Origin of the sequence: Halalkalibacterium ligniniphilum, from assembly GCF_000334155.1 — a bacterium.
GTDB lineage: Bacteria > Bacillota > Bacilli > Bacillales > Bacillaceae_D > Halalkalibacterium > Halalkalibacterium ligniniphilum.
Map to the genome: position 1 here is coordinate 1 of NZ_ANNK01000092.1, position 57,671 is coordinate 57,671.

Below are 57,671 nucleotides of genomic sequence, written 5' to 3' on the forward strand. Positions count from 1 at the left end.
GAAAGAAGCAGGTGAAAAAATGGTCCATCTAATGTCACTACCTCCCTTTCCTACAAGTTCATACGAATCCCTGCAAAAGAAATGTAAAAGGTTTTATTATTGGAGAAGATTTGATGCTTCCTTTTCATAGCGAGGTTTCTTTATAGATTCGATCATAGTCTTGAATCAATTTTAAATCTAATTCAGTGATTCCCCGTGCGTTCCATGATGTGAGTTTTAACGTGATGAGCAAATAATCAATTGAAATAAACGGATGATGGTTTTCATCTTCTGATAATTGAGCAATTTCGTTTACAAATTTGATACCAGTTAAATATGAGCGGAAGCGGTACTTCTTAACAAGCCATTTATTATCATGAACCGTCCAACCCTCTACATCTTTCAGCTTTTCCTGTACAATCTCTAATTCAAGCTTCTTCATTATCTTCAGCTCCTTTTTAGTTTAGTTTACTATTCCAATCTGCTTATGTAAAAAATGCTCTTCACAAAAAAAAGACCGAGTGCATGACTCGGTAAAAGTAATTACAGACCGTATTATCTATCCTTTAAAGGATGCTTAGAATTGTGAAAGTAAGCAAAACAACACAGACAAAGGTCTCACCAATGACAGAGCCTGTTTTGGTTGTAAAAGGGAACCGGACGCTCATTTTTATCGGGTAAAGCAAACGAATCCCCCTAGGGGTCATAGCATCTAGGATAAGATGACTTACGATCCCAATAAGTAAACCAGCCTGAATATCTGCTGCTCCATTGATCATCAAAAGGTTCGTCAACCATGTAATAAGAAATAAGAATAACAGACTGTGTGTAACGGAACGGTGCCCAAAAATACGAAGTAAAAAATGAGAAATAAACGGAACCATTCGTCCGACCATAGACTTCGGGTGACAAATATCCGGTATGACTGAACCGAATAAAGCTGCACTATAAAAATAGAGAGTTTCTTGGACGTGGACGTCAAAAAGCTGTGTAGAAATGGTGGCAGCAGCAAGGCCGCCTAAAATATGTGTAGGTCCTTTCATGCTGTCACGTCCCTATGTAGGATTACTTAACAAACTAGAATGTACGTTTGTAATTTGCGAGGCAAAGTCCATTATACCTCTCTTAGAGCTTTAAAATCAATCAGGTTTTGTAAATCGTTAAAATAGCAAAAAAAAGTAACCAACTCTTATTAAGTTTAGAGACTGATAGCGTATAGGTAACTTTGTTCTTATTGCCGGCTTTCGCTTTTCAGATAATTTTTGTTGTCTTTGCTCGCCTTCTAATGCAGGTTAATCAAAACAATTACGATTTAAAGATTACTCTTGCACGATCGGTGCTGATGGCAATGGATCTGGAAGCTGAGCCCATTGGTCTTCTCTTTCCATTTCTCCTTCTGTTAATAAGCAACGATCAAGCATTCTCTCAATTTCCTTCTGTTGAAGTTCAATCCCGATAAACACCAATTCATTGATTCGATCTCCATACGTTTCATCCCAATATCGGTTCACTTCGATTTCCTCTGCTAATATTTCCTCTTGCTCCTCTTTAGGTAGAGCAGCTACCCATTGACCCGCTGCTTCAAATAAGATGGAAGGCCCTGCTTGGCTTAATAAAACGGCATGGTCATGTCTTGTTGCTAGCCATAGAAATCCTTTCGCTCGAACCACTTCATCTGGCCAATCTTCCAGAAATTCCATCAGACGCGAGGGATGAAATGGACGCTTTCGACGGTAGACAAAAGAAGAAATCCCATATTCTTCGGTCTCTGGTTGATGCTCTTGTTGAAGTTCTTTTATCCAACCAGCAGATTGACTCGCTTTTTCAAAATCAAATCGACCTGTATTTAAAATATCCTCTTTCTTTACTGCCCCATTAGAGGTGCGAATAATATTCGCTTCAGGCTGCAAAGCTCGAATCACTTTTTCTAATTTATCAAGCTCATCTGCTTCTACTAGGTCACATTTATTCAAAAGTAAAACGTCACAAAATTCAATTTGGTCAATTAATAGATCAACCACTTCTCTTGTATCCGTTTCATCAGCGGCAAGATTCCGGTCCAATAAGCTTTCTCCTGATTCATAGTCATGCCAAAATCGATACGCATCGACAACCGTAACCATCGTATCTAGTCGAGTTAAAGACGTGAGGTCAATCTTCATTTCTTCATCTATGTATGAAAAGGTTTGAGCGACTGGAACAGGCTCACTAATTCCTGTTGATTCAATTAAGATGTAATCCACTTCACCAGCTTTTGCTAGCCTTTCCACTTCAACAAGTAAGTCTTCTCGTAGCGTACAGCAAATGCAACCGTTTGACAGCTCTACAAGCTTTTCATCTGTTCGAGTGAACTGCGACCCACTTTTAATAAGGTCAGCATCAATATTAATTTCACTCATATCGTTTACAATAACAGCGAGCTTTAATCCCTCTCTCTGATTTAAAATATTGTTTAAGATCGTTGTTTTTCCTGCTCCTAAATAACCACTAAGTACCGTAACAGGAATTCGTTTGTCTTGTATCATCATTATCCGCTCCTTTTTAACAAATCGTAATAGTTACGATTTATAAGTTAGAATTATAGTAGATAACGTTCCGTTTGTAAATAGCTTACTGCGTGATTCTTTTAAAGACTTGGTTTAATAAATGTGAAGAATGACTGTTAAGTACCAAATCTTAGAATGACCTCTCGCTTTTTTATGAATAAAAACCTATTTTTACCGAACTTTTTTTAAAATATCCGTTTAACATTCCTCACTGATCTGTAGTAATTTGATACATGATGAAACACCTATGTAGTAAAAAGCGACACTCTCGAAAACATAGATTCGTTGTTGTCTTAAATTATTGCAGGTTACCCTCCCCTCGTCGTTGGCACTATTTTTGCATATTTAAAAGCAACATCTTATTTTAAAAGGAGTAACTCTTCACGATTTTAGGAGTTCATGGAGGGATTTCAAAATGAGGAACCAAAGAGCGTTTCAAGCAGGTGATGTTGTTAGAATCATTAATCCTAACAATCTGCTTTATGGAGAGGTTTCAATTATCGATTCTCAAAAAGAAAATTATTATATTTTAAATCTATCTAATGGTAAAAAAATCACATGCTATCATCAAGACATTGTTTCTTGTTTAAGCTATAAAGAATACAAAAAATTATTAAAAGCACACCTAATTCAATTGCAAATTTTAGCTGTTGATTTAGGTGATAAAAAATGGTTTGAGGAACTGGGCGAAATATACGACAAATTTCAGCTTTATGATGTGCAGAAAGAAATTTTCAATGAACATAACTTAGGAGAAAACATGGAAGGAGAAATCAGATGAAGAAAAAAGTAAGGTGGGGTCTAGTTAATTCGTTAGAAAATGCACACAAAAATGTATTACAATTGATCGATGATTCTTGCATAGAGATCTATACCGGTGCAAATTTTTCAGCCTTACTGAAGGAGCCAACAATTGATGCCATCTTTCTTCCCACCATAACCGATCAGGATGTCGAGTTAATTCTATCTTCTGCTTGCACAAAAAAACAAATTCTTTCTACAAACTTTGCACAATTAAGTGTTCAAAAAGCCTATGAATTGGTTACTTACTGCAAAGAAAATAATATTTTTATGGTAGATGCAGTTTATCACTCATTGATTGCTGCTTTAACGACCAAAATCCAGGAAGGGACCGTTGGTACGATCAAAATGATTAGAGCAAGCTTCTTCAAAACTCCTGTCCAACATGACGTTAATAGTAAGGAACAGCCAAAAGCTGGAGCTTTACACACCTTGGGCTGGTATTGTATCAATACAATACACTATCTTGTCGATCATGACCCGCTCATCATCACCTCAATGGGAACTGTTAATCATGACGCCGTCGATACAACGACAATCGCCCTCTTACATTATCCAAATCAAGTACATGCCGTTGTTGATTGCAGTATTGAGCTAGATTCGCTTCACCGATATGAGATTTTCGGCACGAATGGAGCGATTACGCTTTTAATTGATGATGATATACTATATTCTCCCGTTCATGGTGTAAAATACGTGAATGATTGTATCCTACAAAATCGAAAAACTGAACACTTTGAAAGTAATATTTTGAGTAGCCTAAAAGCCATTGATGGAATTCTTCAATCAATGAAGCAACAATCTACCATGTCCTTGACAAAATCAAAAAAGAAAGCTTATCGATGGGGAGAGGAATGCGGTATCGCCTCACTTTTGCAAAGGTTATAATTATTTTATGCAATTCATAAAATAACACTTTATAGATTGAAAGGCTTAACATGAAGAGGCGGGCATGATAGGCTAGGAACAGCCTGGATCATGCTTTTTCTCGCTAGTGATCCTGCCCGCGAAGGCTCCATTTCAAATTATATTTAACTTATATTTTAATTTTTTATCCATTCATTCATCGTTTTATCAATAATTATCTAGGAAGGCTATGCGTTTTCCTTAGCTTTACGATAGCTTTCTAACCCTTTTTGACCAAAGAAAAACATGGCCATCAGCTCATCCTTATCCTCCCATTTCTCAAAATCCTCTGGTAACCATTCATACAAATCTGAAATGGCTGCCTCCTGAAGCATTTTTGAAACAACAACCAATTGATGAGGTTTGATGCGGTGTTCTTCCTGACAAGCATTCATCAATTTCGTAAATAAATTTAGGACATTATTCTGCTCTTCGTTGTTCCAAGAAACGGCTGCAGTGCTAAATTCAATGATAAGGCTCGATACTTTTTCTCGCTCCTCATGTCCTAATTCACTCCATAATACAGGCTCCATGAAATCATTCCCCTTTTCTCATCGTTTTATTGTTTACAGACTCATGATTATGAAAATCGTTCTAAAATTTATCTTTTCTTATAGGATGAAACGGCTTTTAGCTTCCTATAGATTGTACTTCGATGAATTCCAAGCCTTCGTGCAGCCTCTGCTACATTACCATTTACCTTCTCTAGCGTAGTGAGAATAAATTGTAATTCTTTGTCTTTTATACTCGTTTCTTTAAATTCCTCATTTTGCTTTAGCATTCCTCTCGATTCAATTTTCTTATCATCGTTAAATGATTCTTCATTCGTTTGAATATGCTCTCTTTGGTTTATTCTATTTTTGCTTATTTCAACGGGTAAATCGCAGATATCGATAAAATCTCCTGATGTATTTGTAGCCAATCGATAGGCGATATTGCGAAGTTCACGGACATTTCCTGGCCACCTATATTCTTGAAGTATGCGCAGCACCGACTCATTTACCTGTAAAGGTGAGCGACCTATTTCTCTACATGCTTTTTTTAAATGGTAATCAATTAATAAAGGGATGTCTTCCATACGATTTCTAAGAGACGGGATATGAATACAAAGAATATTGAGGCGATAAAAAAGATCTCGACGAAACTGTCCGTTTTCTACAGCTGTCAAAAGATCCCGATTTGTAGCAGCCACGACTCTAACATTCAAGGGGATAGGCTTTTGTGCTCCTACAGGAACAACTTCACCTTCCTCCAAGACCCGCAATAAAAACGTTTGCATTTCTAAGGGCATTTCACCAATCTCATCTAAAAAGATGGTACCACCTTGAGCTTGTTTAAACTTTCCTGCTTTTCCCCCTTTTGCCGCACCGGTAAATGTTCCCCCCTCAAAACCAAATAATTCACTAACCCCAAGCTCTTTAGGCAAGGCACCACAATTTACTGCTACAAATGGTCCATCAGCCCTTTTGCTGGCATTGTGAATCGATTGTGCAAATAATTCTTTTCCTGTACCGCTTTCACCTTCAATTAAAATCGGCAAGTCTGTCCCAGCTGCTGAAAGTGCTTCTTTGATAGTGGACGTAAATATTTTTGATTGTCCGATCATGCTTGAAAAAGAATGCTTAATTGTAGAAGCGTTTACCTTGATTCCTTCATACTTAGGAGGAACTGCATGCACGATTAATCCAATAGGCCGTCCTTGATCCGCATAAGGAACCGTAACAAATTTCCATCTTCCTTTCGTTGTTTCAACCTCCCAGCTTTCTTCCGACGTTCGTTGCAATATTTTTGGCGGCAAGCCCATTAATTGATGATTTTCATCAATTAATTTATTTTCATACAGTAGAGGATCAGCTTTTATTACGATACCTCCCATATCCAGAGCAGCTAATGGAATAGTAGGTGTTCTCATCGTTGCTTCAAAATAATTAGCCAGCATCTTATAACGATCCATTTCTAACTCTTGTCGAATTTCCCCCTCAATCGCTCGTGCAATTGTTAGGACGACCGAAAGGGTATAAGGATGAGCGCCCTTCCATAATCCTGTTAAATCAATGACACCTAAAACTTCATCTGTAAGGGGATCAAGAATCGGGGCTGCAGAGCACGTCCACTCATGTACTTCTTGGCAAAAATGTTCTGCAGCAAATACTTGAATAGGAGATTTCGTAGCTAGCACCGTACCAATGGCATTCGTACCTGAATCATTTTCAGCCCACGATGAACCGACAACAAAGTTCATTTTTTCAGCTTTTCCCTGTAATGAAAACGCCCCATCAATGTGGTTAATTTCACCTTTTGAATTAGTGATGACTAATAAATTGTTCATTTCAACAACCTTGTCTTTTATATCTCTTAAGTAGGGCAATAAATGTCGATATAGTCGACTATTAACAAATTCTTCACTGGCCTGCTGATTTGATGATATAATCGGTGCGCGAGTCGCAACAGGGTCCACACCTTTTCTTAAACAACGTTGCCATGACTGCACCATTTCCGGTCTGAGACTTAGATGTTCAGGAATTTTTTTTTGAATGATAAAATGCTCCCAGATTTCTTCAAGTCTATTTCGTTCCAATTTATGATTCGTATATGGTTGGAATGGTTTAATACGGTTGTTCATATTCTCACCCCCAAATAAACGAGCTTTAGAAATGTCTTAATCAAACATGAGACTTCGATGTTCTCTCTCTTTTATCTTCACTTAATTTATTCTTGTTAAAAGATAGATTACCTTTTTTTAAAATTCAGAATTTTTTACTTTTTAATATAGCTCATTCCTTTACGTGTGCGAGTTTTGCATTCACAGTAAAGGAATGGCTTTGATGAAACCTAATGTTTTTAAAAGTAGACATTGTTACATTTAACAATAACGTGCTTACATGTTTATTTTTTATTCAATTTCTAAATGGAAATCACTCATAAATCTCTGCCCCGCCTCCATGAGAAGGTCCACTCGTCGGATCATCAATCTCTGGTTTGTCTGTGATCAATGTTTTTGTCGTAATAATCAACGATGCAATAGAAGCAGCGTTTTCAAGGGCCGAGCATGATACTTTAACCGGATCAATAATTCCATTTTCAATTAAGTTCACATATTCTTCCGTCAAAGCATCAAAACCATGTCCAATTGGTAGAGATTTTACTGTTTCCACCACTTCAAGTGGATCAACACCTGAATTTTCGGCAATGGTTTCTAATGGCGCTGACAATGCATGGAGTACCACCTTTGCACCCAATTGTTCATCCCCAGTTAATTGCTCAACTAAATTTTCAAGTATGGGTGAAGCATGCAATAAAGCTGTACCGCCGCCAGCTACAATTCCTTGTTCAATGGCAGCCTGAGTTGCATTTAAGGCGTCTTCTATTCGTAATAATCTCTCCCTCCGTTCAACAGCCGTAGATCCTCCTACATAAATGACTGCTACACCTTCTGACAAATTTGATAATCGTTCTTGTAGTTTTTCTTTTTCCCATTCTTGAGCAATGTCCTCAATTTGCATACGCACATGTTCTTTTCTCATTCTAATTTGTTCTTGATCTCCGTATCCTTGAATAATTTCTGTCTCATTTTTGCTCACCCGGACTTGGCGAGCTCTTCCTAAATCTTCAACTGACATACTTTCTAAGTTTCGTCCCATTTCTCCAGAGATTAATTGTGCCCCAGTCATAACAGCAATATCTTCCAGCGCTAATTGGCGAAATGGACCAAATTCAGGAGCACGAACTGCGACCGTTTGCAAATTCCCTCTATTTTGATTCATGATGATCGTTCCTAATACGTCGTTTCCAACATCCTCTGCAATAATTAGTAAAGGTTTACCGTCTTTCAACAATTGATTCATAATCGGAACAATTTGTTGAATCTTATCTATCTTTTGGTCGGTAACTAAAATGTATGGTTCATCAAGAATGGCTTTCATTCGGTCAAAATCGGTCACCATATTATGTGAAATATAGCCTCTTTCAAATTGCATGCCCTCAACAATATCGAGCTCTGTAATGGGAAGTTTTGAGTCCTCAACCGTAACAATCCCATCTCTACCAACTCTCTCAATCGCTTTTGCTATCAAATTGCCAATTTCTCTATCTTTTGAAGAAATCGAAGCAACTTCAGCAATTAATTGATTTGTTTCAATCGGTATCGCCTTATCTTTTAATTTTTTTACTACTTCTTGGATTGATTTTTCAATCCCTTTTTTAAGAGTCATTGGGTTGGCTCCTTCTCTTATAAAACCTAACCCTTTTTTGATCATTGCTTGTGCAAGGATCGTCGCAGTTGTCGTTCCATCGCCTGCCATTTCATTCGTCGTACTGGCTACTTCTCGAACGAGTACCGCTCCCATATTTTCAAAGGAATCCTCAAGCTCCAATTCACTTGCAATAAATGCGCCGTCGTTTGAAATCATGGGCGTTGCAAACGGTCGATCGATAATTGCATTTCGCCCTTTAGGACCTAATGTGGCCTTTATAATGGTTGCAAGTTTATCTACTCCTCGTTCAAGGGCAGCATGTGCATCTCCATCCAACTTGATTAACTTTGGCATAGTGGGTTCCTCCTTCCAGCTTTTTATCGTTTATTGATGGCAAGTATGTCGTTTTCTTGAATAATTAGATAATCAGTATGATCAATCGTGATTTTCGTACTAAGTTGTCGATCAAAGAGAATCACATCCTTCACTTGTAAATCTGGTTCCTCTGAACCTGTGCCTATAGCCAAAACCTGTCCCATATCCGGTCCTTCTTTATATGAATCTGGTAACACTATTCCACTTTTCGTTTGTTCCTCATGGCCAATTTCTTTTACTAGAATTCTCTTGCCCAATGGCTGAATTTCCATTGTTTATGATCACTCCCTTCATAAGAATCAAGGATTTCAAATCGTATCCATGGCTAGATTATTTGTTTTGTTAGTAAAGAAAGAAATCAGGGGCTAACCTGACTTCTTTTAAAAGCGCTCGATTTAAGGAACTAAGACAGCACGACCATTGATCTTCCCTTCCTCAAGCATTTTAAGTACATCATTTGCCTCATCAAGTGAGTATTTTGAAGAGTGGAGCTTTACCTTACCACGAGCATGCAATTCCATTAGTTCATAAAGTTCATTGTAGTTCCCAACTAAACTTCCAATGATGCTAAATTCATTATTAATGATGTCAATGGATGGAACTGTAACTGTTCCTCCGTAGCCAACAACAAAATAATGACCTCCCTTTCTTAACATTTGCAGACTATCGTTATGAGTCTGGTCCGTTCCAACAAAATCAATAATGATATCTGCTCCAACTTCGTTCGTTAAACTTCTTACTTGAGAGATCGCTCCATCATTTGCTTCCACTGCATGGGTAGCTCCTAAATCTAAAGACATATTCAACCTGTCCTTGTCGATATCGAGGGTAATAATGTCCGCATTCCCCAATTCCCTCATCACCTGAAGACCAATATGTCCTAATCCCCCCATCCCAATCATCAATGCTTTTGTACCAGGCTTCGCTAATGGTGCAGCTTTTCTTACGGCTCGATAAGCGGTTATGCCTGCATCTGCAAATGGTGCCACATTTTCAGGTAGGACACCTTTTGGTAAAGGAATTAGTGCTCGATCAGAGGTTTTTAAATACTCCGCATACCCACCATCTACGGTAAGACCTGGAAATTTCAGCTCTGGACAATGCATATCCTCACCGCTTCGGCAGCTTAAACAGTATCCACAGCTTGCCACTGGATGGACAATGACAGGATCACCTACTTTAACGGTTGTGACACCTGAACCAACTTGGTGAACCCACCCTGCATTTTCGTGACCGATCGTATAAGGTAAGGCTGTGCTGACGATATGATCCCACATCCCTTGGATCAAATGTAAGTCCGTATGACAAACGCCAGCTCCTCCAATTTTTACGATGACATCTGTAGGGTTCGTAATGATCGGATCAGGGACTTCTTCAATTTTTAAAGGCTGATTAAATTGATATAGACGTGCCGCTCTCATACATCACACACCTTCCGTATTTTTTAAAATAGCAGCAATTCAAGCTGCGGTAGACATTCGTCAGATTTTCAACCAGAAATGAAATCGCTTTCATACTTTTTCGGTGCAAATGGCTGCCGCTCCTACTTTATATTTAACGACTCATTGCACCTTCTTCATTTGTAGATGGCAGATTATAGCGTGCTTCTAGTAATCCTCTACAATAATGACCATTGAATTCCATGCTTAATCTCGTTCGTTTTAAACCGAGTAAATATTCAGAAAATGTCTCCAAGCTTAAGACATCCCCTTCAGGTGTTGTGAATGCCTCATTTCCTCCGTGATCTAACCATAATTTTTTTTCTAAATATTTCTCTCTAAGTACAGGTCCTTCTTCCTTAAGTGGAAGTGCATAAAACGCTTCCAAAGAAAGCGTGACGATATCCTCCTTTTGAAGTCCTTCTTTGTTCAGTAAATGCTTGATGATCTTTTCTTGTCTTGCATAAAAAGCTTTGATTTGAAACGTTTTCCTTAATTCATCAAGCTCAGCATCTGAACCACCGAAGCTTCTTAAAGATTCACTAAATGCTCTCTTACTGTTGACACCTTGGTTAATTTCACTAGAGTTACAATGATCAATCAAATTCACCTTAACCTCATGAACCCAATTAAGCTGAGAAACATAGTCATGAATGTCTTCAGCCATAATATAAGCAAAATTTGGAGAGCACCAATAGGTCGGCAACCGAAAAACAACTTCAACTTTATCGTTTTCAATCACTATACGATCAATAAAACCCAAGTCCGTGAGCGGTTGATCCAGCTCCGGGTCGTACACCTTATCTAGCATGTCATACACCTGTTTTTCCTTGTCCATCTTCTTAGCACCTCCTGTTCGATAGTTTGATAACGCTCTCGTTAGGATTTATGCTCTTTGTTTTGCTAATGGACAGGATTTTAATTTTTCCTTTTGAGCTTGAATGTCAATGTTATAAAGGGCAGCTGCATTTTCACCTAAAATTTTCTTTTTCACATTCAAATCAAAGGTAACGCCTGTTTCCTGCTGAATGTCTTCTGGCAGTTCCATTGCAATAAACTTTTCAATTAACCAGCTTGGCTCCCAAAGGGCATAATCACTACCAAAAAGAATGCGATCTTCATCGAGCCAATATAACAATTCACTAATGATTTCTGCAAAGTACCGTGGGCGTGTATGAATGAAGGCCATGGCTACAGATAAGCCACCGTAGACATTTTTCTCTTGTGTCGCAATCCAACAGAAATCTTCTAATCGAGGAAGTCCAACGTGTTCTACAATAAAGTTTAACTCTGGGAAACAGCTCGCAGCATCATCAATATCAGCCACATCAAATGCATCTCGATTTAACGGAGTAATTGTTGGTCCTTTATGAACATGAATATTTTTTATTCCTAGCTCTTGACATTTTTCCAGATATCGTTTTGCTGAATCATCTGATAGCTTATATCCTTTTGAATCACCGACCCAATCTGCTGTGTATAGTTTTATACCTTGCCAATCATACTTATGTTTATTTTGTTCAAGAATTTCTAATCCACGTTCACCATGCCGTGGATCAAATGTACCGTTGCAGATTAAGCGGTTCGGATATTTTTTTGAAAGTTTTTCGTTCTCATCAAAATCTCCGAATCCATTTTTATAAAATTCTTTGAGGTAAACCGGTTGGAAGATTCCCATATCTACATAGCTTTTTACAAATACATCTTTCGTCAGTGTTTCAGGATCATACTTAAGAAAGTTTTCCTTTGGCCAGACATATTCTTCTGGGCTTAAATTTTTATGGTAATCATAGAAACAGCTAATAAATTGGTCACCATGAATGTTTAATTGATTTTCCTTGCTTCCATCCCACAAATGAATATGAGAATCAATGACAAATATTTCTTCGCCGTCTTTCGTCTTATACATAAGATTACCTCCCCAAAATATTATAGCCTCTTTTGCCGATACATTCGTTCTTGAAGTTCGTACATTAGATGGATGAAAAACAGGAAATTCCCTCTACCTCACACCCTTTCATCATCATTGAGACCCATTTATAAAATGCATGGAACTCACTCACTTATATTGCAATTATCATGCCAAGATTTTTGTACCAACAGTTGTAAAATTCAAAAGGAAAAGAAAAAAGGATGGCAAAGCACAATCCCTTTATACGCAGACTTGTCGCCTTAAAGAATCATTAAATAAGCATTCATACATGTATCACTTATTCCACTATGTTGCTACAGATTCGCAATTCGAAACGAAGCTGTAGCATTTTGCGACAGATCTTAAACATGAAACAATCATTTCCTCATTTATCAACCAAACAAAGTTATAATATTCTGAAAATAATTATAATTCTTTTATTAGAACGACTAAAAAGAGTTTGAAGGATGATCATCTACCAACGATCGTCTCTTTACTTCGCCTAAATTTTCATTCAACTTATTATTACTTTCCTAATTATATGCGTCCATCGCTTTTATAAATTGGCATCAGATTTGCATAAGAAAATGGTTGAAAAGAATGTAACGATTCTTTTCTAAAAAATATGTAAGAGGAGGAATAAGCTTATGGCAACATCGTTGTCGAAAATTAGGTCTCAACGCAATATGAGCATCAGTGAGGCTCATAAACGCGTGAAGGACTTGGCATGGACACCTGACTACGCCCAGGAAGCCATCAAGTATCCGACAGATTACAAGTTTTCCAAAGCACCAAAAGACACCATGAAGCAAGTATTGAATTCGTATTTCGGGATGGAAGAAGAGAAGGATAACCGAGTTTACGGAGCCATGGACGCTGCTTTACGCGGAAACATGTTCCGTAATGCAGAGCCTCGCTGGATTGAATGGATGAAACTCTTTTTGGCTATCATTCCATTCCCCGAAATTTCTGCAGCTCGGTCTATGGCGTTATTAACGAACGTTGTACCCAATGACGAGTTAAAAAATGGCTACACAATGCAAATGATTGATGAGTTCCGACACTCAACCATTCAGATGAACTTGAAGAAATGGTACATGGAGAACTATATTGATCCTGCTGGTTTCGACATTACACAAAAAGCATTTGGAAAATGTTATGCTACGACAATCGGGCGTCAATTTGGTGAAGGTTTTATTACAGGTGATTCCATTACAGCTGCAAATATTTATTTGCAAATTGTCGCTGAGACAGCTTTTACCAACACGTTATTTGTTGCGATGCCATCAGAAGCAGCTGCAAATGGTGATTATGCACTTCCTTCCATCTTCTTATCGGTTCAGTCTGATGAATCACGCCATATTAACAATGGTTATGGGACGTTAATGATGGTCTTGAATGAACCTGACAACCATGATCTATTAGAACGGGATATGCGTTATGCTTTCTGGCAAAATCACGCAATCGTTGATGCAGCGATCGGCACAATCATAGAATATGGTACGACGGATCGACGGAAAGATAAGGAATCCTATGCTGATCTGTGGGAAAAGTGGATTTATGAAGACTATTATCGTAGCTACATGATCCCGCTAGAAAAATATGGCTTAAAAATTCACCATGATGATGTAGCAGCTGCTTGGGAGCGTATAACGAAAAAGAATTATGTTCACAAAGTCGCTCAATTTTTCGCAACGGGTTGGCCAGTAAACTTTTGGAGAATTGGCTCTCTTAACGAATATGATTATGAGTGGTTTGAGTCTAAATACCCTGGCTGGTACAACGAATTTGGCACATGGTGGGAGCACTATCGCGCACTTTCTGAGCCTGGTAAGACACCAATCGCGTTTGCGGACGTTGGTTACCAATATCCTCACCGTTGTTGGAGCTGTATGGTACCATGTGTTATCCGTGAAGATTTTGTTGTTGATGAAGTGGATGGCGAGTTATACACCTATTGTTCCGAGCAATGCCGCTGGACACATAAAGTCGCTTTCGCAGACAATTACAACGGTCGTCCTACTCCAGCAATGGGACGCTTTAGTGGAAAAAGAGAATGGGAAGAGCTTTATCACGGTATGGATTTAGCTGACATTCTTCAAGATCTAGGCTTCGTTCGATCAGACGGAGAAACGTTAGTGCCACAGCCTCATCTTCATTTTGATGATGATAAAATGTGGAAGCTTGAGCATTTAAAAGGGTATGAGTTCAGGAGTCCCCTTGTAGATTTACGAGCAATGGACCCAGTGCAGCGTGAAAAGCATATCAAAGATTACCAAGCTGGGTTTACGATTAAACCAATTTAGTTAAATCGTATCGATCTTTTTAAAATAATTAAACATCAGCTCCACCTATTAGGAATCACCGGAGCTGGTGTTTAAAACACAGGGGGGAACTGTTCATGACTTACAAAGTTACACTTGAGCCAGTTGGAATTGAAATGGAAGTCGAAGAAGATGAAACGGTTCTTGAAGCAGCTTTTCGGCAGGGGATTGCCTTGATGCATGGCTGCAAGGAGGGGCAATGCTCGACCTGTAAGTCAATGTTAATTGATGGGGACATTGAAATGGAGCGCTACTCTACTTTCGCACTTAATGAGATGGAAAAAGAAGAAGGCTATGTCCTTCTCTGCAAAACAATCCCCTACAGTGACTTAACTGTTGAATTACTACAATTTGATGAAGAAGCATTAAAAATGTCTGTACCGATAAAAACTTGCTCTACCGTCGTTGAAAAGATTGAGTCTCTCACACACGATATCCGCAAACTATCCTTGAAAATAGAAAATTCAGAGCAACTAACCTTCCATTCTGGACAATTTGTTGATATATACCTTCCAGGAGAGGATACGTATCGCTCCTATTCAATGGCAAACACGCCAAGTCAATCCAATCGACTGGAGTTTATGATTAAAATTTTCAAAGGTGGTAAGTTTTCAACCTTACTCGATGAAAAGTTGAAGTTGGGAGATCAACTCACGATTCGAGGACCCTTTGGAAACTGTATACGCCGTGATGAAAATACTGGAGATATAATCCTTCTTGGTGGGGGTTCTGGCATGGCTCCGTTATGGTCGATCCTTAACGATATGGCTGAAAAAAATGTGAAACGAAAGGTGACATTTTTTTACGGTGCTCGTACGAAAAATGATTTATTTTATTTAGAAAAGTTTAAGCAGATTGCAAGTAAGTTAGAGGACTTTACATTTATCCCCGCCCTCTCCGAATCAGACCCTTCGGATAATTGGGACGGAGAAACAGGACTAATCACCGAAGTACTTGAACGCCATATCGACCCAAGTCTTGCAAAGAGTGATTTAGAAGCTTTTCTATGTGGACCTGCGCCGATGATTGATGCTTCGATTGAAGTTCTTAAACGTAAGGGTGTAACTTCAGATCGAATTTTCTTTGATAAGTTTGTGCCCGCATCTGTTTAATAATAGGATTGTCATCTCATGCAAATGGACAAAACCACGATTAATGGGAGGTAAAAAAATGAGCAAATCTCAAGTTGAAGTTGACAAAAGCTCGAGGAAATCTGCTGAAGCTGGTGCTAAAAAGTTCGCTGGCAGTACGAGCAGAAAGTTCAACTATTTTGAGCCACAAGGTCGGAGAGCGACGTTGTATGAAAATATTACGGTAGATGTCCAGCCTGATCCTGAACGATACCTAATTCAAGGATGGATTATTTCTTTTTCGGACGGGACACCTGCGTACAGTGACAAAAGGACAAAAATTAAGAGCTCAAATTGGCATGAATTCCGTGATCCAAATGGTGAATGGGAGCGGACTCACTACATCCGTGTTGCCTCAATTGAGAAGCAAATTAATTTAACGATTCAAAACGCGAGAGCAGAAGAATCCTTTAACAATATGGATGTTGGCTGGGTTAAAATTTTACAAAATCATTTAAGCGCTTCAAAACACGCTGAATACGGTTTAGGGATGGTGTTTCAATGTGCGCAGCGTGATGGCATGAGTCAAATGATTAATAATGCAATCCTTGTGAATGCCTCTGACAAATTACGTTATGGACAGGACCTTGCCCTCTATATCATGAATATCGCAAATGAAATTGAATTTGATGAAGCCGCAGGAAAACAGCATTGGTTAAAAAACAATGAATGGCAAGGGGTACGTGAAGTGGTAGAAAATTTTACTGCTTCAACAGACTGGGCCGAACAAGTTTTTGCAGCGAATTTAATTTATGAGCCTTTAGTGAGTGAACTATTCCGTAGCGGTTTTCTCATGCAATTCGCCGCATCCCACGGTGATTTCGTCACTCCAACCATTGTTGCAACGGCGGAAGGAGACTATGAACGAAATCTCGACTATACGCTTGAAATGTTCTACACGTTTTTACAAGATCCCGAACATGGAAAATATAATAAACAGGTTGCCCAGCAATGGCTAGCCAAGTACGTTCCCATGTGTGTCAAGGCCGCTAAACAGTTGCAACCCATCTGGTCACAGCCTCGTGTGAAGGTAACGACCTTCCCTAACGCATATAGCAGAGCAGAGCAGCGTTTCCAAACGATTTTAAATGCGCTAAACCTAGAATTACCAAAGGGGGTTACATTATGATAAGCAACAAAAAACTTGAGAAAGGGTTTAATAACAAATGCGGCGTTACGCTTAGTGACAGCGTTGAGGGACGAGTGATTGCAGAAATTATGGCAGAAAAAGATGGCATTAAAGTGACACATTATCCAGCCATGATTCGTATTGATGGAACAGAGAAATTAGAGTTTTGTATGACAGAAATTAGTGAAGCGTTGGGACGAGAGTTTGACCCTTATTTGTTTCAGGTTGAAATGTCTACACACTATGGACGCATGGTCATGCTTGACGATAAAATCATTTTATTTGCAAATCCCGAAGACGCAAAAGAGTATATCGGGTTTTAACGCAAAAAGAGCAGCGGGTCTTTTACCAGCCCTCTGCTTACTTTTTTGTCACAATACAAAGCCTTTCCTTACCTAGAGCAGCTTTAAAAGATTGAATAAATTGGTGCGCTTCAGTGGTTTCCACTTTCATAGCTACATAGGTATAAGACATTTATGGTTCACTTTATCTGTATTACAGCTCTTATTGTACACCAACTGTACCCTCTTTATTAAGAAATCCCTCCATAGGCTATTACAAAAGATTAAAAAATTTAAGCTTTACCTGATTGTAACGCCGAGACAGAAAAAGTGATTATAAACGTAAACCAAGAGTTATCTTTTTAAAAAAACCGATAAGCTGTCACTCATCGGTTTTCTGTACACTCGTATCAATGATTTTCCATACTTCTACGACGTTTCCATCAGCTGTACTATCAATAACGAAAGATCCGTTGCTATAGCGGTCGCTGTTTCGATAGGTTGCGGGTATAATTGCCTCGACCTTTCCTTTTTCCGTGCGTACGTGGTACGTTTCATCGCCCGATAGGACATGCTTGCATGCAATCACACGATGAGGATTGGATTTTAATTCTCGAAGCATCACAAGGCCACGCTTTGCCCTCGAGGATTTATCAAATTCCTTTATCGACATTTTCTTTACAGCCCCGCGCTGCGTAACTAAAAGAAATTCAACCGTTTCATCTAAAGAGAAGGTTGTGGCGTCAACGACCTTGTCACCCTCTTTTAAATTCATCCCTTTTACCCCTGCAGCTCGCTGGCCAACAAGGCTTATCTCTTCTTCGTTGAACCATAAGCCATATCCTAGTTCAGTAGCAATAAACAGCTCTTGCTTACCATCTGTTAGCCGAACCGTTACGACCTCATCCTCATCCTTTAGCTTCACAGCCATCAATGGTTTAGAGTAGCGCTGTGCCTGATACAAGGAAAGCTGTGAGCGCTTGGTCATTCCGTTTTTAGTGATAAAGAGAAGGGAATGCTCTTCACTAAATTCTTTTACCGGAAGTGCCTCAATGATTTCGTCTTCTTTATCGAGAGAAACAAGATTGGCTACATGCTGTCCGTTATCCTTCCAACGAAAATCAGGTAGCTGATGGACTGGTAAATACAAATAGTTCCCTAATTTTGTGAACAATAGCAAGGTGTCCGTTGTATTCATTTCAAAGTGACCAAGGAGGTAATCTCCTTCTTTCATCCCAGGTGGCTCACCATTTGAAGCGGTGTAGGATCGGATGCTCGTTCGCTTCACATAGCCTTCCTTCGTTACGGTCACCATGACATCCTCAGACGGCACAAGGACTTCCATATTAATTTTAATTTCTTCAATTTCTTTTTTGATCACCGTGCGGCGGTCATCTGCAAATTCTTTTTTAATTGCCAATAAGTCCTTTTTGATGACATGAATAAGCTTTTTCTCGCTAGCTAGAATGGATTCTAATTCGTGAATTTTTCTTTCAAGCTCTGCCGCTTCTTCTTCAAGCGTTGTAATGTCTGTATTTGTTAAGCGGTAAAGCTGTAAGGTAACGATGGCTTCCGCTTGTGCTTCTGTAAATTGAAAGGATTGAATGAGATTATCTTTTGCATCCTTTTTATCTCTCGATGCACGGATCGTCGTAATCACTTCGTCAAGGATTGAGATGGCCTTCATTAACCCATGAACGATATGCTGACGGTCTTTTGCTTTGCGAAGCTCGTACTCAGAGCGGCGAGTGGTCACTTCTTTTTGATGGTCAATGTATGCTTGAATAAGCGCTTGCAACCCCATTAGCTTTGGAGCTTTGTTATGAATGGCCACCATATTGAAATTATATGTAATTTGCAAATCTGTATTTTTAAATAAATAGTTTAAAATCGACTGAGCATCTGCTTCCTTTTTCAACTCCACAACAATGCGAAGACCTGTTCGATCTGTTTCATCTCGAACCTCCGCGATCCCGTCAACTTTTTTGTCAAAGCGAAGCTCATCCATTTTTTTGACGAGGTTTGCTTTAATGACTTCATATGGTATCTCTGTAATCACAATTTGCTCGCGACCGCCACGAAGTTCCTCAATCTCCGTTTTTGCACGAACAACAATTTTGCCTTTCCCTGTTTGATACGCCTGACGGATTCCATCAATACCTTGCACAATTCCCCCAGTAGGGAAATCTGGGCCTTTGATCACTGTCATTAAATCATCAAGTGTTGTCGACGATTTCTCCATTTGCATAATGACGCCATCAATGATTTCACTTAAATGATGGGGTGGAATGTCTGTGGCATACCCTGCAGAAATTCCTGTAGAGCCATTGACAAGAAGGTTTGGAAACATGGCTGGAAGGACGATAGGCTCTTGATCTGAATCATCGAAGTTCGGAATAAACTCGACCGTATTCTTTTCAATATCACGTAAGAGCTGGGATGAAATTTTCGACAATCTGGCCTCGGTGTAACGCATAGCTGCAGGTGGATCGCCATCAATGGAACCATTGTTTCCGTGCATATCGACAAGAAGATTACGAACCTTCCATTCTTGACTCATTCGAATCATTGCATCATAGACAGATGAGTCACCATGTGGATGATAGTTTCCGATCACGTTTCCTACTGTCTTCGCTGATTTACGAAACGGCTTTTCTGCCGTGTTGCCGTCCTTGTACATCGCATACAAAATTCGGCGTTGAACAGGCTTTAACCCATCTCTTACATCAGGAAGTGCCCGTTCTTGAATAATATATTTACTGTAGCGACCAAATCTGTCACCAATTACCTCTTCTAAAGGAAGGTCTAAGTATCGCTCTGACTGTGTCAAACTTACTCCTCCTCAATGACTGCTAAGTTTTCGTTTTCTAAGATGTTTGACTCCTCTTCAAGTCCAAACGCCACATGGGATTCAATCCATTTTCTGCGAGGCTCTACCTTATCTCCCATTAAAGTTGAGACACGTTTTTCCGCTCTTGCTGCATCGTCAATGCGTACGCGAATTAACGTACGTGTTTCAGGGTTCATGGTCGTTTCCCAAAGCTGGGTTGCATTCATCTCCCCAAGACCTTTGTAACGCTGGAGGGTATATCCACGACCGACCTTAGCTGTTGCATGATGCAATTCACGCTCATCCCACGCATATTCGATCACTTCCTTTTTACCTGAACCTTTGCTTACCTTGTATAGTGGCGGCAGGGCAATATATACCTTTCCTGCTTCTACTAGTGGGCGCATATACCGGTAAAAGAATGTAAGGAGCAGCACTTGAATATGTGCACCATCTGTATCTGCGTCTGTCATGATCACGATTTTATCGTAATTCACATCTTCAAGCGTAAAGTCTGCCCCTACGCCTGCACCGATCGTATGAATGATCGTACGGATTTCCTCGTTTTTCATAATGTCTTCAAGCTTCGCTTTTTCCGTATTAATGACCTTTCCTCTTAGGGGAAGGACAGCTTGAAACTTTCGGTCGCGGCCTTGCTTTGCCGAACCCCCAGCAGAATCTCCCTCCACAAGGTACAGCTCATTGCGCTCAGGGTTTTTCGATTGTGCTGGTGTTAATTTACCTGAAAGCAACACATCTCTGCGTCTGCTTTTTTTACCGTTTCGCGCATCCTCTCTTGCTTTTCTTGCTGCTTCACGCGCCTGTGCTGCTTTAATTGCTTTTTTAATGAGCATAGCACTCATCTCTGGATTTTCCTCAAAAAAATAGCTTAGCTTTTCAGAAACAAGGCCATCAACCGCTGAACGTGCTTCTGGCGTTCCGAGCTTCCCTTTTGTTTGTCCTTCAAATTGGAGATTGGCTTCGGGAACACGAACGGAAACAATCGCTGTAAAACCTTCGCGAATGTCTGATCCGTCCAAATTTTTCTCTTTTTCTTTTAAAAGCTTTACCTTACGCGCATATTCGTTCACAGCACGTGTCATGGCCGTTTTGGCCCCAAGCTCATGGGTCCCGCCATCCTTTGTTCGAACATTATTAACAAAAGACAAGACGTTTTCCGTATAACCATCGTTAAACTGAAAAGCAAACTCAACTTCAATATTGTGGCTTTCTCCACTAAAGAAAACGACGGGATGAAGGGTTTCTTTGTCTTCGTTAAGATATTCAACAAAAGCTTCGATACCATTTTCATAGTAAAAGACTTCTTGGAGATTGTCCTCTCGTAAATCAACAAGCTCAATTTTCAAACCTTTTAATAAAAATGCCGCTTCTCGTAAGCGTTCAGAAAGTGTCTCGAAATTAAAGGTTGTTACACTAAATATCGTCGTATCTGGCTTAAAGTGAATCGTTGTTCCTGTTTTCCGTGTTTTTCCTAGCTTTTCTAACGTCGTTACTGGCTTTCCACCATGTTCAAATCGTTGCTTGAAGATGAAGCCGTCCCGCTTAATCTCCACAACAAGCCACTCTGATAGTGCGTTAACGACAGAAGCACCAACCCCATGGAGACCCCCACTTGTGGCATAGCCACCTTGCCCAAATTTCCCCCCAGCATGAAGAACAGTTAAGATAACCTCCGGTGTGGGCTTGCCCATTTTATGCATTCCCGTCGGCATCCCACGTCCTTCATCCGAAACGGAAATACTATTATCCTTATGAATGGTGACATTTATATAAGAGCCGTAGCCTGCAAGTGCTTCATCTACGGCATTATCTACAATTTCATAAACAAGGTGATGAAGTCCGCGATAATCGGTACTACCAATATACATCCCTGGACGCTTTCGAACAGCCTCCAGTCCTTCTAGTACTTGAATTGCATCATCGTTATAATCCAGTTGCTGTTTCTTTACCAAAATCGGTACTCCTTTCAACCAAACTTGCTTCAACTATCATAGCATATACGAACATTTGTTTCATTCAATTCTTTATCTCTACGCATATTCATTGTAGCGTTAATCTCAGTATTCGCAACCTTTTTCATGAAACCCTCTTCTATCTGAGTAAAAAGTCGGATATGAATCTCGTTAAAGTTTTTTAAATTAAAAGGCACGTTTTTAGTAGTAAACTCATTTGAAAAACGCCCCAAGCTAAAGCCCGGGACGTTGTGTTTATTTGAATTTTGCATGCTCCACTTTAATGCAGCGGTTCATCACAGTTGTGACACCATGCTCTTGCAAATAATCGTAGGCTTCTTCATTTTCCACCCCTAGCTGTGCCCAAAATATTTTCGCTCCGATATCAACTGTATCTTTTGCAATTTCAGGTAAAAATTCACTTCGGCGAAAAACATTCACAATATCAACTGGACCTTCAATGTCTTGAAGAGTTGCGACTGCTTTCTCCCCAAGCACCTCGTCTACCGACGGGTTAACAGGAATGATCTCATAGCCGGCATTTTTCATTGCCTCAGAAATCATATAGGATGTTCGCTCTGGATTTGCGGACAGTCCGACGACCGCAATTCGCTTACTCGTATGTAAGATTTCCTTAATTTTATCATCGGATGGATTTTTAATTGCCATTCGTCATTCCTCCTTATCAATGTATCGTTTCACATGCTATGCAAACTTATTCACCATGCACCTGTGAATTTCCTGCTATTGTTAAAAAGAATATAGATCAATTGTTCTTTAATTAAAAACAATCGTTCCTACTGTCATATATAGGGACTATTTACTCAACCGAAGTAATCCATTCAACTTCATCCCTGTCGACGAGAAAAGCAGCCGTGTTAAGATGGTTTGTATCTCCATTAAATTTATACCTGTTAATATGATTATCATCATCATAGAATCGACATTTTTTCTTACGTCAGTTTCTTTGAAAAAGTTGTAGATTTCATCTGATTGATGATGAACGTTTCCTTAGTCCAATTACTACCACAATACTTATCGTTATAACCGTTTAATTTATGGAAATAACCTCATAAAAACTGTTGGAAGAATCATTAAAACACCTAGAATAAATATCTCAACATCATTTATTCCTCTCTCTTCAATTGTTTAAAAAAGCTGCCTTAAAGGCCCCTTGGGTTAAAGAAAATGGGGTATGCCTTATAAGACAGCTACATTGATGAAAAAATTAATGATTATTCTCAGCTTCCTTGATCGCTTCTTCGATTGCCTGCTTTGATTGAAGGCCCGTTAATACTTGACCACCAATGTCAAAAGTTGGAACGGCACGTACCTGAGCAGTTGTGTACGCTTCCCTGACTAAAGCCGCTCTTCTATCACTATTTTTACGTGTTTCAAGCACCTCAATAAAGGCCTTTTGATTAAGTCCAATCGATTCGGCTACAGCTGCTAATACTTCAATGGAACCAATATCCTGTCCATCGTGGTATAAGGCCCGAAATACTGCATCTGCATATTCATTCCCTTTGCCATAATCCTTTGCAAAAAGTAGACCTTCATGTGCGTAAAAGGTATAAGGATAAGGGTCGATAGAAGGCATATTCATCGTTACCCCAAGGCTCTTAGCAAGAGGAGCGATGTTGTTATGCCAAGCATGTTGGATGTACTCATCTTTTGGACTTAAGGTTTCTTGTGGATAAGGCCTAAGCTCAAAAGGCATCCAGTCAACTTCAACGTCCTTTCCTTTTATAGCTTCCTGAAGCGGAGCCTCCGCTAAAAAACAAAAGGGTCAAACAAAATCAGAATAAATACGAATCTTTACGGACATGTCTGTCACCTCATTCTTATGATTACCTTCATCATATCAAATGAACCAAAAAAGCTGAAAAAATTTGCTTATGAGCCCACTTTACATAAAGACAAGCTTCCCGTTTGTTCTCGTTTGGATGGTGAGCGGATATAGTTCAGATTTTCGTTCTGACATAAACCAGAGACGATTGTCTGATACGGCAATAAATAGACCGTTTTCGTTTCCGAGGGCACGAAAATGCTCGCTTCCTTGATCCCAAACCGGAACACCCATTCGTTCAAATTGCTTCGTTTGAGCATCAAGGTCACAGGTAACAATGCCCACTTCACTAATGCATTGAAGGGCCTGTGAATCAAACGGCACATCTATTCTTTGGTTTAAATTATGCCTTGCGATTAGCTCGACAATGTTTCCAGCCGGATCTTCAAAATAGAGAGCATGCGCATTCCAGCTTTTAAATGAAACAATCGGGTTATTTTTATACTCTTTTAATGTAACACGCTGTTCTAGCCACGTCTTTGCCTCGTTCACTTTGTTTGAAGGTATATTCATGGCAAAATGATAGAATGGATCACCTTCTCCTTCATAGGCTTCAAAGGTGAGAAGTGTGTGACCAACAAGCACTGAGAAATCCTCTGCAGTCTCATGAGTTAGAGGAAGTTCGAGTGTTTTTGTGTAGAATGCTTTTAAACGCTCAAGCTTTGTCGTTGAAAACGTAACCCCTTCAAATTCCATTCGAACACCCTCCTTAAAATAGACATAATTCCATTGTATGACAAAAGAGCGATCATTACCTCAACCTTCTAAGGCCTAAGGTATATCTATAAAAAATGACCAGTAAATTTCTGAGTACAGACTCAAACATTAACTGGTCCTCGATCTAAACAGGAGGGGATTCAAAAAAGCTGTTAACCTCGTACTAAAAATAAATGACTCTCCTAAATATTAAGCGCTTACATTTTTTGTGTCAATCACGAGACTCGTTACCTACGGTTTAAAGCTTTGTAGTTATGTAAGGTTCATAAACTAAAATTTAAATGCGGCCCCTTTCAGCCACTGTCCACCATCTAGTGTCAGGCACTCCCCATTCATGTATTGAGCTTCTGAGGAAAATAAAAACGCTGCAACCCCTGCAACTTCTTCTAATGTTCCAAAGCGTCGAGATGGAATGCTGTCAAGAAGCGCTTGATGTGCTTCTTCACTTGGAATCAGCTTCTCAGCTCCTCCTGTACCTTCAATAATCCCTGGAGAAATAGCGTTTAAACGGATTCCGTATTTCGTTCCCCATTCCACCGCAAGGCTGCGCGTCATCGCCAAAACGCCTGCCTTGGCACTAGCCGAATGAACGACACCTGGTCCGGCTGTCCACGCATAGGAAGCGACCATGTTCACGACACTTCCTTGTTGATCATTTGCAATCCATTCCTTCCCCACTGCTTGTGTGCAGTACCAAGTTCCATGAAGAACGATATCCACAACCGCTTTCCAACCATTATGAGACAAATCCTCTGCAGCGCACAAAAAATTTCCAGCAGCGTTATTCACCAAGCCATCGATCCGGCCAAATGCCTTTTTCGTTTCGGCTATCATACGATCGACATGTTCTGGATCACGTACGTCCATTTGTACCGTTAGGACTTGTCCTGCTCCCCCTTCTATTTCTTTTTTCGCTGCTTCTAAGCGTTCATGATTCCGTCCGCTAATCGTTACATTTGCTCCTAGTTCAACAAAGCGCTTCGCCATTGCTTTCCCCATCCCGTTACTGCCACCTGTTACAATAATGGATTGTCCTTTCATGACTCAAGCCCCTTTTACTAAAGTTTTGAATGGTGACTCATTCACTTTTCATCACAAAAATACGTTTGTTTTATACTAGTTCGACTTCATTCACGAAAACTCCTCCTAGCAATTTTACAAATCCGCTCCTTTGTATGCGGGTAAATCTATGACCAGAGAGGTTAGGTCAATCTGATATTCGTTCACTTTATCATAGTAGAGCCTACTTCTAGGAAAATTCCTGTATCGTTCTCTAACAATGCATCAAAATTTGTTTTTCCTTCAACTCTTTTCTTAGACATACACTGTTCTTTTAGATACTTGACTGGATCAGAAAATACTTGTCCTCTTAATCTATCTTGCATATGTTTCAAGGTAATATGGCTCGCTCTAATGTTAGTTTTATATGATGACTTTCCATAACTCATCAGAGAAACATTTCGTTTAAATTTGATTCCCCCCATCATTTTCACCTTTTTGTCGTGCTGCAAATGTAAAGAGTATGATAATGTGTTCATCTTTATCACTTTGAAGAAAACGCTTCTTAAATGTTAAATCACTTTCTCCATAACGATAAAATTGGATTAGTTACTCGCCTATCAATTGGATGGGTACAAAGAGGTTTCTTTCAATTATCATTAAATTACAAATTTTCACTATAAAGAGGAGGATATGTTATGAAAAATCAAAATCAGCATTTACGAGTAGCAGTTGTCCAGGCTGCATCGGTCATTATGGATCGAGAAGCAAGTGTAGAAAAGGCCGTTTCTCTAACTATAGAAGCAGGGGAGAAAGGAGTAGATTTAGTTGTATTTCCTGAAGCATTTATCCCAGCATATCCTAGAGGACTAAACTTTGGTGCAACAGTTGGATCTCGTTCTCCTGAGGGTAGAAAAGATTGGCTTCGTTATTGGGAAAATTCCATTCTTGTGCCAGGTGAATCAACCAAGAGGCTAGGAGAAGCAGCACGTAAAGCAGGTGTTTACCTTGTTATTGGCGTAATTGAAAGAGATAGTGAATATAGTGGTGGTACTCTATATTGCTCTGTATTATTTTTTGGACCTGACGGGACACTGCTTGGAAAGCACCGAAAATTAAAACCTACTGGTTCGGAACGGTTGATTTGGGGTGAAGGAGACGGCAGTACCCTTCCTGTTTTTGAAACTCCTTACGGTAAAATAGGTGCATTGATATGCTGGGAAAATTACATGCCTTTAGCTAGAGCTGCCATGTATGCTAAAGGTGTTCAAATTTATATCGCTCCTACAGCAGATGCTAGAGAATTGTGGCAGTCTACTATTCGACATATTGCAGCAGAAGGCAGATGCTTCGTATTGTCTTGCAATCAATATGTAAAAAAGGAGATGTACCCTACCGATTTGGCTTGTTATGAGGAGCTAGCATCTTCACCTAGTGAAATGTGTTTAGGAGGAAGCGCGATTGTTGGGCCGCTAGGAGAATACATTAAGGAACCTGTTTGGGGGAAAGAGGAAATGCTTATTGCTGACCTTAATATACAAGATATTGCTTACAGCCAATTTGATTTTGACGTGGTGGGTCATTACTCAAGACCTGACGTCTTTCAGCTCTTAGTAAATGAGGATAAAAAGGAGAGCGTCAAATGGGGCAAGTAGCAACCATTTAAACACAGCCTATTCCCGAATTGATGAAGAATCAATTTTAGAATACATCTTACCCAGTTTTTAAATGATGCTATACCCTTCTTGTACTCTTATCATATTTAAACAAGTAAAAAAAAGAGACAGGGCTGTGTCCCTGCCTCCTCCAATTTAATCTTAATCATGAAAATTCGTTCCATCTGTAGTTGCCTTAACTATTCCCATACGGATGACAAAATCACCGAAATGCTCACCCTCATTACGCTCCTTTGCATAATGAGATAGAAGCACGCGCAGCTCACTTAATATTTCTTCTTCACCAATGTTTTCTCGATAAATTTTACTCAGTCTGCTACCATCAAAGGCTGCTCCAAGATACATGTTATACTTGCCAGGGGATTTTCCGATAAACCCAATTTCACCTAGTGCATGGCGGGCACAACCGTTTGGGCAGCCTGTCATCCGAATGGTAATTTCATCATTATGAAGGCCATTTTCTTCTACAATCTCCTCAACTTTGTCAAGAAGAACAGGCAAATAACGTTCTGCCTCTGCCATCGCTAAACCACACGTTGGAAGTGCCACGCAAGATAATGAATTTCGGCGTAACGCGCTGTAATGCTTTCCATCCGTTAACCCGTATTGTTCAATTAATTCGCTTATCTCCTTCTTTTTATCGCTTGATACGTTCGCAATCACTAGGTTTTGATTAGCAGTAAGACGAAAATCACCAGTATGGATTTTGGCAATTTCACGCAAACCGGTCATTAGCTTATAATCACCAAAATCGGCAATACGACCACCTTCAACAAACAACGTTAAATGCCATGTTCCTTGAATGCCTTCCACCCATCCGTAGCGATCGCCGTTATGATCGAAATGAAATGGTTTAGCTTCATCAAGGCTCCAACCTAGACGATTTTCTAATTCGTTTTTTACAGTTTCCAAGCCGAGACGGTCAACAGTGTACTTAAACCGAGCATTGCTACGTTCTGAGCGGTTTCCATAGTCCCGTTGTATTGTAATAATTTTTTCAGCTACATCATAGATTTGATCAGGTGTACAGAAGCCGATAACCTTGGCAAGCTGCGGATATGTCTTTTTATCACCATGCGTCATCCCCATACCACCACCGATTGCCACATTAAAGCCGATAAGTTTATTGTTTTCAACGATAGCAATAAGCCCAATATCCTGGGAAAAAACATCAATATCATTCGATGGCGGAACAGCAATACCAATTTTAAACTTTCTCGGTAAATAAAGAGGCCCATACATTGGTTCAACTTCTTCCATTTCAGGAGAACCCGCTACTTTTTCATCATTCAGCCAAATCTCATGATAAGCTCTTGTACGCGGCAATAATCGGTCGCTTAATAAGTTAGCCCACTGATACACTTCGCCATGAATTTCTGATTGATATGGGTTCGGATTACACATTACATTGCGGTTGACATCGCCGCACGCTGCGATCGTATCCATAAGTGCAGCATTGATTTCCTGCATCGTTTTTTTCATATTCCACTTGACAATCCCATGCATTTGGAACGCTTGCCGTGTAGATAGCTTTAAAGTCCCGTTTCCATACTTTTGAGCAAGATCATCCAAAACAAGCCATTGATCAGGAGTTGCGACTCCACCTGGTCTACGGACACGCACCATAAACTGGTATGCAGGTTCCAGTTTTTGTTTTTGGCGTTCCTTACGAACATCACGATCATCTTGTAAATAGCTGCCGTGAAATTTCATGAGCCGATTGTCATCATCAGGAATTCCAGCGCTAATTGGCTCGAGCATGGATTCAACCAACGAACCGCGTAAATAGTTACTTTCTTTCTTTATACGCTCGACATCGCTTGGAGGTCCTTCTGGCGCTTTTAAACTCGGATTTACCATATAAAAAACTCCTTTCAATTCAAATTAGTAAATATCACGTTGATAACGTTTTTGTTGTATCATGTTGGCAAGATACGCTTCCGCTTCCTCGTGGGTCATATTTCCTTCTGTTTCAATGATGTTAATTAGTGCATGATGGACATCTTTCGCCATATTTGTTTTGTCACCACAAACGTAGACAGACGCCCCTTCTTGAATCCATGCGAACAATTCCTTTCTTTGCTCAAGCATCCGATGCTGTACATATATTTTTTTATCGGTGTCGCGTGAAAATGCAACATCCATTTTTGTTAGCACGCCGTCTTTCAACCATTTTTGCCACTCTGTTTGATAAAGAAAATCTGAGGTGAAATGCTGGTCGCCAAAAAACATCCACGATTTGCCTTGCGCTCCTGTTTCCTCACGCTCCTGCATGAAAGAACGAAAAGGAGCAATTCCTGTCCCTGGACCAACCATGATGATTGAAGCATTCGGATCTTCCGGTAGCTTAAATTGCTTGTTACTTTGGATGTATATAGGTAACGTATCCCCAGGCTGGATACGCTCTGCACAATAGGTAGAGCAGACCCCTTTTCTCTCACGGCCATGTGCTTCATACCGTACGGCACCGATAGTCAAATGAACTTCATCTGGGTTTGCTAATAAACTACTAGCAATAGAATATAGGCGTGCTCGCTGTTTACGGAGAATCGATACGAACTCCTGTGCCTTTACATCAGAGATACCAAAGTCTCGAACTAAATCAAGCAAGTCACGACCGTCTATATAGGCTTTTAATCTTTTTTTATTTTCAGGTAACAAAAGTTTGCTCAGCTCTTTATTTGCTGAGAATTTCACGGCCTGCTCAAGCGTTGATTTTGTTAAGTTGATTTCAAAATAGGAGATGAGCGCTTCTTTAAGCGAGTATGTATCCCCTTGTTTATTGACCGTAACAGAATCATCTGGATTTAAATTTAATTCTTGAAGAAGCATATCTATAAGAGCGGGATCATTTGACGGGTAAATACCAACAACGTCACCTGGCTCATATGTAAACCCAGAGCCTTCTATCGAAAGTTCAATATGACGCGTTTCTTTGTTCGAGCCGCGCCCATTTAAATTAATATTTTCAAGGACCTCTGCTCTAAATGGATTCGTTCTTGAATACGGTGATTCCACTGTCTTAGGTGTAGCAGCTTGGATCGTTTCTGTGTTTCCACCTTGCACTTCTCCTAAACCATTCATCACTCCTTCAAGCCACCTAGCCGCTGGCTCTTCGAAATCAATATCGCAGTCAACACGTGGAAAAATTCGTTGACCTCCTTGCTTTTCCAGCTGTTGGTCGAAATCTTTCCCGGTCTTACAGAAAAACTCATATGAGCTATCGCCTAATGACAAAACGGAAAAGCAGAGATTGTCAAGCTTCGGTGCCCGCTTGCTATGAAGAAATTCGTAAAACGAAAGTGCATTATCTGGAGGTTCTCCTTCTCCATGTGTACTCACGACAATCAATAGGTTTTGTACTTTTTTTAAGTTATTATTTTTGAAGTCATTCATGGGAGTTACAGTTACTTGAAACCCAATCCCTTCAAGCTTCTTGCCTGCATCCTCAGCAAGTTTCTGAGAATTCCCTGTTTGTGATCCGTATAGGATTGTTACTTCCTTCGACTTTGTATTGTTGTTGCTTTGTGCCGGGAGTTCGGTTGTCTGTGTTTCCGACTCAGTTAGCATGGGAACGGAAAGCTGAGCGGTTAAGTAACCACTCAGCCAAACTTTTTGTAGCTCGGTGAGAGTTGGCAAAAGACGGTTAAGAGACTCTACCTGCTCCTCATTAAATGGACTGTTTTTAACATGAAAATCCAAAATATCACCCCTTATAAAAAATAAATTTATTCACTTTCCCTAATGAATGTCTCCTTCAACTTAGTCAATAAAAAAAGGTGGTCTTACCAGCTCAAACCTTTTGGACTATCAAGAAAACATAGCATTTTCTAAATACTAAATCTATAATCCAAGCAAGTTCCAAGTAAATTGAAAAAGAGAGATTCCCCAATATCAAGAATGCTAGCTTTTAAGAGATATTCGTCCATCCTCTTCACAGGCACTGCAGAGTCCAACTTATTTTTATTGTCGTATTGCATTTTATCAGTAAGAAGTTTATTCCTAACTACTAATACATAATACCAAGTGAATCAGGAGAATTAATAAGTAATTACTTATTCTATTATAATAAGAAAAGTAAAACAAATGAAACCTGCCAATATCGAGTTAATTTACCCATCCACTTTAAGAATTTAAGCTTTGCATGACAATGTAAGCAAGGTTTAACAAAAAAACGATTCATGCGAAGTTCATGAATCATTTAGAGAATGTCTGTAATCATATTATCAGTAATAAAATTGAAATCATTGTCCTCAAAGTTGTTGAATACTATAGAAAGCATCTGCAAATCGTGTGATACCCTCCCGAATTAAATGGGTTTCACCACGACCGAAAGTAAATCGAACGTATCCCTTTTTTGAACCAAAAATACTGCCCGGTACGAAAGCTACTCCTCTTTTCATTGATTCCTCAAGTAAATGGTATTCATTAACGTTTTCGTTTAACTTGCACCACAAATGGATTCCACCCTTTGGCACGATAAACTCCGTTTGTTCACTTAATCGTGCGTTGAGACTAGCAGTCATCACATCTTTTTGGCGCTTCAATTCTTTGCGAAGCGCCAAAATATGTGTGATGAAGTGCTTTGACCCTACAAATTCATTCGCTATCCATTGTGGGAAAACACTATGGCCAAAGTCAACTTGTTGTTTCGCATCAGCTAAGCGTTGAATCACTTGAGGAGGACCAATTACCCAACCAATTCTCAACCCAGATGCAACGATTTTCGATAGCGAACTAATATATAAGATGTTTCCATTATGGTCCATGGATTTTAAGGTTGGATTCACCTTTCCATCAAAGGTAGTTAAACTGTAGGGATCATCTTCAATGATTGGAATGCCAAACTCGGCTGATAATTCTAGAACTCGCTTTCGACGAGCCAAAGAAAGCACGGAACCAGTAGGGTTATGATGGTCAGGATTTAAAAAGACCATTCGTATCCGGTGCTTTCTATGTAAAGATATCAGATCATCTGGATCTATCCCGTGCTTATCCATAGGTAAATGGAAAATCCTTAGTCCTGCCGACTGGAAAATTGGCAGGGAAAAGCAATATGATGGATCCTCAATTGCCACCGCGTCCCTCGGCTTTAAAAGGCACTGAACAATAAGATTAAGAGCCTGCTGGGCACCCGAGGTGATTAGAATAGAAGAGGCATTCGTATCTATATCCTTGTATTCTTTTACGTGAGCAGAAATCGTGTCCCGTAACACCATATTACCTTGCGGATGATCGTAGCCGAGATGACCCGTAAAAGGCTGCTCAGAAAGGATCTTTTGAAATTGTTCAGTTGGAAATAGTGGTGATGCCAATTCACCACTGGCTAAATTAATTAGTTCCTTTTTTTCAGTTTCCTTACGAATTCGTTGAACTAATGGGAGATTGGGCAAAAAAGAACCATCCTCCACATACCTCCCCCAATTAGGGATACGCTTATGAGATATACCCCATATATCTGCACTAACTCGTGTTCCACTTCCTTTTTTCCGCTCCACTACTCCAATTGATTGTAGCTCCTCATAGGCAGCTACGACTGTGCTGCGATTTACCTGTAGCTCCATTGCAAGAGCTCGTTCTGAAGGTAGCATGCTGTCGGGTGGAAAGATTCCCGAAGAAATTCCCTGTTCAAAATAATCTGCAATCTGCTTGTATATGGGCTTTTTATCTGCACGATTCGGTCTCCAGTCCATTTCTTCTCTACACCTACCAGTATATCTCTTTATACATTATTATAATTGAATTAGACGATTATAGTAAAACCCCTTCATTGCTTTTAACAGAATTTGAACAGCAGGAGAATCATTGCTTCCTTGAATGGTGATAACAAGCAGCTAGGTTTGAGACGATTTTACGCACAGTTTCCAGCTCTAAAATTAGCAAATTAACAACGGAGGGAATCGTTTTTATCAACAGAAGAGAACGGCAAGTGATTTATGAGTAACAACCGTGTTGTTTGAAAAGGAACATCAACGACCTGAAAATCGTGAAAAACAAGCGATTCTCAAGAAAAATGTAAAAGCAATTAGATAAAAAAAGACACCCGAGAAGCTTTTTTTAAATAACTAACTTATCTATCTCATCTATTTCAATTAATTGCGATTCCAACCATTTTGCATGATACGCTTTTTACGTTACCTTTGCTTTTAATCACAGCAAAATCAAACCTAGTATTACAACTAAGATCATTATCGGGCCCAATAAAAAATAGATTGCAGAAAGATTGGACATGCTTTTATTACTGCTATAGCTCGTGTCCTCAACCTTCGTAAGCATTAAAGTGATGACAAGTGCTATGACACAAATAATTAAGGCTATAAAAATTAAAATCTTCATCTCGCCCTCCTAATTTTAGCTTTAGGGTTTACAATTTAGCTTACAATGTTCAAACACAAAAAAAACCATCCAATTTTAAAGGATTTCCCCCAGCCACTTTGGCATGAGAAGTATCCTAATATGGCGTGGCACTCTCTAAAGTCTAAATAATAGGAACCCTTCCTGTTACTAAAAAATCGATCCTTTATAAACATAAAACGGCATGCTGGTCATTTGAACCAGTCAATGCCGTCTACTCTTCAAACTTCACCTGCTTACACCTCTACTGATTGCGAAAAAGGTGATTTTAAAAGCTTTAGGTGTACGACGATGCAACCAATGCTGCCAGCGTAGCAAATACCTGCTGATAAATAAAAAGCAATGGTATAGCTGCTGTAAAAGTCAATGAGAGCTCCTGAGATGACAGGTGAAATCCATTGACCGATTCCAAACATGAGGGTAATAAAGCCGATACTAGCGGATGTTTTTTCAACTTTTGTCATATCACTTACCGCGGCCACAATGACTGTAGGAACGGCCCAAAGTGTTAATGCGTAAAGCAACGTTTCAATAAAGATAATCGATGGATGTGTCGTAAAAACAAAGGCCAGCAATAAAGTAGCTTGACAAAAATAAACAATAAATAAGGTAAGCATTCGACCGATTCTATCGGAAAGGCTCCCCCAAATAAACCCGCTAACAATACTCACAACCCCAGCAATCGCGAAAAATTGTCCAGCCGTGGTCGATTCTATCGCTGCGTCATTTATTAAATAATCTATAAAAAATGTAGAATAAATTAAGTAAGAAAACCCCCACGTAAAATAAATGAGACCAATAGAGAAAATCCATTTGCTACGATACACATGCTCGATTAAATGACTTTCAGCTTTAAGGTTTCCATGCCCTATCTGAACCGTTTCTTCTTTTTCGCTTAGCTCCTTTTGACCAACAGGTAACACGTTTAACATACGAGGATCTTCAATAAGAAAGAAAAGGTTTAATAAAAAAATGACGATGACTGCTCCAGCAAGCGCACCCCAGCTTATTCTCCACCCCTCATTACTAATAAGCATAAGCATAGGGACTAAAAAACCGCTAGCAAACATACCCAACCCTGATCCTGAATTGGTGATCCCCAAAGCCATCCCGCGATATTTTTGCGAAAACCATCTTCTGATCAGACTAAGTGAAGGGACATTAACGCCTCCTGAACCGAGTCCGATGATAAACAAGGAGACATAGGCCATCCAAAAATTAAATGCAACAACACTGAGCGTCATCCCTAATGATAAAACAAGCAATGCAGCAAGAATGACGTTTTTTGTTGAAAAACGCTGGACAAAATAACCAACCGAAATCACACTAAGTAAATAACCTAAAAAAACGGCAGAAGCAATGATCCCGGCCTCTGTATACGTTAACACCAACCCTTCTCTCATAAATGGGAGAATCGCTCCTAAAGAGAAGCGACCTAACCCTAAACAGGCGAAGATATTTAACACCGTGATTGCTAAAATGAACCACCCTTTATGGAGAGAGACTTTCTTCATCAGAGACACCTTCTTAGCTTAGACTCTAACACTTTTGCTGTATTTCTTTTAATCTATTTGAAAACGCTTAACATCTTACCGAATCACTATGATGAGCTGATTTTAGCAACGTTTTATCCGGCAACCACCTAGTCTTATTAAATCATTAAATCATTAATTAATAGCTTAAGGGAAGGTTGATTAGAATTGTTATGAAAATTGAGATAAAAATCAAACCTGCTAAACACAATCTTAAAAGATATAATGGGTTGATGTATCTACAGCATCAGGCCTCATTCCTTTTAATCTGAACCATAAAAAAGCTAATATCAGCGCAGATTTTTAAAATCACAAAGAAGCTGACTTGTCATTACTTTCAGAATTATTTCCATGCCTGCTCCTAATATCCTTACAATTTTTCCTTAAAATCGTTTCTCTTTCCGGTAGACCAGTCCCTCTGCCAAAGCGACCAATTTCCCCGTTTGATTCGTGACTTCAATTCGATATAATCCTAACCGTTTTGATCTTGTATCTTCTGTGGCAGTGGCGGTTAACTGATCACCAACAGCACTTGCTTGTACATAATGCATCGTCATTGTGATGCCAACAGCTGTTTGTCCGTGAGAATTACTGGCATAAGCAAAGGCAGCATCAGCAAGAGAAAATATCGCACCTCCATTTGCCGTACTGTGGAAATTTAGCATATTTTCCGTAATGTTCATTGTGACCTCTGCATAGCCCACCTCCACTTTTTGTATTTTCATTCCTAACAAATTTGCAAACGTATCATTTTTGAAATGCTCTAAGATTTTCTCCAATGTTAACGTCCCTTCCTCTCATCTTAAATCCACTTAAATATAATAATTAATACGCATAACGTTATATAAACGTAATATAACATATTATTTATTTTCAAATCAAATAAATAATCAAAAAATTCAAAACAAACTATAATATAAGCAACCTACGTGTCTTACCTTATTCCACCATAAAAAAACTTGCACTTTAGAAATCAGCACAAGTTCTTTCGGATTAGCTTAATTTTTTGTGAAGGACTTCATTAATGCTTCTGGCTTCTTTCATCATCCGATTTATCAAAACAGAAACCGATGGAAGATCATCAATTAATCCTGCAATTTGTCCACTATTCACATGGCCCTCCTCTAGCTTTCCTTTAATCGCACCAACAATATGCCTAGTTTCATCTGTATAGTGATTAAATACATCAGCTGTTGTTCCGCTTTTCTCAAGTTCAAGGAGCTTTTTTGCATAATCGTTCTTTAAAATGCGGCGTACTCGTCCAATTGATCGTCCAACAATGACTGTAGCCGTATCATCCGCCCTTAAAATCGACTGCTTATATTCATCATGAACCATTGCTTCCTTTGTAGCAATAAAACGTGTGCCCATTTGTACACCCTCAGCACCAAGAGCGAGCATCGCTAAAAAACCGCTTCCGTCAGCAATCCCACCTGCTGCTACAACAGGAATCTTCACTGCTTTGACGATTTGTGGAATCAGCGTTAGTGTTGTTGTTTCATCATTAGAATTGATGCCAGCAGCTTCATATCCTTCTGCTACTAGTACATCTGCACCTGCACTTTCTGCTTTTATCGCTTGCTTTACAGAAGCAACAACACAAATGACTTTCACACCACTTGCTTGAAAGGTAGGAATAAAAGGTTTAGGATTCCCAGCAGACAAGGAAACCACAGGGATATGATGTTTAAATACAAGTTCAAAAATCTCATTCAAATAAGGCTGCACGGCAATCGGTATGTTTAAACAAAAAGGTTTATCTGTCATTTTTTTAACCTCTAGGATGATTTTCTCTAATTCCTGAGGTTTCATCGTCCCAGCCCCAATCGTTCCAAGCGCACCTGCTGCTGAGATCGCCCCAGTTAACTGGGCATGACTAATATTTCCCATTCCACCTTGAAAAATTGGTACATCTAATGATAATTTTCGACAAAGTATATTCAAAATAACACCTCTCGTTTAAAAAATGTTATACTTATTTTATCGCACTCAGTAAAGGAGGTCTAGTATGTTTTATCCGTATAAAGGAAAGTATCCAATTGTTAAAGAAAGAGCGTTTATTGCTCCTGGTGTTCATGTTATTGGTGATGTGAAAATCGGTGAAGAATCAAGCATTTGGTTTAATACTGTGATCCGCGGTGATGAGGCACCGATTTCGATTGGTGATCGCTGCAATGTCCAAGATAACTCCACTTTGCACAATTATGAAGAGTATCCACTTATTTTAGAAGATGAAGTATCCATTGGACATAATGTCATTCTCCATGGTTGCGTGATTCGTACAGGGGCTTTAGTCGGGATGGGAGCAACCATCTTAGACGGGGCAGAAATTGGGGAGTCTGCATTTATTGGTGCAAACACATTAATCCCTCCTGGTAAAAAAATTCCACCTAGGACGATGGTCATGGGCTCACCAGGAAAAGTTATCCGTGAATTAAATGACGATGATCTTGCTATGATTCGCTTAACAATTGATAGTTATCGTGACAAAGGTCAAGAATTTTTAAAAGAGCTAGGAAAACGTTAAAGATTTTCGACAGTGGTGACTCCAGCAATGACGGGGTCATCTTTTCTGCCTTCTCAAACCTTGACTCCAACTTCCATACGAATGAAAAAAGAGTTGTCTTCATTAAAACGAAAACAACTCAGAACACAAATTAATTATTCACTATCTACCATTAGCGGATGGCTTAACATGTCGTAATCTTTGCTTACCTTTACTTTTTCGTTTCCTTCTTTAAAAATTTGCTCAAAGAATCGACTAGCTCGCTCCGCCAATGTCACATAGTAATCAGAAAAAAGTGAGGCTGCAGAATCACCCAACCATTTTTCCGGTAACAGTTCCCCTGGTAAGCCTGGGTCAACGAATAAAAATTTACGATATTCGTGAACTAAAATGGTTCGCTCCACAAAACATTGACCATCCGTCATTTCACCTTTATCGATTTTATTTTTTGCGATCACATACTTTTGACTGTATTCACGCATAAAATGCTCATATTTTTCATTAATTTCTTCAAGGTTCCAGCATTTTTCGATTAAAGAATATTGCTCGTTCGGTCCGTAGTAATCTGAAATAAAAAAATTTACGTAGTCTTTCACTTCATATTTGTCAATCATATCATTGACTTGGTTTTCTAAGGCATTCGGTGATAACCAGCAACTGTTTGAAAGAGAGCCAAACCCACTCCAGATCAGTTCTTGCCGCAGCTCATCGCGGATGTTTCGTTTGTTTTCAGGGATGTTATACATTAAAATTCTCCATTTGCCATCCCAAGTATGAGGCTTTAATTTAAAAATTCGTTCTGCCGCTTCTTCAATTCTCGCTTTCCCTCTTTCTGTTAACGTATAAAAGCTTTTGTTTCCTTGCTTTTTTGCTTGAATCCAGCCTTGCTTGTTCATTCTTGAAATGGCCGCTCTGACCGATTGCTCATTATGGCCAAACTCCTGCAATAAGCTAATTAAGCTACCGATCCATATTTCATTTCCGTAATGTCGAATGTAGTCTCCAAAAAGCGTAAAAATCATCGAGCGCGTGTTCATAGATTTTTCCATATCATATCCCAGCCTTAAATCAAAGGTACTTTCTCTTTTGTCTTATAAGGTAACAAAAGGGCTGATGCTGCTAGCCCTTTCAATCGAATTTTATCTAATTATTATAGCAATTGCTCAAAAAATTGCAAAATCCATTAAATTATTCCCCTTTAAAGCTTGGTTGTCTTTTTTCAGCAAAGGCCTCTAACGCTTCTAAGCGATCTTTTGTTGGAATGATCACTTCATATGCTTTCGCTTCAATCGCCAGCCCTGTCTGTAAATCAACACTCATTCCTTTTTGTACAGCATATTTTGCTTGTTGAATCGCTAAAGGGCCGTGCTGTGTCATTTGACCGGCCAGCAGTTCACAAGACTCTAGCAACCTATCTTTGTCGGTGACTGCGTTTAAGATACCTAGTAGCAATGCTTCATCAGCTTTGATTTTCTTTGCTGTTAAAATGAGCTCCAGTGCCTTAGCTGAACCAATTAACCGTGGTAAACGCTGCGTACCCCCGGCACCTGGAATGATCGCCCAGCTCACTTCTGTTAATCCCATCTGCGCTTCAGGTACAGCAATTCGAAAATCACAAGCCAATGCTAATTCAAAACCTCCTCCAAAGGCATAGCCATTAATGGCGGCAATCGTTGGCTGAGGTAGGCTTTCAATTGAGGTGAATACATCGCGAATCGCTTTCACATTTCGTTTGACCAGTGACTCATTTAAGCGTTTGCGCTCTTTTAAATCTGCTCCAGCACTAAATGCTTTTTCGCCTGCTCCTGTCACAATGACGACTCGTATATTTTTATTTAAATAAATGTTTTCAACGACACTACGTAATTCCACTAATGTATTATAATCGAAACAATTTAATGCCTCAGGTCGATTGATGGTGACATAAGCGATTTGATTTTTTTCTTCATAAATAATTGTGTTCATACATTCACCTCCTTTTGTTATGATTCAGAAGATACATCAACATTTTTAACGATTGTGGCAATCCCTTGTCCGACGCCAATGCACATTGTAGCAAGACCGTTTTCTACATTTCTTTTTTTCATTTCATGGATTAATGTCGTTAAAATTCGCGCACCGCTCGCACCTAGTGGATGACCGAAGGCAATCGCTCCCCCGTTTACATTAACCTTTTCTTCTTTTAAATCCAGTTGCTTTATACATTCGAGAGACTGGGAGGCAAAGGCTTCATTTAATTCAATCAAGCCAATATCTTTGATTTCCAAGTTGGCCCGTTTTAAAGCTTTTCTAGTTGCAAAGATCGGACCGATTCCCATAATGCGTGGTTCAAGCCCGGCAACAGCAGATGTAACATAATGAACTAACGGTTTGAGACCAAGCTCTTTTGCTTTCTCTGCACTCATAAGTAGCAAGGCAGATGCCCCATCATTCACACCTGATGCATTCCCTGCTGTTACCGTTCCTCCATTGAATAAGGGGTTGAGCTTTCCTAGTTTTTCAAGGCTTGTGTCAGGTCTTGGATGTTCATCTTTATCAATGATCGTTAGATTCCCTTTTTTGTCTTTTATCGTCACAGGGACAATTTCATCAGCAAAGCGCCCTTCCTCCATGGCAATTTTTGCTCGTTGTTGACTCTGATACGCAAAGCGATCTTGGTCTTCCCTGCTAATCTTAAACTGTTCAGCTACATTTTCAGCCGTTTGCGGCATGGAATCGACGCCATATTTTTCTTCAATTAAAGGGTTGATAAACCTCCAGCCAATCGTTGTATCATACAGACGCACTTCTCCCCGAGGAAATTCTGCTTCTGGCTTTGCTGTCACAAGTGGGGCGCGTGTCATGCTTTCCGTGCCACCAGCAATGAAAATATCCCCTTGACCAACGGCAATCGCGCGGGCCGCATAAGTTACAGCATCCAAGCCTGATCCGCATAAGCGATTGATCGTCGTTGCACCAACCTCAACAGGAAGCCCTGCCAACAATGCAGACATTCTCGCAACATTTCGATTATCTTCACCTGCTCCGTTTGCATTCCCAAAAATAACCTCTTCAATTTCTTTTGGATTCACTTCTGAGTTCCGATCCATCAATGCTTTAATGACAATGCTTCCCAGATCGTCTGGTCGAACGGTTTTTAAACCGCCTTTATATCGTCCAATTGGCGTTCTTACAGCATCAATGATAACTACCTCTTTCAACATTGCCTTTCTCCCTTCACGATTTAGTAGCGTCTGTGTAATCATAAACTCCTTTGCCTGTTTTTCGACCAAGACGCCCAGCCTTCACATATTTCTCTAAAAGGGGACAAGGTCTAAACTTTTCACCTAATTTTTCATGTAAATATTTTAAATTATTTAACCTAGCATCTAAGCCAACTAAGTCACCTAACTCAAAAGGGCCCATTGGATAATTCAGCCCTAGCTTTATTGCCTTATCAATTTCTTCTGGGCTGCCAACTCCTTCTTGGAGCATATAAAATGCTTCATTACCTACCATTGCGCTAATTCTGCTCGTGACAAAACCGGGAAATTCATTCACAACTACGGTCTCCTTGCCCATATTTGTTGCAACTTCTTGGACGATGTTCACGGTCTCGTCATTGGTTTCTAAGCCGCGAACGATTTCAACCAATGGCATTTTATGAACAGGGTTAAAAAAATGCATTGCAATGACTTTTTCTGGTCGATTTGTATAAGATCCCATTTCAGTTGGACTCATTGTAGAAGTGTTTGTGGCAAAAAAACAATCTGACGGTGCACAGGCATCCATCGTTTCAAATACAGACTTTTTTAAAGTTTGTTTTTCTGGCACTGCCTCAATGACAAGATTCGCACGTTCGACTGACTGAGCGATATCCGTGTGATAGGTTAATGATGCTCTTACTCCTCCAACCTCTTCAGCCTTTAGTTTCTTTCTTTCAATCGCTTTTGACAAAATCTTTTCAATTTCTTTTTTCGCACTTTCAATCGCTGATTCACTAATATCCACAAGTGTTACTTGATAGCCGCCAACAGCTGCAACATAAGCAATCCCTCGGCCCATTACTCCAGACCCAATAACAGTAACTGTTTTGATCAATGACGCTCACCTCATTTTTCTTCTCTAAATAGGGGACGGAGTTCCAGTACAAGTTTGGGAAGCAAAAATGTCCTTCCGCTCAACCCCCTTCACTTACATTTCACAGCACACCTGACGAACTTGTTTTCAACCGTAGAAAGAGCAATCGCTCATTTTTTCCCTCTATAGAGAAGACGAGCATAACCCCAAATGGGAGTTAGCTCGCTTAAAGATTTATTAGACGCCGAACGGATTAATTGGGCGACTACCATAGTAAGAAAGAACACTTTTTTGTTCTGTGTAGAGATCCAATGTTTCAATACATAATTCGCGGCCAAAGCCGGATTGCTTATAGCCACCAAATGGCGTTCCTGGAAATGCTGAGAATGGACAATTAATCATCACAATCCCTGCTTGAATTAGATCCGCCACTCTTTTTGCTCGCCCTTGATCCTTTGTCCAAATGGCAGAGCCCAGCCCATACTCTGAATCATTGGCTTGCTTGATCACTTCTTGTTCATCGTTGAATGTTTGCACCACAACAACAGGCCCAAAAATCTCCTCTTTGACAACTTTCATGTCTGGCGTCACATCTGTAATAATGGTAGGCGCGTACCAATGACCGTTTTCAAAGCCCTCAATCTCAAGCCTTTTTCCACCTTCAACAACGGTGGCACCCTCTTCAATGGCTGATTGAACATAAGAGTCAATGACTTCTAACTGACCACGGCTAATGATCGAGCCAAGATGCGTCTCTTTATCTAAAGGATCACCAAGTTTTAATTGCTTTGTCTTTTCAACAAATTTCTCCATAAACTCATCGTAAATGCTTTCATGGATATACAACCGAGAACGCGCTTCACAAGACTGACCGGTATTATAAAAGATGCCAAATAAAGAGCCCGCTACAGCACCTTCAATATCTGCATCATCAAAAATGATATTTGGTGACTTTCCACCTAACTCAAGGGTCAACCGTTTTAAGGTCTGTGACGCTTTTTGCATGATATCCTTCCCTGTCGGGGTAGAACCCGTAAAAGCAACTTTATCAACATCTGGATGTTCGACTAAATAATCGCCGATTAAAGCACCAGGTCCAGGTAAAATGTTAACAACACCTTCAGGAACACCTGCTTCATGGCAAATTTCTGTTAAGACAATCGCTGTAAGTGGTGTTAAACTTGCAGGCTTGATGACAACTGAACAACCAGCAGCAATCGCAGGGGCAATTTTCCATGCTGCCATCATCATTGGATAATTCCACGGAATAATTTGCGCACACACACCAACCGGCTCATTCTGAGAATAGTTAAAAAATCCACTGGGCACATTGTTCACCGTCCCGCGATGACCAACAATGGCCCCGGCATAAAATTCGAAATCCTCGATCGATTGCATTACTTGGCCTTGTGCAGCAGATAGGGACTTGCCACTATTCAATACTTCTAATTCAACGAGCTCATTAAAGCGTGACCTCATAATCGAAGCAATTTTATTTAACACGCGCGAACGCTTGCTAACAGGAAAATGACGCCATTTCCCGTGGTCAAATGCCTGTTTAGCAGCCTGTACGGCACGCTCAGCATCTTCCTTTGAAGCTTTTGCTACTTGAGCCAATGGTTCACCTGTTGCTGGGTTATACGTTGTGAACGTTTCTTTTGTCGAACTATCTACACGGTCTCCATTGATGACCATTTGATAGACGTCACGTTTCATGTCCATTGCTTCCATTAATGGTTTTCTTTTACTTGTTGATTTCGCCATCCCTTACCCTCTCCTTTATAATGAGTGTTCACGATTTTAAGCAATGCTATTGTCCAGTAAAAACGGGGCTGCGTTTTTCAAGAAAAGACTGGATTCCCTCTTGGTGATCCGCCGTTAAACCTGCGATCCGTTGTCCGTACGCTTCCTTTTCTAGCATTTCAGGAAGTGATCTCGACCAACTTTCATAGAGGTATCGTTTGATTAAACCCACTGCCTTTGTTGGTAAAGCTGCTAGTTTTTCAGCAAAGATCTGCAATTCTGATTCAAAGTTTTCTATCGATACGCATTTTGTCACTAAGCCCAGACTTTCCGCTTCTTTTGCATCGATCTTCTCACCAAGTATCGCCAGTTCCAGTGCTTTTGCGTGTCCGACAACCTTCGGGAGATAATAGAGACTACCAGAATCAGGAATTAAGCCAATGTGAATAAACGCTTCAATGAAACGAGCTTTGTCAGAAGCAAGCCTAAAGTCACAAGCAAGGGCAAGGCTCATTCCTGCACCAGCAGCAACACCATTCACCCCGGCCACAATTGGTTTTTCAATCGCTGCCAATTTTTCAATCATTGGGTTGTAGCGCTTTCGTAAAAATTCAGCATGATCCGTATGTTCATCAACACTGGCTAGATCTTCACCGGAACAAAATGCCCGACCTGCTCCCGTTATCACAATACAACGTACCTCTTGGTCTCTTTCTACCAAACGTAGCGCTTCCATGATTTCTTTGTTCATTCCTTCTGTAAATGCATTTAATTTGTCTGGTCTGTTAAGCGTGATCCACGCCACATTCTTTTTCACTTCATAAAGAATCGTTTCGTCCATAAGCCCTCCTTACTCTCCAGTGAAATTCGGCTGGCGTTTTTCAATAAATGCCTTCATCCCTTCTTTTTGATCCTTTGAACCAAATAGTAGATAGAAATTTTTTCGTTCTAGTTGCAATCCATCCTGAAGAGAGGAATCAACCGCTTTATTGACAGCCTCTTTAATAAGCTTTAAAGAGAGTGGTGCTTGCTTTGACAAACGCTTGGCAAATTTCATTGCTTCTTCAAAAACAATTTCAGGTGCAACCAAACGATTGATTACGCCAAGTTGGTACGCTTCTTTTGCGCTCATAGTCTCACCTAACCAGAGCCATTCAAGCGCTTTCGTTTTTCCTATTACTTTCGTTAGACGCTGTGTTCCACCTGCTCCAGGCATCGCACCAATGTTCACTTCTGGAAAACCAAACATCGCTTTTTCGGAAGCAATTATGATATCGCAGTTTAAAACCAACTCAAAGCCACCACCCAATGCATAGCCATTCACAGCCGCGATGATTGGTTTTCTAACAAGAGCGATTTTGTCCCAAACCGCAAATTGATTCAGTTTTTCTAGCGTAACAGGATCATCATTGGCCATTTCCTCAATATCGGCCCCTGCAGCGAAAGCTTTTTCATTCCCTGTGATAACGATAGTACGAATCCTCTCATTTCGGTCATAGGATTCTAACGCTTCAACAATCTCATCAACCATTTTACGATTCAATGCATTCAAGACTTCAGATCGATAAAGCTCGATGATCCCAACTGCTTCCTCGACCCGAAGCTGAATGAAATTGTAATTACTCATTCACTTCTTCACCAATAAGTAAAGTCACTAGATCTCCAGCGAAACTCATTAAATCTTTTCCCGATGCTTTTGATTCTTCTGTTTTCATCGCTGCTTTCAACGCTTCATGACTGTCATAATACATTTCGCAAAGGAGATAGTAACCTGTTTTTCCCATCGGCGAACCAACAATTTTTGTCACTTCCATTTTACGAAGACCTGGAATTTTCGTTGTGATCGGTACATGGACATTAAAATAATGCTCATCAAACGCCGCTTGATCCTCAGGTTGCTTATACAATGCCATTAGTTTTACCATTTTACATACATCCCTTCTTTTTTATAATGATGAAACGGGCTTCATTGCTTCAAACGGATTTTTACAAGAACGGCAATATAAAATACTTCTGCAAGCTGCAGGACCAAAAATGTTTTCCATCGTTGTATACGTTGATCCACAATAAGGGCAGTCAACATGCCACGGGTCGCTTTCTTTGTATTTCAATGGTGGAGGGGCAATGCCATACTCTTTTAATTTTTGACGGCCTTCCTCACTAATTCGTTCGGTCGTCCAGCTCTCGTCAAATACGAACGTGATGTCTACCTCTTGTACCCAAGCAATCTTTTCAGTAATTGCCTTCTTGATATCCCGACTTATAATATCTAAAGCTGGGCAACCAACAAATGTCGGTAACATTTTGATGTGAATATTTTGAACATTTATAACAATATCATGGAGCATACCAAGTTCAACAACACTTACTGAGGGAATTTCAGGATCCTTTACTTCATGAAGCGCCATTGTAATCTCAGCTTTCAATCGCTCATTATTTCCTTGCACACCATTCACCTCACTTTAGCTTAGCAATAATGACTTACCAAGCTGCTGCTCGATCCATGTTATATACTTCTGAAAGTGTGGCAAGAGCTGTTGTCAGGTGCTCAGTGTGAGTACCTTCTCTTCCATTTCCAGCTTCTAACCCAGGATTTGAGGTTGGTAGTTGTAAGCCCACCTCTTCAAAAGCGCTTTCAATCATAGCAAGCCATTTTTCGCTTAATTCCTTCTCCCCAGCAATTAACTGAAGATCTTTCATTTTGTCTGCATTGGGTCCTAGTGAAAGCACACCGCCAAAATCTTTCCAAATACGTTCAATTTGTGTTTCCATTTTTCCTCGAGCTTCTGGTGTGCTTGTTAGTAATTGTTTGAACCAAATCTCCCAATGCTTGATATGATAGTATTGCTCCCTACTAACACTTCGAGCTACATTCGCTAACGGTACGTATGAAGACTGTTTTAAGGAATCAAGACGAATTTTTTTCGCCACTTCGTACAAATAATTACGCACAACAGCAAATGCCCAGTCATACTTTGGTTCATCTAAATAAGAGCCTTCTCCATTTGCTTCTTCTAAAATAATTGCATTTTTTCTTTGCCCTTCCGTTCTGGCATGAGCCAATTCGTCAGCAGACCCTTCGCCGATTTCTTCAATCAATTTGTAATACATGGTGGCATGCCCCATCGTATTTTGGGTGATTGACGAATAGGCAACATCTTCCTCAATATGCGGACAAAGGCCTAACCATTCTGAGCCGCGAAACGAAAGAATAAAATCATCATCCCCTAGTTGTAAAAGAAGGTCGAGAAGGACTTCTTTGTATTCAGGAAGTTGTTGAAGCTCTTCAGCTGATTTTACAATCATTTCTTAACCCCCTTTGCCCATGAAAAGATCTCTTTTTCATCAAGCATTCCTTGTTCTTTTTCACGCCATTTTTTTCGAAGGTACCCGTATCCCTTCGTTTCTCGATATTCTTTATTGTCTAAGCGGGTTAACAACTCTTTTTCTTCTGGTTGTATGGCTTGAATATCAGACCGTTTTACTACCCATAAATCGCAAACCTCTTCACGTCTCAAAAAGTTCTCTTGAGCCATTATTAAGGCCATCTCCGAATTCGGCGCTAACAATGAATATTGTTCAAGCATATGAGCAGTAGGGGTTTTACGACTGAACACGACATACTCATCATAAAAGTGATCAATCTTTTCACGGTTTGTTCCCATCTTTCTCCCTACTTTCCTTTCTAATTTAAATTGCTGTACTTCTTGAACCTAATGCTTCTCTTACCCACGCATTGTTTTCATGAGAGATTTTCCGCAAACGCAAACGTTCTTTTGATTTCGGTCCGTTATTTGAAATGATTTTTTTAAACTCATTCCAATCTGGCTGCTGATAGATCCATGTTTCTGTTTCCTCATCATAGCGAAGAGTCTCATCAGGAATCGTCAACCCTAGTGACCAAACCCTTGGCAAATACTTTGTGAAGAAATATTGTCTTAACTCTTCATTCGAGTTTTTGCGGATTCGATATTTAGTCATAATATCTTGTTTCGAGGAACCGGTTGTTGAGGCCGTTGCTGGCCCAAAAAACATCAGAAGAGCTGGCCACCAGCGATTGAGTGCATCCTGAATTAATGCTTTTTGTTCATCCGTTCCATCGGCAAGGGCCATGATAATGGCTTCACCATGCTGAGCATGGAAAACTTCTTCAGCGGCAATCCGCTTTAACGCACGTGCATAGGGTGCATAGGAGGCATCCAACATATTTGTTTGTGTAATGATCGCTGCACCATCAACCAACCAGCCAACGATCCCTGCATCAGCCCAGGTTTTTGTTTCCATATGAAAAACATTGTGAAATTTTAAATCTCCATTCAACAAGTCTTCCAGTAAGTCTTCGCGATTTTTCCCTAACGGTTTCATCAAATCTTCTGCAACCCGTAGGAGTAATTGACCATGACCCATTTCGTCTTGAACCTTTGCCATAATTCCTAGTTTTCTGTGTAAAGAAGGCGCTTTTGGTGTCCATTCTTTCTCAGGGAGGGCACCCATAATTTCACTGATTCCATGCATCGAAATTAACTTTATTAACGCCATACGATAATCAACAGGCATCCAATCATTGGCTTCAATTTTTTCACCCGAATGGATTCTCTCCATAAATTGTATATACCTTGCATGTTCAAGAGGATTTTTGTCCATTGCATCAACAGCCACTCTTCATACCTCCTTATTTTTTATATAACGTTTTTATAACGTAATTATATTATATAGTAATACACTTAGCAAGCCTTAATCATTTAATTCCTTAATTTATTTAAGCGGTTTGTAGACGGAAGTCTTACTATCACTCTTTCAACCAACCTCCTTTAATATACCGAATATTTTACGAAATTATATTATTTTGTAATATATAAAAGCCGTTCCAATAAATAAAACGGCTTTTTCACTCATACACAGCTATTGTGTTTATTCTAATAACGTCCATTCTCCGTCTTTCACTATCGCCATAACCATGCTGTCTGGCTGCAAACCATTATGATCTTCAGCCGAAAAGTTGAACACCCCTGTTGCTCCTATCCAATCTGTGACTTCATTTTCTAGGTAATCGCGAATCGAAGCCCGGTCTGTTGCACCGGCACGAAGCGCTTCGACCACGAGCATGATATTGTCATATCCATAAGAGCCAAAGTTTGTAGGCTCACTTCCAAATACTTCAATGTATTCATTATAAAATTGAGAAATGACATCGTATTGAACATCTTCTTCAGGGATTTGATCTGGGAATAATAATTTACCTGTTGGGATAACAACATTCTCTGCAGCACTGTCTGCTAAATCGATGAAACTTTGGTTTGCAATCCCATGACTACCGATCATTGGTAAATCCACACCTAAGTCGCGAATATTTGTCGCAATTACTGCTGGACCAGGATTTGTCCCCCAAACAACAATCGCTTCCGCATCAGCACTATTAATTCTTGTCACTTGTGCACTCATATCTGGATCTTGAGTGTTGTAGCTTTCTTTTGACACAATCTCAATCCCGTACTCTCCTGCTAATGCCTCAAGTTGTTCAAGACCACTTGTACCGAATGCATTCGAATCAACCAACGTACCAATTCGACTAATTCTTTGGTCATTTAAGTACATATAGATCCGTTGAACAGCGTGAACGTCGGAGTGCGGTGTTTTAAAGATCCAGTGAGATTCTTCAACTGGTTCAACAATGTGCATGCTTGCCCCAGCAGAGACGACTGGAACTTCTTGCTGTGTTGCAATCCCCTTCATCGCTAAGCTTTCTCCACTTCCAGAAGAACCAAGTACGGCCAAAACATTCTCATCATTGATTAAACGATTCATTTCTTGCGTCGCCTTTTCTTGTGTCGATTCATCGTCCGCTAATATGACGCGAATCGGCACACCATTGATGCCGCCCTCTGCATTAATTTTCTCTTCAACTAATTTTGTTGCGTTCCATTCAGGTTCTCCTAACGGACTATTCGGTCCGGTTTTCGAATAAATAGCTCCAATCTTGTATTCTGTCACTTCTTCATTATCACCATTTCCACCACTAGCTTCTCCTCCAGATTCTTCACTTCCACCACAAGCGACTAACAATGATAGCATTAATAGTAATATAAATGATAAAACGTATGATTTTTTCAATTTTATTTCCTCCTTTTAATGGACGGTTTGTCCTAAATATGCTTCTTTAATTTCTTTGTCTTTAAGCAACACATTTGCCATACCTGATTTGACAATCTCTCCATGGGAAATGACGTAACCTCTGTCTGCGATTTTTAATGAAGAGACAACATTTTGTTCAATAAGTAAAACGGTGGTGCCAAATTCCTTCCGAAGTTCGCTTACAAGTTCTAGGACTTCCTTCGCAACTATCGGTGCTAAACCTAGTGTCGGCTCATCAAGAAGCAGTAGCTCTGGCTTAGCCATCACCCCCCTTGCAATCGCAAGCATTTGTTGTTGCCCACCGGATAGCGTTCCAGCCAATTGACTTTTTCGTTCATTTAATATTGGGAATAATTCAAATACTTTTTTGATATCATTCTCAACTTCGTTTTTGCCTGATTTCTTATAGTGATGAAAGGAGCCTAAATAGAGATTATCTAATACTGTAAGCGTTGAAAAAACTTGACGATGTTCAGGAACATGCACTAAATGTTTTTTTACAATTTGTTCAGCTTCCAGCCCCGTGATCCTTTCATTTAGATACTTGAGGTCTCCTTTCGTCGGTTTAATTAGCCCAGATACGGTTTGTAGTAGTGTCGTTTTCCCCGCACCATTTGCTCCTAATAAGGCAACAATCTCCCCCTTGTTTACATGCAGAGATACACCGTCTAAAGCTTGAATCGGACCATAGCTCACAGATAGGTTGTCAATTTCTATGATCGTCTCTTCTTTCATCACGCTCCCTCCCCTTGTGAATCATTCTCTATATCAGCGCCTAAATAAGCGGTGATAACTTTCTCATTGCTTTGTATTTCTTTTGGCGTTCCTTCGGCAATCTTCACACCTTGATCAAGGACAATGATTTTGTCACAAATACTCATTACTAAGTCCATGTCGTGCTCCACGACAAACACTGTTACACCCTTGTTTTTTATTTTTTCAATAAGAGCACTCATTTCTTTTGTTTCTTTGTGATTTAAGCCAGCCGCAATTTCATCTAGTAATAGTAACTGTGGGTTCATAGCCAGCGCTCGCGCTAACTCTAGTAGCCGGAGCCTCCCTAGAGATAGACTTCCTGCTTTGTGATCATAAATGTCACCAATCCCTACAAATTCTAGTTGCTCCATCGCTGCGTCATACATCAGCTTTTCTTCTTTTTTCGCACGAGGAGATCGAAATGCAGCTTGAATGATTCCTGTTTTTGTCTGAATATGTTGACCGATCATGACATTTTCTAAAACCGTCATATTTTTAAAAACTTGCAGATTTTGAAAGGTCCTAGAAATCCCTAATGGGGCAATTTGATAGGTTGGGAGCTCATCAATCCGCTCCTCACCAAACGTAATCGTTCCCGATGTGGGAGGGAAAATTGATGAAATCATATTAAACATCGTGCTTTTGCCTGCACCATTCGGCCCAATCAAACCGACAATTTGACCTTTTTCAAATGAAAAAGTGACATCGCTGTTGGCAACAACACCACCAAATTTCTTCGTAACATTTTTCACTTGTAACATGCTTATCACCTTCTATTCACTTTGATTGATCGTACTTCCCTTCGCACTTTTAAATTTCTTTGTTGTGCGCTTGCTGTGAAATGTATTTATCATTGAAGGAAAAAGGCCCCTTGGCATAAAGATAATAACAAGCATTAAAATCAACCCGTAGATGACATGTTCAAAATCACTTGTAATAAAAGAAAATTGTTCACCTAATTCATGAACGGTGATGCTGATTAAACGAATTAATATCACACCGACAACGGCACCCCAGACAGAACCACTCCCACCAAGCACAACCATCGTCAAAAAGATGATCGAAGCGTCTAACGTGAACGATCCAGGAGAAATACTATAAGACATATGGGCAAACAGCCATCCTGCTAACCCTGCAAACATCGCACTTAAAATAAAAATTTGCATTTTGTACTTACCCGTATTTACACCCATTGAACTTGCAGCAATTTCACTATCATGAATCGAACGCAATGCGCGACCAACACGTGAATGCACAATATTCAAAGAGATCACAATAATAAGAAGGACGAAAAACCAAACAAAGTAATAATAACCAATCCCTTGTGTTAACGTTGTTCCAAACAAATTAATTTGGGGAATCCCAAAAAAACCTGTTGCCCCTCTTGTCATATCCCTCCATTCAACTAATACAGAATGAACAATAATGCCTAAAGCAAGCGTCGCCATTGCAAGGTAATATCCACTCAGCCTTGACATTGTATAACCCATGACAAACGCTAGTAACGCAGGAACAAGTAACGAGAATAGAAGACTCAGCCATGGACTCATGCCATAGGTTGTTGTTAAGATTGCTGTTGTATAGGCTCCTAGCCCATAAAAGGCGGCTTGCCCTAAAGAAATTTGACCAGCATAGCCCATTAACAAGCCCAAACCAATTGCCACGATAATATAAATCCCAGCAAAGGTTGCCTGCGTCAGATAATACGATGTCGTAACAACGAGAGGAAAGACAAAGACAATGAGTAAAAACACACCGACACCGAGCCAATTCGTTTGTTGAACCCCCTTTAACCTCATCATAACCCTCCTTTTCCGATGTTTTTCTCACCTAAAATCCCACTTGGGCGAATAAGTAAAAGTACTAGAATCACTGAAAATGCAATCGCATCTTTCAACCCTGAACTAATGTAACCAGCACTAAAGGATTCAAGCAAACCGATGATTACCCCCCCAAGCACTGCACCCGGAGCACTACCCAAACCACCTAAAATAGCAGCTGAGAACCCTTTCACGCCAAGCATAATTCCCATATCATAGGCCGGAAACATAATCGGAGCAATCGCCAAACCGGCAAGAGCACCAAGTGCTGCGCTTAATGTAAAAGAAAAAGATGACATCTTTTTCGGGCTGATACCCATTAATCTTGCTGCAATTGGATTTACTGAACATGCTTGGAAAGCCTTACCTACAATTGTGCGATCAATGAGATAATATAAAAGACCAACAACGAGAAGCATGATTAAAACAATCCAAATGCTTTGAGGTGTAATCGCCGCTCCAGCAATATCAATTGGTTCGTTAGATGTGAAAGGAGATACTCTCACCTGGTCTTTTCCCCAAATCATACTCGCAATTCCGCGTATAAATATGGCTGCCCCGATCGTCAAAATAATTAAACTAAGAGCATCTGCTCCTTTTGCTCTTTGGATCATGGTCGCTTCCATAATCCAACCTAATATCATAACAATGATAATCGTAGAAATAAAGCTAAGCCAATAAGGTAATCCTGCGCTAACAAATGAAAACATGATCATACCACCGAGCATGACAAATTCGCCTTGAGCCAAATTAATGACTTTTGTTACGCTGTAAATCGTTACGAAGCCCAGTGCAACGATGGCATAAATGCTCCCAATCGTCAGCCCAGTTACAGAAAATTGTAGTAAATCCCCCATCCAGACTTCCTCCTCTTTTTAATAACGATATATTATATAACGTTATTTTTTCGTTTCTTTAATAATTCGAATGTTAGCGGTTTCAAACATACTTGTCAATCACTTGTAAGAAAATTTAAAATTTTATGGTATGATAAATTAAGATAAGAATTTTCAATCATCACACTCGCATTTTAAATAAAAGAGTAAAATAGTGATAATAGTAGTCATTTCACTCCTTTTAAAAAGATTATTTTGAATACCAAAATCGTTGTATAATTCTTATAAATTTAATTTTTCTGATTTATATTGACAATAAACCAGCCTCATATTAGGATTTAATATAACGTATAATTTAAAATCCGTATATTTAACGTCATTGGATAATGTGATTTATTCACTCTGGTTGTTTTGGTTTGTTTACTATCTTTCTAGGAGGTCATGACAATGGGCATTTATAATGAGGTTGAAACATCCTCACAAACGGAGCTTCAACAGATACAATTAAAGCGCTTGCAAAAGACGGTAGAGCACGTCTTTAACAATGTTCCTTTTTACCGAGAGCAACTAACAGCTTCACAGGTCTCTCCTCAGTCGATTCAATCATTAGAGGACATTCAAAAGCTCCCTTTCACAAAGAAACATCATCTGCGAGAGAATTATCCTTTTGGTTTATTTGCTGTGGACCAAAGTGAAATTGTTCGAATTCACGGATCATCCGGTACGAGCGGAAAGCCAACCATTGTTGGTTATACGAAAAATGACATTGAGATGTGGGCTGAGTTGATTGCAAGGGCCATTTCTGCCGCTGGCGGTTCTAAGGGAGATATTTTTCACAATGCTTATGGGTATGGATTATTTACCGGAGGACTTGGTTTACACTATGGCTCAGAAAAACTAGGCTGTACCACAGTGCCCATTTCTGGAGGTAATACAGAACGCCAGATTTGCTTAATTCAAGACTTTAAACCGAAAGTCATTGCTGGAACACCGTCTTATATCTTGAATATCGCTGAAAAAATGGAGGAAATGGGTCTTAACCCTGAAGAGATCAGTGTTGAATATGGCATTTTCGGTGCAGAACCTTGGTCAGAAGAAATGCGTAAAACACTTGAGGAAAAGCTAGGAATTAAAGCTGTTGATATTTATGGATTAAGTGAAGTTTTAGGACCGGGCGTTTCCGTAGAATGCCACGAAGCACAGGATGGTCTCCATATTGCTGACGACCATTTCTTTGTAGAAGTGATCGATCCAGAGACCTTACAACCAGTTCCTGAAGGGGAAAATGGTGAACTTGTTTTTACGAGCTTAACGAAGGAAGCGCTTCCAATTATTCGCTACCGTACAGGAGACATTGCATCGATTACAAGAGAAAAGTGCTTTTGTGGCCGAACAACGACGAGAATGTCCAGAGTGAAAGGCCGCATTGATGATATGCTGATCATTCGTGGCGTCAACATCTTTCCATCTGAAATCGAGCGGTCTCTTTTGCAAATTGCCGATTTAGTTCCACACTATCAAATTCATTTAACAAAAAAAGGTACGATGGATAATGTTGAACTCCATGTAGAAATGAAACAAGAGTTTTTTGAAAACATTTTAAAGCAAGATTTAAACCATGATGCAGTAGCCATTTTAAAAAAGAGCATTCAGCATGTGATGAAAACACAATGTTTAGTATCGATGGATATCGTGATCAATCAACCAAAATCGATCCCACGTTCTGAAGGAAAAGCGGTACGAATCGTAGATAAAAGAAAAGAAGCAAGTCCGGTTAAATAATAGAAAGAGTTATGAATAGCTTGGTCAGATTAACTGAACGAAAGGATTGGTTTGTTTCATCATCTTGATCTGAATCTCACCCTCCATTCATAGATAAAAGAGCACAGTACACGGTTGAACCCGTAAGCTGTGCTCTTCTTTATCTCATTCAGCATTTATCCATTTACCCCGTTAAAGTGCAAGACATTAATTTAAAACCGCTCGATCACTTTCCATCTGCTTGCCGCGAATTCTCTGGAACTCCTGAAGAAGTTTTTCGATCGTAAGACGCTGCTTCTCTTTTCCACTAACATTAAAAATAATTTGTCCCTTATCCATCATGATTAATCGATTTCCTAAATCTAAAGCTTGCTGCATGTTGTGGGTAACCATTAAGGAGGTAAGTTTAAATTTTGAAACAATTTCACCTGTAAGCTTTGTAATTAATTCTGCTCGAGCGGGGTCAAGAGCTGCTGTATGTTCATCCAATAATAATATTTTTGGTTCTGTGAACGTTGCCATTAGTAGTGATAATGCTTGACGCTCGCCTCCAGAAAGCAAGCCAACCTTTGCGGTAAAGCGATCTTCAAGCCCTAAATTTAACGTTTCTAGGTATTCTCGAAATAGATCACGCCTTTTTTTATTTACACCAATACGTAGGGTTCGCTTCTTATTTCGCGAGTAAGCCATCGCTAAATTCTCTTCGATTGTCATGCTTGGAGCCGTCCCCGCCATTGGATCTTGAAACACACGGCCAATGAGAGCTGCACGTTTGTATTCAGGGAGATGTGTGACGTGTTTGTTATCAACTATGACATCACCTACATCAACCATTAAAGACCCTGAAATGGCATTCATCATCGTTGATTTCCCTGCACCATTACTGCCAATTACAGTCAGGAAGTCTCCTGGTACGAGAGTTAAGTTAATATCCTGTAACGCTTTTTTTTCGTCAGGCGTACCTTCGTTGAATGTGATACTAATATTTTTAAGATGTAGCACGATGCTTACCTCCTTCGCCAGTGCTTTCATACGCTAATTTTTCCGCTCGCTTACGTACACGTCTTTTTCTTTCTCGCTGTGAATCTAGAATTTTAGGAGTCACTAACGCTGCAATAACAATGATAGCTGTAATAAGTTTCATGTCACCAGTTTCAAGAAATTCCGCTCGTAATGCTAATGTGACAACCATGCGATAAATTATCGCACCACCGATGACTGCAAGTGTTGTGCGAGCTATTGTCTTTGTTCCAAATAACGCTTCGCCAATAATCACAGAAGCTAAGCCGATAATGATCATTCCTATTCCCATCCCAACATCAGCAAACCCTCCATACTGGGCGATTAATGCACCAGATAAGGCAACAAGACCATTTGATATACCGAGTCCTAAAATGATTAACCAATCGGTATTCGCTGAAAAACTTCGAATCATTCGCTTATTGTCACCTGTAGCGCGTATGGCCAAGCCGATTTCTGTTTTTAAGAAGTAGTCAGTCAATAGCTTAATTAACACTGTTACAACAATCATAAATATGAGAATCGCCCAGGTTCTTGGAAAGTGAGTAGCACCGAAAAAACTGAGGATCGGATTAAAAAACGAATCAAACCCCAATCCTTGCCAGAATACCGTTAATTGTGTAAACAGCGTTTCTTCGTTTAATAGCGGAAGATTTGGTCGTCCCATAATACGTAAATTAATCGAATAGAGAGCAATCATCATCAGAATTCCAGATAGTAACGGATTGATCTTTCCTTTTGTATGAATCATTCCCGTCACACATCCCGCTAAAAAGCCAGCAATAATGGCAGCAATCGTCGCCATAACCGGGGAGTACCCATTAATAATAAAGAGTGAGGCAACTGCAGCTCCTGTAACAAAGCTGCCATCAACCGTTAAATCAGGAAAATCTAAGATTCGAAAAGAAAGAAAAACCCCTAATGCCATTAAAGCGTAAATGACTCCAGATTCAACCGAACCAAATATTGAAATGATCACGAGCCATCAAATCCTTTCATAGTAAATCAGTTATGCGCTTCTACAAGCATTTGCAGCAGAAGCGCATAAGCTACCTTCACCCTTACTCTACAAGCTCAGCCGAGGTATCCCATTCATCGTTCCATGTTACACCTTGAGCCTCTGCGGAACTTCGATTGATGAGAAGCTGCATATTGGGTGGAATTTCTACAGGGATGTCCGCATTTGTTTTATCACCTTTCAGAATCTCAGCTGCCATTTCCCCTGCACGGTGGCCAATCGTGAAATAATCAATCCCAAAGGATGCAAACGCACCACGCTTTAATGAATCAGGCTCTCCAACAATTAATGGGATGCTATGATCATTTCCTACTGAAGCAACGGTTTCAATCGCAGATACAACCGTATTATCCGTGACAATATAAAAGACATCAATATCACCAACAAGTGTTGTGGCTGCCTGTTGCACTTCGGCCGATGTAGAAACACTTCTTGTAACTAAAGTTAAATCCGCTCCTTCAATTGCCGCTTCTAACGACTCAATTTGAGCCACAGAATTTTGTTCACCTGAATTATAAATGGTTCCAACCCTTGCATTCGGAAAGTTGGTCTCGATAAATTCCACGGTCATTTCAATTGCTTCAGGATGTAGATCAAGGACTCCCGTAATGTTTTCACCTGGTTCATCCAGTGATGTTACTAGTCCAGCCCCGACTGCGTCAGTTACGGACGTGAATACAATTGGAATCTCCTTTGTAGCATTTAATGCGGCTAGTGCACTTGGAGTAGAGTTAGCAAAAATCAGATCAACATTGTTACCGACAAAATTGGTTGCAATCGTGTTTGCATTGTTTTGATCACCTTGAGCATTTTGAAAGTCGTAGGTAACATTCTCTCCTTCAACAAAACCATTGCTTGCTAGTGCATCTTTGAAGCCTTCATATGCGGCATCTAATGATGGATGCTCGACAATTTGGGTTGCGCCAATACGAATTTGTTCAGATTTTTCTGCTACTGCTTGATCCCCGTCTGATTGCTCGGCTTGGTCTTCACCTTGAGGTTCTGCATTTTCCTCTGGAGCATTCGTATCTTCTGCTCCACATGCCGCTAAAACAAGTACACTAATTAGTAATGC

51 protein-coding genes and 1 pseudogene (1 of these 52 running past the window's edge) are annotated in these 57,671 nt (G+C 39.9%); 9 read left to right on the forward strand and 43 right to left on the reverse strand.

Annotated elements, in window-relative coordinates; translation table 11 throughout:
• Window positions 1-124: 124 nt before the first annotated feature.
• The 3 genes from BLT_RS0110905 to BLT_RS0110915 all read right to left on the reverse strand — a co-directional run bounded on the left by BLT_RS0110905 (window position 125) and on the right by BLT_RS0110915 (window position 2,504).
• Window positions 125-421, reverse strand: a complete 297-nt coding sequence (locus tag BLT_RS0110905) for a 4a-hydroxytetrahydrobiopterin dehydratase (RefSeq protein WP_017727827.1) — start codon at window positions 419-421, stop codon at window positions 125-127.
• A gap of 124 nt (window positions 422-545) precedes the next feature.
• A complete protein-coding gene (locus BLT_RS0110910; protein WP_017727828.1) occupies window positions 546-1,022 on the reverse strand; it encodes a metal-dependent hydrolase in 477 nt (158 codons plus the stop codon).
• 276 nt (window positions 1,023-1,298) lie between these two features.
• The gene (locus BLT_RS0110915; protein WP_017727829.1) at window positions 1,299-2,504 is read right to left on the reverse strand and encodes a GTP-binding protein; all 1,206 of its coding nucleotides are present in this window, start codon (window positions 2,502-2,504) and stop codon (window positions 1,299-1,301) included.
• A 436-nt stretch (window positions 2,505-2,940) separates the two neighbouring features.
• On the opposite strand from BLT_RS0110915, the gene BLT_RS0110920 reads away from it, so the two are divergent.
• Both BLT_RS0110920 and BLT_RS0110925 read left to right on the forward strand, forming a co-directional pair.
• Complete coding sequence (locus BLT_RS0110920; RefSeq protein WP_017727830.1) at window positions 2,941-3,306, forward strand: hypothetical protein; 366 nt, start codon at window positions 2,941-2,943, stop codon at window positions 3,304-3,306.
• Window positions 3,303-4,214, forward strand: coding sequence for a Gfo/Idh/MocA family protein (locus tag BLT_RS0110925; protein ID WP_017727831.1), 912 nt, complete (start codon window positions 3,303-3,305; stop codon window positions 4,212-4,214). Before BLT_RS0110920 ends, BLT_RS0110925 begins: the two co-directional genes overlap by 4 nt.
• Before the next feature lie 206 nt (window positions 4,215-4,420).
• On the opposite strand, the gene BLT_RS0110930 is transcribed toward BLT_RS0110925, so the two are convergent.
• From BLT_RS0110930 to BLT_RS0110960, 7 genes are all read right to left on the reverse strand, one after another.
• Window positions 4,421-4,765 carry a hypothetical protein gene (locus BLT_RS0110930; RefSeq protein ID WP_017727832.1) on the reverse strand — a complete coding sequence of 115 codons (345 nt, stop codon included), beginning with the start codon at window positions 4,763-4,765 and terminating at the stop codon, window positions 4,421-4,423.
• A gap of 68 nt (window positions 4,766-4,833) precedes the next feature.
• Window positions 4,834-6,855, reverse strand: coding sequence for a sigma-54-dependent Fis family transcriptional regulator (locus BLT_RS21780; RefSeq protein WP_017727833.1), 2,022 nt, complete (start codon window positions 6,853-6,855; stop codon window positions 4,834-4,836).
• A 292-nt stretch (window positions 6,856-7,147) separates the two neighbouring features.
• Window positions 7,148-8,779 carry a chaperonin GroEL gene (groL, locus tag BLT_RS0110940; protein WP_017727834.1) on the reverse strand — a complete coding sequence of 544 codons (1,632 nt, stop codon included), beginning with the start codon at window positions 8,777-8,779 and terminating at the stop codon, window positions 7,148-7,150.
• A 23-nt stretch (window positions 8,780-8,802) separates the two neighbouring features.
• Window positions 8,803-9,072, reverse strand: coding sequence for a co-chaperone GroES (locus BLT_RS0110945; RefSeq protein WP_017727835.1), 270 nt, complete (start codon window positions 9,070-9,072; stop codon window positions 8,803-8,805).
• A gap of 123 nt (window positions 9,073-9,195) precedes the next feature.
• Window positions 9,196-10,221 carry an NAD(P)-dependent alcohol dehydrogenase gene (locus tag BLT_RS0110950; protein WP_017727836.1) on the reverse strand — a complete coding sequence of 342 codons (1,026 nt, stop codon included), beginning with the start codon at window positions 10,219-10,221 and terminating at the stop codon, window positions 9,196-9,198.
• 133 nt (window positions 10,222-10,354) lie between these two features.
• Window positions 10,355-11,077 (reverse strand): iron-sulfur cluster assembly protein, encoded by a 723-nt coding sequence (locus BLT_RS0110955; protein ID WP_017727837.1) that lies wholly within the window; start codon window positions 11,075-11,077, stop codon window positions 10,355-10,357.
• A 48-nt stretch (window positions 11,078-11,125) separates the two neighbouring features.
• Window positions 11,126-12,148: an amidohydrolase family protein gene (locus tag BLT_RS0110960; protein ID WP_017727838.1), complete on the reverse strand. Its 1,023-nt coding sequence runs from the start codon at window positions 12,146-12,148 to the stop codon at window positions 11,126-11,128.
• 650 nt (window positions 12,149-12,798) lie between these two features.
• Between BLT_RS0110960 and BLT_RS0110965 the strand changes: the two genes are divergently transcribed.
• The 4 genes from BLT_RS0110965 (at window position 12,799) to mimD (ending at window position 17,057) form a co-directional block, all read left to right on the forward strand.
• Window positions 12,799-14,457: a methane monooxygenase gene (locus BLT_RS0110965; RefSeq protein ID WP_017727839.1), complete on the forward strand. Its 1,659-nt coding sequence runs from the start codon at window positions 12,799-12,801 to the stop codon at window positions 14,455-14,457.
• 95 nt (window positions 14,458-14,552) lie between these two features.
• A complete protein-coding gene (locus BLT_RS0110970; protein WP_017727840.1) occupies window positions 14,553-15,587 on the forward strand; it encodes an NADH:ubiquinone reductase (Na(+)-transporting) subunit F in 1,035 nt (344 codons plus the stop codon).
• Between the two features lie 58 nt (window positions 15,588-15,645).
• Window positions 15,646-16,734 carry a hypothetical protein gene (locus tag BLT_RS0110975; RefSeq protein WP_017727841.1) on the forward strand — a complete coding sequence of 363 codons (1,089 nt, stop codon included), beginning with the start codon at window positions 15,646-15,648 and terminating at the stop codon, window positions 16,732-16,734.
• Window positions 16,731-17,057 (forward strand): propane 2-monooxygenase effector subunit MimD, encoded by a 327-nt coding sequence (mimD, locus tag BLT_RS0110980; protein WP_017727842.1) that lies wholly within the window; start codon window positions 16,731-16,733, stop codon window positions 17,055-17,057. The genes BLT_RS0110975 and mimD overlap by 4 nt, the downstream gene beginning before the upstream one ends.
• A gap of 340 nt (window positions 17,058-17,397) precedes the next feature.
• Here the strand turns inward: mimD and parC are convergent, their stop codons facing one another.
• From parC to BLT_RS0111020, 7 genes and pseudogenes are all read right to left on the reverse strand, one after another.
• Window positions 17,398-19,845 carry a DNA topoisomerase IV subunit A gene (gene parC, locus BLT_RS0110985; protein ID WP_017727844.1) on the reverse strand — a complete coding sequence of 816 codons (2,448 nt, stop codon included), beginning with the start codon at window positions 19,843-19,845 and terminating at the stop codon, window positions 17,398-17,400.
• Between the two features lie 2 nt (window positions 19,846-19,847).
• Window positions 19,848-21,818, reverse strand: a complete 1,971-nt coding sequence (parE, locus tag BLT_RS0110990; RefSeq protein WP_017727845.1) for a DNA topoisomerase IV subunit B — start codon at window positions 21,816-21,818, stop codon at window positions 19,848-19,850.
• 255 nt (window positions 21,819-22,073) lie between these two features.
• Window positions 22,074-22,487 (reverse strand): CoA-binding protein, encoded by a 414-nt coding sequence (locus BLT_RS0111000; RefSeq protein WP_017727847.1) that lies wholly within the window; start codon window positions 22,485-22,487, stop codon window positions 22,074-22,076.
• 559 nt (window positions 22,488-23,046) lie between these two features.
• Window positions 23,047-23,595 (reverse strand): annotated as a pseudogene (locus tag BLT_RS21785) (DsbA family oxidoreductase); the annotation flags it as partial.
• Between the two features lie 132 nt (window positions 23,596-23,727).
• Window positions 23,728-24,363, reverse strand: coding sequence for a VOC family protein (locus tag BLT_RS0111010; protein WP_017727849.1), 636 nt, complete (start codon window positions 24,361-24,363; stop codon window positions 23,728-23,730).
• A 291-nt stretch (window positions 24,364-24,654) separates the two neighbouring features.
• On the reverse strand, window positions 24,655-25,425 hold the full coding sequence (fadH, locus tag BLT_RS0111015) for a 2,4-dienoyl-CoA reductase (RefSeq protein WP_017727850.1): 771 nt from the start codon (window positions 25,423-25,425) through the stop codon (window positions 24,655-24,657).
• Window positions 25,426-25,607: 182 nt separating this feature from the next.
• Entirely contained in the window at window positions 25,608-25,868 is a 261-nt protein-coding gene (locus tag BLT_RS0111020; RefSeq protein ID WP_017727851.1) for a hypothetical protein, read from the reverse strand.
• A gap of 213 nt (window positions 25,869-26,081) precedes the next feature.
• On the opposite strand from BLT_RS0111020, the gene BLT_RS0111025 reads away from it, so the two are divergent.
• Window positions 26,082-27,038, forward strand: coding sequence for a carbon-nitrogen hydrolase family protein (locus tag BLT_RS0111025; protein WP_017727852.1), 957 nt, complete (start codon window positions 26,082-26,084; stop codon window positions 27,036-27,038).
• 162 nt (window positions 27,039-27,200) lie between these two features.
• On the opposite strand, the gene cysI is transcribed toward BLT_RS0111025, so the two are convergent.
• The 6 genes from cysI to BLT_RS0111065 all read right to left on the reverse strand — a co-directional run bounded on the left by cysI (window position 27,201) and on the right by BLT_RS0111065 (window position 36,889).
• Entirely contained in the window at window positions 27,201-28,919 is a 1,719-nt protein-coding gene (gene cysI, locus BLT_RS0111030) for an assimilatory sulfite reductase (NADPH) hemoprotein subunit (protein WP_017727853.1), read from the reverse strand.
• Window positions 28,920-28,943: 24 nt separating this feature from the next.
• On the reverse strand, window positions 28,944-30,761 hold the full coding sequence (locus BLT_RS0111035) for an assimilatory sulfite reductase (NADPH) flavoprotein subunit (protein ID WP_017727854.1): 1,818 nt from the start codon (window positions 30,759-30,761) through the stop codon (window positions 28,944-28,946).
• A gap of 551 nt (window positions 30,762-31,312) precedes the next feature.
• Window positions 31,313-32,752 carry a MocR-like pyridoxine biosynthesis transcription factor PdxR gene (gene pdxR, locus BLT_RS0111040; protein ID WP_017727855.1) on the reverse strand — a complete coding sequence of 480 codons (1,440 nt, stop codon included), beginning with the start codon at window positions 32,750-32,752 and terminating at the stop codon, window positions 31,313-31,315.
• Window positions 32,753-33,649: 897 nt separating this feature from the next.
• Window positions 33,650-34,927, reverse strand: a complete 1,278-nt coding sequence (locus BLT_RS0111055; protein ID WP_017727857.1) for an MFS transporter — start codon at window positions 34,925-34,927, stop codon at window positions 33,650-33,652.
• A 401-nt stretch (window positions 34,928-35,328) separates the two neighbouring features.
• Window positions 35,329-35,724, reverse strand: coding sequence for a hydroxyphenylacetyl-CoA thioesterase PaaI (gene paaI, locus BLT_RS0111060; RefSeq protein WP_017727858.1), 396 nt, complete (start codon window positions 35,722-35,724; stop codon window positions 35,329-35,331).
• Window positions 35,725-35,938: 214 nt separating this feature from the next.
• Window positions 35,939-36,889, reverse strand: coding sequence for an NAD(P)H-dependent flavin oxidoreductase (locus BLT_RS0111065; protein ID WP_017727859.1), 951 nt, complete (start codon window positions 36,887-36,889; stop codon window positions 35,939-35,941).
• A gap of 64 nt (window positions 36,890-36,953) precedes the next feature.
• Between BLT_RS0111065 and BLT_RS0111070 the strand changes: the two genes are divergently transcribed.
• On the forward strand, window positions 36,954-37,472 hold the full coding sequence (locus BLT_RS0111070; protein ID WP_017727860.1) for a gamma carbonic anhydrase family protein: 519 nt from the start codon (window positions 36,954-36,956) through the stop codon (window positions 37,470-37,472).
• A gap of 134 nt (window positions 37,473-37,606) precedes the next feature.
• Here BLT_RS0111070 and paaX read toward each other — a convergent pair whose 3' ends face one another.
• The 17 genes from paaX to BLT_RS0111155 form a co-directional block, all read right to left on the reverse strand.
• Window positions 37,607-38,500 (reverse strand): phenylacetic acid degradation operon negative regulatory protein PaaX, encoded by an 894-nt coding sequence (gene paaX, locus BLT_RS0111075; protein ID WP_017727861.1) that lies wholly within the window; start codon window positions 38,498-38,500, stop codon window positions 37,607-37,609.
• Between the two features lie 139 nt (window positions 38,501-38,639).
• Window positions 38,640-39,416: an enoyl-CoA hydratase-related protein gene (locus tag BLT_RS0111080; protein WP_017727862.1), complete on the reverse strand. Its 777-nt coding sequence runs from the start codon at window positions 39,414-39,416 to the stop codon at window positions 38,640-38,642.
• A 17-nt stretch (window positions 39,417-39,433) separates the two neighbouring features.
• Entirely contained in the window at window positions 39,434-40,651 is a 1,218-nt protein-coding gene (locus BLT_RS0111085) for an acetyl-CoA C-acyltransferase (RefSeq protein WP_026105081.1), read from the reverse strand.
• Window positions 40,652-40,667: 16 nt separating this feature from the next.
• On the reverse strand, window positions 40,668-41,495 hold the full coding sequence (locus tag BLT_RS0111090; RefSeq protein WP_394295511.1) for a 3-hydroxyacyl-CoA dehydrogenase: 828 nt from the start codon (window positions 41,493-41,495) through the stop codon (window positions 40,668-40,670).
• Window positions 41,496-41,747: 252 nt separating this feature from the next.
• Window positions 41,748-43,274 carry an aldehyde dehydrogenase family protein gene (locus tag BLT_RS0111095; RefSeq protein ID WP_017727865.1) on the reverse strand — a complete coding sequence of 509 codons (1,527 nt, stop codon included), beginning with the start codon at window positions 43,272-43,274 and terminating at the stop codon, window positions 41,748-41,750.
• Window positions 43,275-43,320: 46 nt separating this feature from the next.
• Entirely contained in the window at window positions 43,321-44,094 is a 774-nt protein-coding gene (locus BLT_RS0111100; protein ID WP_017727866.1) for an enoyl-CoA hydratase-related protein, read from the reverse strand.
• Between the two features lie 9 nt (window positions 44,095-44,103).
• The gene (locus tag BLT_RS0111105; RefSeq protein WP_017727867.1) at window positions 44,104-44,880 is read right to left on the reverse strand and encodes an enoyl-CoA hydratase; all 777 of its coding nucleotides are present in this window, start codon (window positions 44,878-44,880) and stop codon (window positions 44,104-44,106) included.
• Entirely contained in the window at window positions 44,873-45,178 is a 306-nt protein-coding gene (locus BLT_RS0111110) for an EthD family reductase (protein WP_017727868.1), read from the reverse strand. The genes BLT_RS0111105 and BLT_RS0111110 overlap by 8 nt, the downstream gene beginning before the upstream one ends.
• A gap of 21 nt (window positions 45,179-45,199) precedes the next feature.
• Window positions 45,200-45,700, reverse strand: a complete 501-nt coding sequence (gene paaD, locus BLT_RS0111115; RefSeq protein ID WP_017727869.1) for a 1,2-phenylacetyl-CoA epoxidase subunit PaaD — start codon at window positions 45,698-45,700, stop codon at window positions 45,200-45,202.
• A 34-nt stretch (window positions 45,701-45,734) separates the two neighbouring features.
• Window positions 45,735-46,559, reverse strand: a complete 825-nt coding sequence (gene paaC / locus BLT_RS0111120) for a 1,2-phenylacetyl-CoA epoxidase subunit PaaC (RefSeq protein WP_017727870.1) — start codon at window positions 46,557-46,559, stop codon at window positions 45,735-45,737.
• Window positions 46,556-46,918, reverse strand: coding sequence for a 1,2-phenylacetyl-CoA epoxidase subunit PaaB (gene paaB, locus BLT_RS0111125; RefSeq protein ID WP_017727871.1), 363 nt, complete (start codon window positions 46,916-46,918; stop codon window positions 46,556-46,558). Before paaB ends, paaC begins: the two co-directional genes overlap by 4 nt.
• A gap of 25 nt (window positions 46,919-46,943) precedes the next feature.
• Entirely contained in the window at window positions 46,944-47,897 is a 954-nt protein-coding gene (gene paaA, locus BLT_RS0111130) for a 1,2-phenylacetyl-CoA epoxidase subunit PaaA (protein WP_026105083.1), read from the reverse strand.
• 267 nt (window positions 47,898-48,164) lie between these two features.
• Window positions 48,165-49,364, reverse strand: coding sequence for an ABC transporter substrate-binding protein (locus BLT_RS0111135; protein ID WP_017727873.1), 1,200 nt, complete (start codon window positions 49,362-49,364; stop codon window positions 48,165-48,167).
• A gap of 15 nt (window positions 49,365-49,379) precedes the next feature.
• Complete coding sequence (locus BLT_RS0111140; protein ID WP_017727874.1) at window positions 49,380-50,120, reverse strand: ABC transporter ATP-binding protein; 741 nt, start codon at window positions 50,118-50,120, stop codon at window positions 49,380-49,382.
• Window positions 50,120-50,902, reverse strand: coding sequence for an ABC transporter ATP-binding protein (locus BLT_RS0111145; protein ID WP_017727875.1), 783 nt, complete (start codon window positions 50,900-50,902; stop codon window positions 50,120-50,122). Before BLT_RS0111145 ends, BLT_RS0111140 begins: the two co-directional genes overlap by 1 nt.
• A 12-nt stretch (window positions 50,903-50,914) precedes the next feature.
• Window positions 50,915-51,940 carry a branched-chain amino acid ABC transporter permease gene (locus BLT_RS0111150; RefSeq protein ID WP_017727876.1) on the reverse strand — a complete coding sequence of 342 codons (1,026 nt, stop codon included), beginning with the start codon at window positions 51,938-51,940 and terminating at the stop codon, window positions 50,915-50,917.
• Window positions 51,940-52,818 carry a branched-chain amino acid ABC transporter permease gene (locus tag BLT_RS0111155; protein WP_017727877.1) on the reverse strand — a complete coding sequence of 293 codons (879 nt, stop codon included), beginning with the start codon at window positions 52,816-52,818 and terminating at the stop codon, window positions 51,940-51,942. Before BLT_RS0111155 ends, BLT_RS0111150 begins: the two co-directional genes overlap by 1 nt.
• Window positions 52,819-53,244: 426 nt before the next feature.
• Here BLT_RS0111155 and paaK point away from each other — a divergent pair, with 426 nt between their 5' ends.
• A complete protein-coding gene (gene paaK, locus BLT_RS0111160; RefSeq protein WP_017727878.1) occupies window positions 53,245-54,579 on the forward strand; it encodes a phenylacetate--CoA ligase PaaK in 1,335 nt (444 codons plus the stop codon).
• Window positions 54,580-54,765: 186 nt separating this feature from the next.
• On the opposite strand, the gene BLT_RS0111165 is transcribed toward paaK, so the two are convergent.
• The 3 genes from BLT_RS0111165 to BLT_RS0111175 form a co-directional block, all read right to left on the reverse strand.
• Window positions 54,766-55,560 (reverse strand): ABC transporter ATP-binding protein, encoded by a 795-nt coding sequence (locus BLT_RS0111165; protein ID WP_017727879.1) that lies wholly within the window; start codon window positions 55,558-55,560, stop codon window positions 54,766-54,768.
• A complete protein-coding gene (locus tag BLT_RS0111170; RefSeq protein WP_017727880.1) occupies window positions 55,547-56,557 on the reverse strand; it encodes an ABC transporter permease in 1,011 nt (336 codons plus the stop codon). The genes BLT_RS0111165 and BLT_RS0111170 overlap by 14 nt, the downstream gene beginning before the upstream one ends.
• Window positions 56,558-56,639: 82 nt before the next feature.
• Window positions 56,640-57,671 carry the 3' portion of an ABC transporter substrate-binding protein gene (locus BLT_RS0111175; protein ID WP_017727881.1) on the reverse strand. Its footprint extends 30 nt past the window's final position, so 1,032 of the gene's 1,062 nt are visible here — the last part of the coding sequence; its start codon lies off the right edge, out of view; the stop codon is at window positions 56,640-56,642.

Bases quoted from the DNA above. Each gene is read 5' to 3' on its own strand.
- BLT_RS0110905 (WP_017727827.1), bottom strand. From the start codon at position 421: ATGAAGAAGCTTGAATTAGAGATTGTACAGGAAAAGCTGAAAGATGTA.
- BLT_RS0110910 (WP_017727828.1), bottom strand. From the start codon at position 1,022: ATGAAAGGACCTACACATATTTTAGGCGGCCTTGCTGCTGCCACCATT.
- BLT_RS0110915 (WP_017727829.1), bottom strand. From the start codon at position 2,504: ATGATACAAGACAAACGAATTCCTGTTACGGTACTTAGTGGTTATTTA.
- BLT_RS0110920 (WP_017727830.1), top strand. From the start codon at position 2,941: ATGAGGAACCAAAGAGCGTTTCAAGCAGGTGATGTTGTTAGAATCATT.
- BLT_RS0110925 (WP_017727831.1), top strand. From the start codon at position 3,303: ATGAAGAAAAAAGTAAGGTGGGGTCTAGTTAATTCGTTAGAAAATGCA.
- BLT_RS0110930 (WP_017727832.1), bottom strand. From the start codon at position 4,765: ATGGAGCCTGTATTATGGAGTGAATTAGGACATGAGGAGCGAGAAAAA.
- BLT_RS21780 (WP_017727833.1), bottom strand. From the start codon at position 6,855: ATGAACAACCGTATTAAACCATTCCAACCATATACGAATCATAAATTG.
- groL (WP_017727834.1), bottom strand. From the start codon at position 8,779: ATGCCAAAGTTAATCAAGTTGGATGGAGATGCACATGCTGCCCTTGAA.
- BLT_RS0110945 (WP_017727835.1), bottom strand. From the start codon at position 9,072: ATGGAAATTCAGCCATTGGGCAAGAGAATTCTAGTAAAAGAAATTGGC.
- BLT_RS0110950 (WP_017727836.1), bottom strand. From the start codon at position 10,221: ATGAGAGCGGCACGTCTATATCAATTTAATCAGCCTTTAAAAATTGAA.
- BLT_RS0110955 (WP_017727837.1), bottom strand. From the start codon at position 11,077: ATGGACAAGGAAAAACAGGTGTATGACATGCTAGATAAGGTGTACGAC.
- BLT_RS0110960 (WP_017727838.1), bottom strand. From the start codon at position 12,148: ATGTATAAGACGAAAGACGGCGAAGAAATATTTGTCATTGATTCTCAT.
- BLT_RS0110965 (WP_017727839.1), top strand. From the start codon at position 12,799: ATGGCAACATCGTTGTCGAAAATTAGGTCTCAACGCAATATGAGCATC.
- BLT_RS0110970 (WP_017727840.1), top strand. From the start codon at position 14,553: ATGACTTACAAAGTTACACTTGAGCCAGTTGGAATTGAAATGGAAGTC.
- BLT_RS0110975 (WP_017727841.1), top strand. From the start codon at position 15,646: ATGAGCAAATCTCAAGTTGAAGTTGACAAAAGCTCGAGGAAATCTGCT.
- mimD (WP_017727842.1), top strand. From the start codon at position 16,731: ATGATAAGCAACAAAAAACTTGAGAAAGGGTTTAATAACAAATGCGGC.
- BLT_RS0111000 (WP_017727847.1), bottom strand. From the start codon at position 22,487: ATGGCAATTAAAAATCCATCCGATGATAAAATTAAGGAAATCTTACAT.
- BLT_RS0111010 (WP_017727849.1), bottom strand. From the start codon at position 24,363: ATGGAATTTGAAGGGGTTACGTTTTCAACGACAAAGCTTGAGCGTTTA.
- fadH (WP_017727850.1), bottom strand. From the start codon at position 25,425: ATGAAAGGACAATCCATTATTGTAACAGGTGGCAGTAACGGGATGGGG.
- BLT_RS0111020 (WP_017727851.1), bottom strand. From the start codon at position 25,868: ATGGGGGGAATCAAATTTAAACGAAATGTTTCTCTGATGAGTTATGGA.
- BLT_RS0111025 (WP_017727852.1), top strand. From the start codon at position 26,082: ATGAAAAATCAAAATCAGCATTTACGAGTAGCAGTTGTCCAGGCTGCA.
- cysI (WP_017727853.1), bottom strand. From the start codon at position 28,919: ATGGTAAATCCGAGTTTAAAAGCGCCAGAAGGACCTCCAAGCGATGTC.
- pdxR (WP_017727855.1), bottom strand. From the start codon at position 32,752: ATGGACTGGAGACCGAATCGTGCAGATAAAAAGCCCATATACAAGCAG.
- BLT_RS0111055 (WP_017727857.1), bottom strand. From the start codon at position 34,927: ATGAAGAAAGTCTCTCTCCATAAAGGGTGGTTCATTTTAGCAATCACG.
- BLT_RS0111070 (WP_017727860.1), top strand. From the start codon at position 36,954: ATGTTTTATCCGTATAAAGGAAAGTATCCAATTGTTAAAGAAAGAGCG.
- paaX (WP_017727861.1), bottom strand. From the start codon at position 38,500: ATGGAAAAATCTATGAACACGCGCTCGATGATTTTTACGCTTTTTGGA.
- BLT_RS0111080 (WP_017727862.1), bottom strand. From the start codon at position 39,416: ATGAACACAATTATTTATGAAGAAAAAAATCAAATCGCTTATGTCACC.
- BLT_RS0111090 (WP_394295511.1), bottom strand. From the start codon at position 41,495: ATGGGCCGAGGGATTGCTTATGTTGCAGCTGTTGGCGGCTATCAAGTA.
- BLT_RS0111095 (WP_017727865.1), bottom strand. From the start codon at position 43,274: ATGGCGAAATCAACAAGTAAAAGAAAACCATTAATGGAAGCAATGGAC.
- BLT_RS0111100 (WP_017727866.1), bottom strand. From the start codon at position 44,094: ATGGACGAAACGATTCTTTATGAAGTGAAAAAGAATGTGGCGTGGATC.
- BLT_RS0111105 (WP_017727867.1), bottom strand. From the start codon at position 44,880: ATGAGTAATTACAATTTCATTCAGCTTCGGGTCGAGGAAGCAGTTGGG.
- BLT_RS0111110 (WP_017727868.1), bottom strand. From the start codon at position 45,178: ATGGTAAAACTAATGGCATTGTATAAGCAACCTGAGGATCAAGCGGCG.
- paaC (WP_017727870.1), bottom strand. From the start codon at position 46,559: ATGATTGTAAAATCAGCTGAAGAGCTTCAACAACTTCCTGAATACAAA.
- paaB (WP_017727871.1), bottom strand. From the start codon at position 46,918: ATGGGAACAAACCGTGAAAAGATTGATCACTTTTATGATGAGTATGTC.
- paaA (WP_026105083.1), bottom strand. From the start codon at position 47,897: ATGGACAAAAATCCTCTTGAACATGCAAGGTATATACAATTTATGGAG.
- BLT_RS0111140 (WP_017727874.1), bottom strand. From the start codon at position 50,120: ATGAAAGAAGAGACGATCATAGAAATTGACAACCTATCTGTGAGCTAT.
- BLT_RS0111145 (WP_017727875.1), bottom strand. From the start codon at position 50,902: ATGTTACAAGTGAAAAATGTTACGAAGAAATTTGGTGGTGTTGTTGCC.
- BLT_RS0111150 (WP_017727876.1), bottom strand. From the start codon at position 51,940: ATGAGGTTAAAGGGGGTTCAACAAACGAATTGGCTCGGTGTCGGTGTG.
- BLT_RS0111155 (WP_017727877.1), bottom strand. From the start codon at position 52,818: ATGGGGGATTTACTACAATTTTCTGTAACTGGGCTGACGATTGGGAGC.
- paaK (WP_017727878.1), top strand. From the start codon at position 53,245: ATGGGCATTTATAATGAGGTTGAAACATCCTCACAAACGGAGCTTCAA.